The organism is Streptomyces sp. NPDC037083, assembly GCF_055606485.1.
Genome location: NZ_JBVJSQ010000006.1, coordinates 283471 through 339184, shown reverse-complemented (window position 1 = coordinate 339184; position 55714 = coordinate 283471). Strand labels below are relative to the sequence as shown.

The following is a 55714-nucleotide window of genomic DNA, read 5'->3' as shown; positions in this document are numbered from 1 at the left end:
GATGCCCTTGACCGCCTCCCGCAGCAGACCGGTGCCCTCGCCGCCGATGCGGATGTGACGGTCGTAGGACTCGTCGCGCAGGGGGACGGTGAAGCGGACGCCGAGGCCGCGGATGAAGTCGCCGCTCGCCTTGCCCGGTTCCTGCTTCCCGTCGTAGGTGATCGTGTGCACCATGCGGAAGGAGTCGGCGCCCGCGTAGAAGTAGAGGCGGATGGAGAACGGGAGCCAACTGCGGCTGCCCCTGCGGTGTTTGCCGTCGATGCGGACGACCGCGCGGACCGGGCCCGACTGCTCGACGGCGACGGCGTCGACCGCGCCCTCGAAGCGCTCGGTCCTGACGGCGCCCTGGTCCTCGTCCTCGATCTCGGGCTGCCGGATCAGGACCAGGCGGCCGTTCTTGGCGATCTCGGTGGAGCCTCGGGTGACCGACTTGACGATCGTGGCACCCGACTTGGCGATCCTCGCGGTGATGACACCCGTCGACACGTCGATCGTGCCGCCGCTCTTGTCGACGATGACCTTCTTCGCGGGTGCGGCCGGGGCGCCGGGCGCGAGGGTGAGCTTGCCGGAGCCCGAACCCACGGCGTGGGCCGTCCACTTCAGCGATCCGTCCGGCCAGTAGGCGAGCGGCCAGGACTGTACGGGGACGTCCTTGCCGTCGGCGTCCGTCAGCGCGAAGGTCTGGTCCTCCTGGAAGGCGCCCATGGGCCAGGGCACGCCGAGCGTGGAGCCGGGGGCGGCGCCGAGACCGCCGTCCTCCAGCCAGTCCAGGGTCACCGGGTCCGCGTCCGCCGCCGCGGCTCTCGGCGCGGCCTGGGCTTCATCGGTCCCCAGGGCCCAGCTGAACTGTGCGGCGGCGCCGGCGACGGCCGCCGCCTTGAGCAGGGACCTGCGGGGGATGGGAGACATGAGATGCGGCCTTCCTTTCCGTGCGGGATGCGCAGGAGAAGATGCGCGGGAGGGAGAGCGAGCGGTCAGGGGCATGACAGAGAGAGGGGTGGCGCCGGGGCGCCGGCCTTACGGGCGGACGCCCAGGGCGTCCGGCGAGCGGCCCGTCAGCGGCGCCGGCGGCGCTCCTCCGCGGCGACGGCGGCCGCGGCGACGGCCCCGAGGACCGGCACCGCCAGCGGCGCGACGAGCCACGCGGACAGGGCGACGACGGCCAGTCCGCAGACGATCAGGAAGGACCCGGCGGGATCGAGCACGGTCCGCCGCCCGGCGTCGGCGAGCAGCGCCCGCCAGGCGGCGCCCGGGGTCCAGACGGCCGCCGCCCGCAGCAGGGTCACGGCGAGCCCGATCAGCGTGAGGATGCCGACGGCCCCGACGAGCGGCCCGCCGGGAATCTGGGCCCGCGCGGCCAGGACGTCCACCCAGACGGCGGCGGCCACCGCCCACCCGGCGAGCCCGACGGCCCACCCGCCGCGCAGGGCGGCCCGGAAGTCCGCGACGAACGTCCGCGGGCCGCCGCCCTCGTGGCGGGTACGACGCCGCAGATGCCGTGCGCCGGCGGCGAAGGCCGCGGGGTAGGTGACGACCCCGAGGCAGGCCACGGCGATCCACACGCCGGTGAGCAGACACTCGGCGAAGACCGCGAAGCGCTCGCCGAAGAGGGACTCCCTGCGCGCGGAGCGTGCCTTCACGCGTGCTTGCGCCATGGTGACCGCCTCAGCCCTTCAGTCCGGAGGTCGCCATACCGTCGATGAGGTAGCGCTGGAAGGCCATGAAGAAGGCGATGACCGGCACCAGCGCCACCAGCGACATCGCGATCATGCTGCCGTAGTTGGAGATGCCCTCCTGGTCGCGGAACATCATCAGGCCCAGCGAAACGGTGTACTTGGAGGGGGTGTTGAGGTAGATCAACGGCCCCATGAAGTCGTTCCACGCGTTGATGAAGGTGAAGATGGCGCTGGTGATGACGGCGGGGCGGCTCAGCGGCAGGACGATGGACCAGTAGGTCCTCAGATGACCGCAGCCGTCGAGCTTGGCGGCCTCGTCCAGCTCACGCGGCAGCCCGCGCATGAACTGCACCATCAGGAAGACGAAGAACGCCTCCGTGGCCAGGTACTTGCCCGCCACCAGCGGAACGAGCGTGTCGATGTAGCCGAGGTTGCGGAACAGCACGTACTGCGGGATGAGCAGCACGTGGTACGGCAGCAGCAGGGTGCCGATCATCAGGGTGAACAGCAGGTTCCGCCCGGCGAACCGGATCTTGGCGAAGGCGTACGCCGTCAGCGAGCTGGAGAGCACCACACCGACCACGGCCAGGACCGCGTACATCAGCGAGTTGGTGAAGAAGCTGCCGACGGAGATGCCGGAGATGCCGTCGGCGAGCCCGGAGAAGTTCGCCCAGACCGGCTCGGCGGGCAGCAGGTCGAGGCTGGCGATGATGTCCTTGCTCGGCTTGAACGAGGCGCCGAGCACCCAGACCACGGGGTAGAGGACGACCGCGAGCAGCAGCAGTGCGCCCACGTGCCAGGCGAGGGATCCGATGCGCCGCCGCTCGTTCGCGGTGCGGGCGGCAGGGGTGGTGGCGATGGTCACTTGGCGGCCTCCTCGTAGTGCACCCACTTCTTCTGCGACCAGAACAGGACCGCCGTGACGAGCGCCACCGCGACCACCAGCGTCCAGGCCATCGCGGAGGCGAAGCCCATCTGGGCCTCCTTGAAGCCCTTCTGGTAGAGGTAACAGGTGTAGACGAGGGTGGCGTCGGCCGGTCCGCACCGGGTGTCGGAGACGACGTACGCCGAGCCGAACACCTGGAACGCGTGGATGGACTCCAGCAGCACGTTGAAGAACAGCACCGGGGAGATCATCGGAAGCGTGATGTTCCAGAACCGCCGGAAGGGGCCGGCTCCGTCCATCTCGGCGGCCTCGTACAGTTCCTGCGGGACCTGCTTGAGGCCTGCCAGGAAGATGACCATCGGCGCTCCGAACTGCCAGATGCTCAGAGCGACCAAGGCGTACAGGACGTAGTCCGGGTTGCCGATCCAGCCGCCGACGTCCAGCCCGAAGATCTTCTGCGTACGGTCCACGACGGCGTCGTCGGAGAACAGCGCCCGCCACACGAAGCCCACGGAGACGCTGGCGCCGATGAGCGACGGCATGTAGAACGCGGCCCGGTACAGCGCCTGCCCGCTCCGCTTCTGCGCGAGCAGCAGCGCCACGCCGAGTGCGAGGAGCAGCTTCAGCGGTGTGGCCACGACGACGTACTTCAGCGTCACCTGCACCGACTTCTGCCAGCGCGGATCCTGGAACATCGTCGTGAAGTTGTCGAGCCCCACCCACCGCGGCGGCGTGAACAGGTTGTAGCTGGTGAACGCGTAGTACAGCGACGCGATCATCGGGCCGGCCGTGAGCAGCACGAACCCCGCGATCCACGGCGACATGAAGAGGTAGCCGGCGAGATTCTCGCGGCGCCGCCCGCGCCGCCCGGCGGCAGGAGCGGCGGTCCGCTTCTTCGCCGGGCGCGCGGGCGCTTCCTTGACGAGCGTCATGGTGGTACGTCCCCTCAGCCCGCGAACGCGGCCTTGGCCTCGCTGAACAGCGCCTTCGCGGCATCGGCCGGCTTGGTCCTGCCCTGGGCGACCTCACCGCCGATGCGCAGGAAGGCCGCCTCGACGACGTCCGCTCCGGACGGGTGCGGGGTGATCTTCCCCAGGACGCCTGCCTTGGCGACCTCGTCCTCGTAGGCCGCGACGCCCTTGTTGTTGGGGTCGGTCGGCTTGAAGGCGTCGTACTGCTCGGTGGTGGCGAGGAGGCCGCGGTCATAGCCCATGATCTTGCCGACCTCGGGGTCGTGGACCATGAAGTCGATGAACTGGGCCGCTTCCTTCGGGTGCTTGGTGCCGGAGAAGGCGCTCAGCATCAGCGAACCGAGGTACTGGCCGGTGTCCTTGCCGTTCGTGGTGGGGATCGGCGCGAGCCCGTAGTCCGACTCGCCCTCGCCCTCGTAGCGGATGGAGAAGTTGTCCCAGGTGAACTCGGACGCGGCGAGCCCCGCCGAGAGACCGGACTTCGGCTTGACCTGCTCGATCTTCTTCGGGTCGGCGACCAGCCCGGACTTCACGCGCTTGTAGCCGTCCTCCCACCACTGCGTCACGTCGTCCTCGGTGAAGCCGAGATCGGAGTCGGTGAAGAAGGCCTTGCCGTTCTGACGCAGATACAGGTCGTAGAGGTACATGATGGTGAAGTAGCCGGTGTCACCGGCGATCTTCAGCTTGTCCTGGATCGTCTGCAGCGCGTCGAAGTACTCGTCCCAGGTCCAGCCGAACTTCGCCTGCACGCCCGCCTTCTGGAAGGCCTTGAGGTCGATGACGAGCGACATGGTGTTGGCACCGACCGGTATGCCGATCTGTTTGCCGTCGACCTGACCGTTCGCCAGAACACCGTTGCGGAAGTTCTCCAGGTTCAGGTTCCCCGCGTCCGCCTGCCCCTTGAGATCCATCAGAACACCGCGCTTGTCGTACTTGCGCAGAAAGCCGACCGCATTCTGGAAAACGTCCGGCGGATTACCGCCGGAGGCCTGGGTCTGAAACTTCTCCCAGAACGCCTCGTAGTCGGTGAATTCGGGCTTGATCTTGATCTTCGGGTACTTCTTCTCGAAGAGCGCGATCGTCTTCTTGATGGCGATGGTGCGCGGTTCGCCACCCCACCACGCGTAACGGATCGTCACCGTCCCGTCCGCGGAGGTCCCACTGTCTCCCCCGCACCCCGTGGTCGCGGCCAGGCCCAGCGTGGCCGCCGTCGCCCCCGCAGCCCTGAGGATCGTTCGCCTCTCAACATTCCTGCTGGTTCCCACAGTCGGGCCCTCCCCGCAGCGTCGTTGCCGTTTGCATGAATCGTTTCAAGAAAGCGCTTGCTGGCACAAGGTACGAGGGGCCTGAAGGACCGTCAATGATTCGGACAGGAATTTCTTGTGCGGCGACTCGGCGGCAGGGCGCATGCGAACGGACGACCGCCCGCGCACCGCAGGACGAAGTTCCTGGTGGGGAGCGCGCGTTCGACCTCTCGAACTTCAGGTCGCGTCTCACGCCAGGACGCCGAACGGCTGAAATCCGCCTCGCGCGACGGGGGTCGATGGTGATCGGCCTGAACGTCCCTGTGGTGGAAGGGAACTGATGGTGCGTGAGAGGCCGGTCGCGAGTGGGTCGGCTTGGACCTGGGGTCACGCGGTGTCACCGGGAGGGTGGGGCGCAGCCTGGGGGCGGGGCGCGAGAGCGGGGGCGAGGGTGACGGCAAGGCGAGGGCGAGGGTGAGGGAACGGGAGCCGGGGTGGGGGCTGGGACGAGGGCCGTGGGGGACGCGGGGACGCGGGGACGCGGGGACGCGAGGACGCGGGGACGCGAGGACGCGGGGACGCGAGGACGCGGGGACGCGAGGACGCGGGGACGGAGGCAGGCAGAGACAGCGGGCGGCTGATGGAGCCCGCGGGAGGGCAGGCGGAGCTGGCGGGACGGGGGCCGACCCGACGGAGGGCAGGCGGAGCTGGCGGGACGGGGGCCGACCCGACGGAGGGCAGGCGGAGCTGGCGGGACGGGGGCCGACCCGACGGAGGGCAGGCGGACGCCGCAGGAAGGCAGGCGGACCCGTCGAAGGGGGCTGACCCGGCGGGAAGGGGCTGACGCCGCAGGAGAGACGGCCGACCCGCGGGCGAGGTGGTGGGCAGTGGTCGAGCGGGCGTCGGTGGCTCAGGACCGGAGGGCATGGCTGGTGCGCCGGTGGGGGGCGCTCGGGTCACGCGTGACACGGGGAGCCAACAGGAGCCGCCGGGCGTCAGCGGGCGTCGTGCGTGGTCACGGGCATCGCGCTTGGTGCACGCGTGGACACGGGCTGCCGCGGAGGTCGCGTGTGTCGAGGGAGGACGCGCAAAACGCCGGCGGCCCGTCTGCGCTCTCGCAGACGGGCCGCCGGTCCGGGTGGGCGATACTGGGTTCGAACCAGTGACCTCTTCGGTGTGAACGAAGCGCTCTCCCACTGAGCTAATCGCCCGGACGCAGGAAGAACATTACCCCATGTCAGGGGGTGGCTGTGACCATGCACGGGGGCGGACGGGAGTCCCCGCCCGCCCGAAGACGATCACTGGTTCTTGATGTTCCAGGGCATTTCCAGGCCGAACTTCCACAGGTAGACCCCCAGCAACGCCCCGATGATCACCAGGCCGATCGAGGTCAGGATGATGTTGCGGCGCCGGACCTTCGGGTCGAGGGCGCGCTGGGCCGCCTCGGTGACCTTGCGTTTGGTCCAGCGGAGCACCAGCTGGGCCCAGACGAACTCGGTCGCCCAGATCGCCATGCCGCCGAAGATCACGACCCACCCCGGACCGGGCAGGGGCAGCATCACGATGCCGGCGCCCACCACTGCGAGGCCGATCACGAAGACCCCGACCTGCCAGCTCAGGTGCAGCATGCGGCGCGCCTTGACGAATTCGGGGGCCCTGGAACCGAGGCCCTGTCCGTGATCGTCCTGCGCAGCCCCGTCCGGCACCGAGCCGTCCGCCACCGCGGCCGCCTCGCCGGACTCGTCACTCCCCGTATTCATACAGCCAGACCCTACCCGAGAGATTCCGGTCACCGGAATGGTGGTACTTCGCGAACGAGCTGTCGGCCGGAAGAGTTACGTAAAGGCACGCAAAACACGCAGAGGGGTTTACAACGGCACCGTAGGTGGCATGTCGATTTCGCCGACGTGCGAATCCCCGAGCGCACACTGAGCGAAAGGCCCTGGCGCTTATGAACACCACGGTCAGCTGCGAGCTGCACCTGCGCCTCGTTGTGTCGAGCGAGTCCTCCCTGCCTGTCCCCGCAGGCCTGCGGTACGACACGGCCGACCCCTACGCCGTGCACGCCACCTTCCACACCGGAGCCGAGGAGACCGTCGAGTGGGTGTTCGCCCGCGACCTCCTCGCCGAAGGCCTGCACCGGCCCACGGGCACCGGCGACGTCCGAGTCTGGCCGTCGCGCAGTCACGGTCAGGGCGTCGTCTGCATCGCCCTGAGCTCTCCTGAGGGCGAGGCCCTGCTCGAGGCCCCGGCGCGAGCCCTGGAGTCCTTCCTGAAGCGGACGGACGCCGCCGTGCCTCCTGGCACGGAACACCGGCACTTCGATCTCGACCAAGAGCTCTCGCACATCCTGGCGGAAAGCTAGGGGCGAGGCTCACACCGAGCCGCCCGGCGCCGTCCACTCGGGGAGACGGCTCGGGCCAAAACAACCGCATAGGGCATGCGCCGACGCCGCACCACGGGCTGCCGTGGGGCGGCGTCGGCGTGCGTGCGGGACGTCCGGAGCGTGCGGAGCAAACGGCGCGTGCGGGACGTCCGGAGCAGGAGGTCCGGGCGGGTGCGGGGCGTCCGGGGCATGCGGGCGGTCCGGCGCGTGCGGGAGATCCGGCGGGTGCGGGGCGTCCGGCGCCTACGGGACGTCCGGTGCGTCCAGCGCGTCCGGACCGTCCAGTCCGTCCGGTCCGTCCAGCCGGTACTCCCCCGGGTTCGCGGCGCCGGGGGCCCGACGCGACGCCCGTCGCAGCACGCGGGCCACCGACCGGGCTGGCGTCCGGGCCGGCGCCCTGGGCGTCCAGGTCCTGAGAGGCAGTGGCTCGACGGCCCGGTGCGGCTACCATCGGCCAGCATCGACGGGCACCCGCCCGACCTCCAGGCCAGGGAGCGAAATGTGCTGATCACCCACGACACCCGGTGTGCACTCGATGCCGTGGTGGATCTGGTGAACACCGCCCCGGAGGACGGCACGACCCCGGACGCGCTGCCGGACGTCGCCGCCCTCGAGGATTTCGTGCGAAAGCACGACATAAGTGACGTCAGCGTGCTCTCCGAGTTCGACCTGTCCGCGGTGCGCAAGATCCGCGGGCGGTTCGCCGGGATCTTCGCGGCGACGGATCCACGGGTCGCGGCCGGACTGATCAACGAGCTGGTGGCCGCCGCGGGCACCACCCCCCGCCTCACCGACCACGACGGCTACGACTGGCATGTGCACTACTTCGCACCCGGCGCCTCCATCGCGGACCACCTGGCGGCCGACTGCGGGATGGCGCTGGCGTTCTTCGTGGTGGCCGGCGAGCAGGAGCGGCTGCGGCGCTGCGAGGCGCCGGACTGCCGGCGCGCCTTCGTCGACCTCTCGCGCAACCGGTCCCGCCGGTACTGCGACAGCCGCACCTGCGGCAACCGACTCCACGTGGCCGCCTACCGGGCGCGCCGCAAGGAGGCCGCGGGCTGAGGGCGGCGTTTGCGCGCGGTTCCGGAAGGCCCTCGATGCCTACGGGCCCCGGCGGATGACGCCGGGGACCGCGGGTACGGCTCACAGCAGCAGCAGATCATGCAGCGAAGCAATGAGCAGCAGACACCCGATCACCGCAAGGAAGATCATCAGCGGTGGCTGGGAAAGGGCGAAGAGGCACCCGCGCGGCTCGTCCTGAGGCGGCGCGGCGTCGCTCTGTGTCGTGTCCAGCATCTCGCGGGCGATGATGACGCAGGTGACGCCCCCGGCGCGATCAACACGCACGGATTGAGCGGGTGTTCGCCGGAATCCGTGCCGTCGGTTTCAGGCCGTGATCACTTCCGCGCACGGGCGGGCCGACTGTGTCGTTTCCACCTCGTGCTCCCTCCCGGCGCGGGCTCCGCGCGACGGGGCACGCCCCTGCCTCACCTGCCGCTCATATGCCGTGCTTCTTGAGGATGGCCTCGATGTCGCTGAAGTCGTCGGAGCCACCGGTGGCGCGGGGCGCGGCCGCGGGGCGGGACGCCGGACGGGTGGCCTGTCCGAGGGAGGGCGCCGAGGCGGCGGGGGCCGCGGCATCCGGCTGTGCCGCGCGGGCCGCCGCCCTGCGCTCCTTGCGGGTGCCGCCCCGACGGCGCTCCACAGCGCGCGTGGTGGCGAAGAGGCCCCAGGCCGCGCCGAGTACGACGAAGCCCGCCCAGGCCGTGGGGCTGAAGGCGGTGTCGGCGATCCATTCGACGATGCCGGTCATCACCAGGCCCAGGGGCACGAGGGCGTAGGCCGCGATGCGGGCGGCCGACAGGAAGTGCTTGCGGTAGGCCGTGACCGCGGCGATGCCCAAGCCGGCCGCGGCGACGGCGGAACAGACGGTCTCGGCAATCATCCGGTCCTCCAGGCATGGCTCACTCGGGCACGGTCGGAGCGACTCGGCCGCACAGCCCGTGGGCCTGCGCCTCGTCCCTTCCATCCTGCACCTGCGCACGGCTCGCGGGCCATGCCGTGGCCGGACATCAGGGACATCTCCGGGTCGGCTCCTCCGCAGGTGCCGCACCGGCTCGTACCGAATCGGCCCCCGGGCCAGGAAGAGACGGCCCCGGTGGGCGTGCGAAGGTCCGGATTGGGGCGGCCGGGCGGGGACTGGGAGACTGAGCCCATGAGCGACTCGTCCCCGACCTCTCCCGTCTCCCCCGTCCCGTCCGGCTCCGCCTCGCCCGCCCCGTCGACGGCGGCCACGCCCGGGCCCGCCTCGGCGGGCGACCGCGCCGCGGTCGTCCTCGACGTCTGGTGCGAGCTGCAGTGCCCGGACTGCCGCACCTCCCTCGACGACCTGCGCGCCCTGCGCGAGCGCTACGGCGACCGGCTGGAGCTGCGGCTGCGGCACTTCCCGCTGGAGAAGCACAAGCACGCCTTCGCCGCCGCGCAGGCCGCCGAGGAGGCGCTGGTGCAGGGACAGGCGTGGCCGTACGTCGAGGCGGTGCTCGGGCGGGTCGAGCGACTGGACCGTGAGGGAGAGGCCTTCCTGGTCGAGGTCGCCCGTGAACTGGGGCTCGACGCCGAGGAGTTCGACACCGCCCTGATCGACGGCCGCCACATCCTGATCGTGGACGCCGACCAGGCCGAGGGAAAGGCGATCGGCGTCACCGGAACGCCGACGTATGTGATCGGCGGCGAACGGCTGGACGGCGGCAAGAGCCAGCGGGGGCTGCGCGAACGCGTCGAGGAGATCACCGACCGACTGCTGGCCGAACAGGCCTGAGAACGGCGTCGCCCAGGTCCGCCGGGCTGCCGCTCGGCCGGCCGGCCGCTCCGCTGACCGCCCGCCCGCCGGCCGGCCTGGAAGTCCGGTCGGCGCACGCCCCACGCACGCCTCGTACCCGCCTCAGATCAGGTTCTTGTACATCGAGTGGCCCACGGGCACGTACCCCAGCGACGCGTAGAGCCGCTCGGCCGGGGTGTTGCCGGCGAAGACGTTGAGGCCGATGACCCGCTTGCCGTTCGCGATGGCCTGAGCCTCGGCCAGCAGCATCAGGGAGCGGCCGTGGCCCCGGCCGCGGTGGGCCTCGTCGGTCTCGACGTCGAACACGAACGCCTTGTCGCCGGTGAGCGAAAGCCAGAGCGAACCGACCGGGGCGCCTTCGTGCTCCAGGACGCTGAACAGCGTGTTCTCCGTCTCCAGGCCGTGGGGCAGGAGTTGCTCGTGGTCCCGCCGCGACCTGGCCCGCGCCTCGTCCTCGGGCACCCCGCGGTCCTGCCAGTCCTTGGCGTACTCGGCGAGGGCGTGCTCCCGCCACGGCACGAACTCGGCCTGCGTCATGGGCCTGCCCCGACTGCCGTCGGGCAGTGCGGGCGCGGCGGCGTCGAGCCGCTTCTCCATGCCGCGGTTGCGGTGGACGTAGCCGAGCGCGGTCGCCAGTCGCAGCGCGGTCGGCGCGTCGGCCGGGACCCTGAGCTCGATCCGCTTGCAGCCCCAGCCCCGGGCGACCTCCTCGGCGGCCAGCGCGGCCACCGTGCCCCGGCCCCGCCCGCGGTCCGGTTCCTCGATGCGCAGGTCGGTGATCTGGGCGACGCCGGGGCCGAAGGCCGCGGACGTGGAGAGGCGGACCTCTCCGACGGGACGGCTGTTGACGCACACCTGGTAGTGGCGCGACAGCGCCCCGTCGGCGGCGCGTTGCAGCGGCTCGGTCGGCCGCAGAGTCGTGGTCATCAGGGGTGTTCTACCCCTCTGCGGAGGGGAACGTCAGCCCGTTTTCCCGGGCTTCGAACGTCCGGTCACGACCTCACGGGTCGAGGTCGTCCCCCGCCCGCTCGGTGAAGATCCGCATCGCCTTGGCGGTCACCGGCCCCGGCGCGCCCGGCAGTTCACGGTCGTCGACGCGGTGGACGGCCTGGACGTCGCGCAGGGTGGAGGTGAGGAAGACCTCCTCGGCGCGCTCCAGCACGTCCAGCGGCAGGTCGGTCTCCTTGGCGCCGGTCCACTCGACGGTCAGCTCGCGTGTGATGCCCGCGAGGCAGCCGGAGGCGAGCGGCGGGGTGTGGATCTCGCCGTCCAGGACGACGAACACGTTGGACCCGGTGCCCTCGCAGAGCTGTCCGACCGTGTTGGCGAACAGCGCCTCGCTGGCCCCCTGTCCGTGGGCGCGGGCCAGGGCGACGACGTTCTCGGCGTACGAGGTCGTCTTCAGTCCGGTGAGCGCGCCGCGTTCGTTGCGGGTCCAGGGGACCGTGACGACGGCCGTGGAGTCGGCGCGCCGGGTCGTCTCGCCGAGGGCCACGACGAGGGTGGGGCCGTGTTCGCCGCGGTCGGAGCCCAGGGGGCCGTGGCCGCCGGTGTAGGTGATGCGCAGGCGGCCGAGCGGCATCGGATCGGCTTCGAGGACGGCGGCGCAGGCGCGGCGGATCTCCTCGTGATCGGGGTCGGGCAGGCCGAGGCCGCGCGCGGAGCGGGTCAGCCGGTCGAGGTGGCGGGTGAGCGCGAACGTCGTGCCGTCCACTGCCTTGACCGTCTCGAAGATGCCGTCGCCCACGGTCAGCCCGTGGTCGAAGACGGAGACACGGGCGGAGTCGCTGTCCTGCAGCCCGCCGTCGAGCCAGATCTTCACGTAAGCGTCCCTTCACTCACCTCGTACGCTCCCGACGCTACCGCGAGCAGTCGGGACGCCTTCAGCTCGGTCTCCTCCCACTCGGCATCGGGGTCGGAGCCCCAGGTGATGCCGGCGCCGGTGCCGAAGCGCAGCACGGCCGCGCCCCCGGGGGTCCGCTCGATCCAGAAGGTGCGGATGCCGACGGCCAGCTCGCCCGTGCCCCGGTCGGCGTCGACCCAGCCGATGCCGCCGCAGTACGGGCCGCGGGGCGCCGTCTCCAGCGCGTCGATGATGCGCAGGGCGCTGGACTTGGGGGCGCCGGTGACCGAGCCGGGCGGGAAGGCCGCGTCGAGCAGTTCGGGCCAGCCGGCGTCCGCGCGCAGTTCGCCGCGGACGGTGGAGACCAGGTGCACCAGGCCCGGGTGCTTCTCGACGGCGCACAGGTCGGGCACGGTCACACTGCCGGTGGCGCAGACCCGCCCGATGTCGTTGCGGACCAGATCCACGATCATCACGTTCTCGGCGTAGTCCTTGGCGAGGAGGTCCGCCTCGGTGCGCCCGGTTCCCTTGATCGGCCCGGACTCGACGCGACGGCCGTCGCGACGCAGGAAGAGCTCGGGGGACGCGGTGGCCGTCTCGATGCCGTGAGACGGGAGGCGAATCGTTCCGGCATACGGGGCCGGGTTGCCCCGGGCCAGCAGCGCGGTCAGCGCGTCCACGTCGGCGTCGGGAGCCACGGGCGCGGTCAGGACGCGGCACAGGTTGGCCTGGTACACCTCGCCGGCCGCGATGTGCTCGCGGATGCGGCGCACGCCGGCCGTGTACGCGGCGCGGTCGAGGGACGACGTCCAGTCACCGGCCGCGGGTCCCCGCCACGCCCCCCGCACGGGAGCGGGCACGGGCTCCTCGCGGACGTCGGCGAAGCGGGCGCAGACCGGACGGCCCTCGAAATCGGCGCACACGGCCCAGAAACCGGCGGAGTCGAGGGCCGCGGGATCGCTGGTCACGTCGATGAGGCCGGTGGCGACGCGGGCCCCGAAACGGGCGAGAGGAGGGAGGTCGAGCACGTTGTCGAGTCTATGGCGGGTCGTCCGGAGACGATCCGGGCGTGCCCCGGATGCCCCGGCCGGGGGCCCTGACCAGGTCCGCGGCCGGGCTCAGCGCAGCACGCTGCACAAACGCGTTTTTGTACTGGCCCGGGAATCCGCTAGAGTTCAACTCGTCGCCGGGCCGCGAGAGCGAACCGAAACGACAAGCGGACGTAGCTCAGTTGGTAGAGCGCAACCTTGCCAAGGTTGAGGTCGCGAGTTCGAGCCTCGTCGTCCGCTCGAAGGAAGAAGGGGGCCTCACGGTCCCCTACACTCCTGGTGGAGTGGCCGAGAGGCGAGGCAACGGCCTGCAAAGCCGTCTACACGGGTTCAAATCCCGTCTCCACCTCCAAGGACGATTAGCTCAGCGGGAGAGCGCTTCCCTGACACGGAAGAGGTCACTGGTTCAATCCCAGTATCGTCCACTGGATCTGCTCGAAGATCCGAACCCGCGCGATTAGCTCAGCGGGAGAGCGCTTCCCTGACACGGAAGAGGTCACTGGTTCAATCCCAGTATCGCGCACGCAGTGCACACGATCGATCACGTGATCGTGTTCCCGAGGACGATTAGCTCAGCGGGAGAGCGCTTCCCTGACACGGAAGAGGTCACTGGTTCAATCCCAGTATCGTCCACACACCGGAAGCCCCCGGCCGCCTTCGCGGTCGGGGGCTTCCGCATGCGCCGGTTCAGCTGGAGAACAGCATGTGGCCGAAGCTCTTGTGGCGGTGGTGGCCGCCGTAGTGACCGCCGTGGCCCCCGTGCGGGGCGCCCCAGGCGGGCGCGGCGGGAGCCGCCGGGTACGCCTGCGGGGCGGCCGGGGGCGGCGGCGCGGGCTGGGACCACTGGGCCTCGACACGCGTCAGCGCCTCCAGCTCGCCGTAGTCGAGGAAGATCCCACGGCAGTTGCTGCACTGTTCGATCTGGACGCCGTTGCGGTTGTAGGTGTGCATCTGAGCGTGACACTTCGGGCACTGCATGGTTCGGCTCAACTCCTCGCCGGTCGGTGCTGTTTCGCCTGCCGCCAGGACAGACACTGTCCGGCTGCGGTCGGTTGCACCCTACTTCGCGAAGTCCGCCGCCAACTGCGGGGGGACGGAACCCATGCGGGCACAGGCGTCGACCAGGCACCGTTCGACCTCGTCCAGCGGCCGGCCCTCCGCGACCGACTTGGTGACGGCTCGTGCCGCGGTCTGCACGGTGAGTGCGCGCGCCGGCACGTCGAGGACGGGCCATGGGTCGCCGGACTCCGGGACGGCGGGGCCGCCCTCGGCCCGGTAGGCGGTGAGGAAGCGGGTCCACTCGTCGGGCGGGAGCAGACCGCAGGCGTACCAGGCGGCCGGGCGGGCGAGGTCCCAGGCCGGGACGCCGACGCCGAGATCGTCGACGTCGATCAGACGCCAGGGGCCGTCGGGAGCGGGATGACGGACGAGCTGGCCGAGATGGAGATCGCCGTGGCAGAGGGTGGCGGCGACGGGCAGGGGGGCGTCCGCACGGGCCCAGGCGGGCAGAGCGTGCCAGGCGCTCAGAACGGGCGCGACCGCGGGATGGGGTCCGGCGGCCGTCAGGCGGGCCACGGCGTGGGCGGCTTTGGCGGGGCCCCGCATCGGGGGCAGGCCCGCCGGCACGGGGGCCCGGTGGAGACGGGCGAGCAGTGCGCCCGCGGCCTCCCAGGGGGCGGCGTCCGGGTCGTCGGGGTCGACCGGGGCGCCGTACGGCCAGAAGGTCACGACGCGACCGTGGAGCGCGGCCGGGGGCGCGAGCGGGGGGAGCAGGACGTCCGGCAGGCCGACGGCGACGGCGAGGCGCGGGGCGAGGCCGGCCGGATCGGTGTCGGGGGCGTGCGCCTTCGCCACGGTGCCGGCGTGCCGGACGACGGTGGCGTCGGGGCGGTCGGCGAGGGTGGCCGTGCCGCAGAGGCAGGCCGAGCCGTCCCGGTGAGCCCGGAGCCGGGCCCGCAGGGCGAGTTCGGCGAGCAGGGGGTGGGCGGTCACGAAACTCCCTGAGCTGCGGCGGACGGTCTTCCCGCGAGAGTACGCAGACGAGCCCGCCCGGTCGCCCGCCGGGGAAAACAATGCAGGCGCAGCTCCCCAGCTGCGCCTGCATCTTTTGCCGTCCGCCGCACCCCCGTCCCCACGGGGTTTCATGGGTGGATGTCCCCGCCCGGACCGCTCTTCCGGGCCTGGGGTCGCCGCTCAGCGCCCCAGCATCACTCCCACGGACGACGCCTGTGTGGCCACCGTCTCCCAGCCGTCGAAGACGACGAGGAGCAGGACCGCCAGGGGAAGGGCCATCAGCGTCGCCACCAGGGGGTGGCGGCGGCCCGTGCGGCGGGGGCGCGTGGTGCGTCCCTGCGTGCGGATCAGCGTCCGCGGTGCCGTGTGGGCCATGGTCCCTCTCCTGACCTGATCAGTTGTCATTGGCAGCGGCGGGTGTCTGACCTCGGGGGACGAGTGCTGCACCCGCCGCTTGACCTCAAATCTAGGCGGGTGGCCGTCCCCGCACGTCATGCCCTCGTACCGATTGCCGGGCCTCCCGGAGGATGAGCCGTGACCTGCGACGTACTCCCCTGGGTGGAGACGGGGGCCTAGGTCTCGGGGTCTTCCCGGAAGGGGTGTCCGCTGCGGGCCGTCATTTCCGAGCCGTCCTCGCGGGGAACGGGGTGCTCGACCAGGGCGAGCACCCGGTTGGCCATGAAGCGGGCCGTACGCACCGCGGTGCCGTTCCTGGTGACTTCGCTCACTTCCACCACCCCCCGACGTACCGCCGACTCCACTCGGCGGCCCGCCCTGCTCGCCGTCACCTCATACGTCCGGGTCGTGTCGCCGGCGTCGACGACTATCTCCACGCGGTCACCCTTCACGGGTTCAATCCCCCTTCTGCGACAGCTGGTTGACATCGCGGGGCCACCAAAGCCCGCCTGTTCGCCGGGCTCCTGACCACGCTTCAATTCTCCCACCGGGCACTGACAATCGATCGGGACGAGAGGGCGCGGCCTCTGCGCGCGAACGGCCGTGGAAACGTAAGCTGTGCCACGTCAAACGGACCGGGCAGCGGGGATGAACATGGCGATGATGCGCCTGAGGCGCGAGGACCCGCGTGTCGTCGGCTCGTTCAGGCTTCACCGACGGCTCGGCGCGGGCGGCATGGGCGTCGTCTACCTGGGGTCCGACAAGAAGGGCCAGCGCGTCGCGCTGAAGGTGATCCGGCCCGACCTGGCAGAGGACCAGGAGTTCCGCTCGCGGTTCGCGCGCGAGGTGTCGGCGGCCCGGCGGATCCGGGGCGGGTGCACGGCACGGCTGGTCGCGGCGGACCTCGACGCCGATCGGCCGTGGTTCGCCACGCAGTACGTGCCCGGGCCCTCCCTGCACGACAAGGTCAACGACGAGGGGCCGCTCGGCGCGGCCGAGCTGGCATCGATCGGGGCGGCGCTGTCGGAGGGGCTCGTCGCCGTCCACGAGGCCGGGGTCGTGCACCGGGACCTGAAGCCGTCCAACATCCTGCTCTCCCCCAAGGGCCCGCGGATCATCGACTTCGGCATCGCCTGGGCGACCGGGGCCTCCACCCTCACGCATGTCGGCACGGCGGTCGGCTCCCCCGGGTTCCTCGCGCCGGAGCAGGTGCGGGGGGCCCTGGTCACCCCGGCCACCGACGTGTTCTCGCTCGGCGCCACGCTCGCGTACGCCTCGACGGCCGACTCCCCCTTCGGGCACGGCAGTTCCGAGGTGATGCTGTACCGCGTGGTGCACGAGGAGCCGCAGCTGCACGGTGTGCCGGACGCGCTGGCGCCGCTGGTGCGGGCCTGTCTCGCGAAGGACCCCGAGGAGCGGCCCAGCACCCTGGACCTGTCGCTGCGTCTGAAGGAGATCGCCACCCGTGAGGCCCAGGGCCTGGCGGACGCGCGACCTCCGGCGCCGCGGGCCGCCGAGGCGGACCGGCCCACGGGGCGGCTGGCGGACACCGGCTACTCGGAGCGCACCCTGCGCCGGCCCGGCGGCCCGGGCACTCCGCCGCCGCGGGGCGGGACGCCGTCGTCGCGTGGCCCCGTCCCCTCCCGGGGCGGGGCGCCGGCCCGCGGCGGGAACCCCTCCTCCAGGGGTGGCGGCGCGTCGGTCTCGCGATCCGGCGCCCGGCCGGTTCCCGGCTCCCGCAACACCCGTCCCGGCAGCGGCGCCAGGCCGGCTCCGCGCGGCGGGACCGGGCGTCCGGGGCCCCGGAACCGAGGGACCGGCCGGCGGCCCGCCAACCCGCGGCTGCTGCGTCAGCGGATCTTCGTGTTCGTCGTGGTGACGCTGTTCGTGGCGCTCGGCATCGCCGTCGTCCAGGGCTGCGAGGGTCCCGCGCGCGGGCTCGGCGTGAACGACGGCTTCGTCGGGCAGCAGCACGTGCGTCCGGGGCCGGACGCGGCAGTCCCGCTGCGGGGCTGACCTCGCGTCGGTCCGGCCATGGGTGCCGGACCGGCGGGCGGCGTGCGCTCTCCGGGGGCGCCTCACCGCCGTTTCGGGCAGGAGGGACGCCACGGGGTGGAGGATCTCCCGCCCGCTGGGTGTCCTCGGGTGGTCCGGCGACGCGACGAGCTCCCTGGCATCGGGGTTCGGCGGTCGAGCCGGTCGTGGCTCAGGCCGGAGGGCGGCCCGTCGCCACCGCGTAGAAGGCGACCGCGGCCGCGGCGCCCACGTTGAGCGAGTCGACGCCGTGGGACATGGGGATGCGCACCCACTCGTCGGCGGCGACCAGCGCCTGGGTGGAGAGGCCGTCGCCCTCCGCGCCGAGCATGAGGGCCACGCGGTCCATCCGGTGCGGGGCCGCCTCGTCCAGACTGCGGGCCTTCTCGTCCGGAGTGAGGGCGAGCAGGGCGAAACCGGCCTCGCGGACCGAGTCCAGGCTCTTGGGCCAGCTGTCCAGCCGGGCGTACGGCACGGAGAACACAGCGCCCATCGAGACCTTCACGCTGCGCCGGTACAGGGGGTCGGCGCAGTCCGGGGAGAGCAGCACCGCGTCCATGCCGAGGGCCGCCGCCGAGCGGAAGATCGCGCCGATGTTGGTGTGGTCGTTGACCGACTCCATGACGACGACCCGGCGGGCGGTCTGCAGGAGTTCGGCGGCGGTCGGCAGCGGTTTGCGCTGCATCGAGGCCAGCGCCCCGCGGTGCACGTGGTAGCCGGTGACCCGTTCGGCGAGCTCCGGGCTGACCGCGTACACGGGCGCCGGGAGCTCGTCGATGACGTCGCGCATGACGTCGACCCACTTGGCGGAGAGCAGCATCGAGCGCATCTCGTATCCGGCGTCCTTGGCCCGGCGGATGACCTTCTCGCCCTCGGCGATGAACAGGCCCTCGGCGGGCTCGCGCCTGCGCCGCAGCTCGACGTCGGTCAAACCGGTGTAGTCGCGCAGGCGCGGGTCGTCGGGGTCGTCAACGGTGATGAGATCGGCCACAGGGGTGATACTGCCTTGTCCTGGGTGTGGTGCCAACGGCTCGGAACGGTTGCGTTACCCGCGGTTACTCAATGGTCGGCGAGTTGACGGCGACGACGGCGCCGATGACGATCACCGCCGGCGGCCTGACCTCCTCGACGCGGACCGTCTCGGCGACCGTCGCGAGGGTCGCGTCGACACGCCGCTGGGCGGCCGTCGTGCCCTCCTGGACGAGGGCGACCGGGGTATCGGGCGACTTGCCGTGCGCGACGAGAGTCTCGGCGATCTTCCCGATCTTGTCGACGCCCATGAGGACCACCAGCGTGCCGGTGAGCTTGGCGAGGGACGGCCAGTCGACCAGGGAGCGCTCGTCGTCGGGGGCGACATGGCCGCTGACCACCGTGAACTCATGGGCGACGCCCCGGTGGGTGACCGGGATGCCGGCCGCGCCCGGGACCGAGATGGAGCTGGAGATGCCGGGGACCACGGTGCAGGGGATGCCCGCCTCGGCGAGGGCCTGGAGCTCCTCCATGCCGCGGCCGAACACGTACGGGTCGCCGCCCTTGAGACGGACGACCGACCTGCCCTGCTTGGCGTGCTCGATCAGCGCGTTGTTGATGGCCTCCTGCGCCATGTACCGGCCGTAGGGGATCTTCGCGGCGTCGATCACCTCGACGTGCGGCGGGAGTTCGGCGAGGAGGTCGCGCGGTCCGAGCCGGTCGGCGATGACGACGTCGGCCTCGGCGAGGAGGCGGCGCCCGCGGACCGTGATCAGGTCCGGGTCGCCGGGGCCGCCGCCGACCAGGGCGACGCCGGGAGTACGGGTGCGGTAGTGGGGGGCGACCAGGGTGCCGTCGCGCAGGCCCTCGACGACCGCGTCGCGGACGGCCGCGGTGTGGCGGGGGTCGCGGCCGCGGGCGTCCGTGGTGAGGACGGCGACCGTGACGCCCTCGCTGTGTCCGGTCGCCGGGGTCCAGGCCGTGGCGGCGTCGGCGTCGTCGGAGCGCACGCACCAGACGCGGCTTCGCTCCGCTTCGGCCGAGGCCTGGGCGTTCGCCCCTCGGTCACTGGTGGCGATGAGGGCGTACCAGGCGTCCGCGAGGTCGCCCTCGGAGTAGGTGCGCCGGTGCCACGTGAGTTCGCCCGCGTCCGCCATGGCTTCGACGGAGGGAGTCGCCTCGGGGGACACGAGGTGGATGTCGGCGCCCGCGGCGATCAGCGCGGGCAGCCGGCGCTGGGCCACCTGACCGCCGCCGAGGACGACGACCCTGCGGCCGGCGAGGCGGAGGCCTACGGGGTAGGGGGGGTGTTCGGCCATGAGGGGCGGCTCCTCGAACGGGCAGGGAGTGGGCGCTGCGGCTCTGGAGCGGCCCTGACGTGCCGATTTTAAAGGTGGCTTCAGCGTACGGCGGGTCGGGGGGCGTGCGGGGCGCACACCCTCCGACCCGGCGCCGTCCTATTTCTCGGTGACACCCGCCGAGTCGAACGTCGCCACCTCGTGCATCGCCCGGGCCGTGCTCTGCACCAGCGGCAGGGCCAGCAGCGCGCCCGTGCCCTCGCCGAGGCGGAGGTCGAGGTCGACCAGGGGGCGCAGGCCCAGCTTGTTGAGGGCCGCGACATGGCCCGGCTCCGCGCTGCGGTGACCCGCGATGCAGGCCGCGAGCACCTCGGGAGCGATCGCCCGGGCGACCAGGGCGGCCGCGCCGGCGCTGACGCCGTCCAGGATCACGGGCGTGCGCAGCGAGGCGCCGCCCAGCAGCAGGCCGACCATCGCCGCGTGTTCGAAGCCGCCGATCGCGGCGAGCACGCCGATGGGATCGGCCGGGTCCGGCTGGTGGAACTCCAACGCGCGGCGGACGACCTCGGTCTTGCGGGCGAGGGTCTCGTCGTTGATGCCGGTGCCGCGGCCGGTGACCTCGGCCGGGTCGGCGCCGGTGAAGACGGAGATCAGGGCCGCGGACGCGGTGGTGTTCGCGATGCCCATCTCCCCGGTGAGCAGCGCCTTGTTGCCGGCCGCCACCAGGTCGCGGGCCGTCTCGATGCCGACCTCGATGGCCTGCTTGGCCTCCTCGCGGCTCATCGCGGGGCCGGTGGTCATGTCGGACGTGCCCGCACGGATCTTGCGCGGCAGCAGACCGGGGGTGCCGGGGAGGTCGGCGGCCACGCCCACGTCCACCACGCAGACCTCGGCGCCCACCTGGGTCGCGAAGGCGTTGCAGACCGCTCCCCCGCCGAGGAAGTTGGCGACCATCTGGGCCGTCACCTCCTGCGGCCACGGAGTGACGCCCTGGGCGTGCACGCCGTGGTCGCCGGCGAAGATCGCGACGGCCGCGGGCTCGGGGATCGGCGGCGGGCACTGGCGGGACAGGCCGGACAGCTGCGCGGAGATGATCTCCAGCATGCCGAGCGCGCCGGCCGGCTTCGTCATGCGCTTCTGCCGCTCCCAGGCCTCGCCGAGGGCCTTGGCGTCCAGCGGGCGGACGCTGGCGACGGTCTCGGCCAGCAGGTCGTGCGGGTCCTCGCCGGGCAGCGCGCGACGGCCGTACGTCTCCTCGTGGACGACCCACGACAGCGGGCGGCGCTTGGCCCAGCCCGCCTGCATCAGCTCGGGCTCGTCCGGGAACTCGTCGACGTAGCCGACGCAGAGGTAGGCGACCACCTCGAGGTGCTCGGGCAGGCCCAGCGCGCGGACCATCTCGCGCTCGTCGAAGAAGCTGACCCAGCCGACGCCGAGGCCCTCGGCGCGGGCGGCGAGCCAGAGGTTCTCGACGGCGAGCGCGGAGGAGTACGGCGCCATCTGCGGCTGGGTGTGACGGCCCAGCGTATGGCGGCCGCCGCGGGTCGGGTCGGCGGTGACGACGATGTTCACCGGGGTGTCGAGGATGGCCTCGATCTTCAGTTCCTTGAACTGCTTGGCCCGGCCCTTGGGCAGGGACTTCGCGTAGGCGTCGCGCTGGCGCATCGCCAGTTCGTGCATCGCGCGCCGGGTGTCCGCCGAGCGGATGACGACGAAGTCCCAGGGCTGCGAGTGTCCGACCGAGGGCGCGGTGTGGGCGGCCTCCAGCACCCGCAGCAGCACCTCGTGCGGGATCGGGTCGCTCCGGAAGCCGTTGCGGATGTCACGGCGTTCGCGCATGACCTTCAGGACGGCCTCGCGCTCGGCGTCGTCGTACGCGGGCGCGGCCGGGCCGGCGGACTCTCGAGCTTCTTCCACTGCGGCGGCCGGGCTCTCTTCCTGGTCGGCGGCCCTGGTTTCCAGGTCCTCCGGGCTCTGCGCGACATCGGGGTCGACGTCGGTCTCGTGCTCCGCGTCCGGGGTCGCCGGGGCGGGCACCGGGTCGGCGCCGCGGGGTGCGGGAACCGCGACCGCGGGGACGCCGGCAGCCGTCTCGGCGGCCTGCTCGTCCGTCGCCGCCTCGGGAGCCGGCTGCTCCTGCGTGGCGAGCGGGTGCGGGTGCGGCGGGGTCGGGGCGAGGTGCGGAGTGGTGGGCACCGTGCCCTCGACCGGCACGAACCGGCCCTGCGGCTGGTCCGGTGCGGACTGGTCCGAGGCGAGCCGGTCCGGCTCGGCCTGGTGCGGCACGAGCCGGTCCGGCACGGCCTGTTCGTGCTGGGGAGCCGGCGGGGCGGTCTGGGGCCGGGCTTCGGGGCCGGGCGCGTCGGCGGGCGGCGCGGGCACGGCCGCCGCGGACTGGACGAGCTGCGACGGCGACGGCTCCTGCGGTGCCTGCGGCTGCGGGGCGGGCGTGGCGTCGGCCGCGAGGACCGTGACGGGCTCGGGTGCGGCGGGGGCTTCGGGGGCCGCCTCGACGGGCAGCTCGGCGGGCTCCGCCGTCTCCGCCGTCCCACTCGTCTGCGCCGGGGGCTCCCCGAGGGACGCGGCGGGCTCCGGCTGTACGGGGACGGCCTCGCTCACGGCCTCGGTCTCCGGGGACGGGACCTCTTCCGGGGCGGAGACGTCGGCGTCCGCGATGTGGGCGGCGGGTGCGGGGGGCTCCTCGGAGGCCTCCGCCTGCGGCTCCTGGTCCGGTGCGGCCTGCGGCGCGGGCTCGGCGGCCGGGGTCGCCCGGGCAGCCTCGGCGGCAGGGGGCTCCGCCTCGACGGGGGCCGCCGGTGCGTCCACGGGCTGAACGGCCTCGGGCGCGGGAGCGGACGTCTCGGATACCGGTGCGGGGGTGATGTCCGCCGCTTCGGGAGCGGCTTCCGGGACGGGGACCTCGACCGGGGCCGTGACCTCGACCGGTGCCGTGGCCTCGACCGGGGCGGCGGGCGTCTCCTCCGCGGACGCCGCCGGCTCCGGCTCTTCGGGGGTCGCGTGGGCCGCCGGTTCGGGCGTCCGCGCGGTCTCGGGCGCGGCCGTGGGCTCCGGCGCCCCGGCGAGATCGGGAGCGGGGGCCTCGGCGGCGGCCTCCTCCGCAAGGGGCTCGGAGACGGCTTCGGGCGCGGGGACGTCAGCCGCCGGGGCCGCCTCCGTCCCGGGTGCCTCGGGGGCCTGGGCGGCGGGGGCAGACGGGTCGGCGGGATGCGCGACGTGCTCCTGCGGCTCCTCCGCGGGGCTCTCCGCCACGGCTTCGGTCGCCGCCGCCTCGAGCACCTCGGCCGCCTCTGCCGCGGAGGCCCCTGCGGGATCGGGCTCGGCCGCTTCCGCCGGCTCGGGGGCTCCGGCCGGGCCGGCCGACTCGGTGGCGGCCGGCTCGGTGAGCGTCGCGGGCTGGGCGGCGGCTTCGGGGGCGACGGCCGACTGTTCGGCGGGCACGCCCTCGTGGCCCTGTGCGGGCTGCGGCGTCCCGGCCGCTTCCATCGGCTGTCCGACGGCGTCCATGGGGCCGTCCGCCGACGAGTCGTCGCCGGTGACGGCAACGGGGGCGTCGGGAACGTGAGCCGGGTCCTGTCCGGCCTCGGCGGGCGCGTCGGCGGGGTCCTGCTGGGCCTCCGCCATCATCGCGGCGCCGAGCAGCTCGCCGGGGTCGACGACTCCGTAGCCCCCGGTGGTCTGCGCGGCCGTGGACGCCTGGGCGGCGGGCCCGGCGGCGTACGCGGCCTCGGCCTCCTGGGCCTGCCCGGGCTCCTGGGCCTCCTGCGGAGCGGTCGCGGCGATCGCCTCGGTCGCCACGCGGGCCACCACGGCCTCGGCCACGCCCACCGGCTCGGCCTGCGGCGTCTCCGCCGCCACCGCCGGAACAACCGTTTCCGCAGTCGTCCCCCCGGAAGCGACCGGCGTCTGGACGGCGGCCTGCGCGGCGCCCCACGGGGACGCGCCCTGCGGGGGCATCTCGCGCAGGTGCGGCACGTCGAGGTACTCGGGGCCGGAGGCCGGCGGAGCGGGCTGACGCACCGGCGCGCCCGCGGGACCGCGGTCGGCGAGGGAGCGGACCGGGCCGGCGAAGGCGTCGGGGATCGGCGGACCGAGGTGCAGGGGGCGGCGCGGGGGCGCCTGGGGCGTCGACGGGCCGGGCAGACGGACGGCGCTGAGGTCGACCGAACCGCTGTCGCGGCCGGCCGTCTCGTGCGGGCCCGGCTCGTGGACCGTCTCGACCACCGGCTCCGGTGCTGGCGGCGCCACCTCGTTGCCCCACGCGCCCTGGGCGCCCGGCAGCAGCAACAGGTCGTCGTCCTCGGCGGTGGTCTCGGAGAGGTAGGTGTACGCACCGTGCGCGGAGGCGCCCGGCTGCTCCACCATGCCTGCGTTCTCCGGCAGCCCCTCGCCCGGGACCTGGCCGGTGTCGGTCATGCGTACCCCTCGCCCATCGGTTAATGCTTCTACGGCCGGCTCACCCGAAGCGGCGCACCGACCGCCCCGTAGTGAAGAACGAGCGTCCGCGCCCAGCGGCACGAACGACCCGCCCGAAAAAAGCGACAAAGCCATTCAGTGGCATTGTCCCGGCCGTCGTCGCCTCGCGACAGCTTGATCCGCGAGGCTCCGCTGTGGACTGCGCCACGTTGCGCGTCCTCCGGTTCTGCCGTACCACACGCAGCCCAAAAGGGATGTGTTTTCCGGACATTGACCGACGAAAGGCCGGGCGACCGGAAGCGGTACGACGATCGGCCAGCCTACCGCGCGCGGTACGACAACAGGATCACGGGGAGGGCGGGCGCGGTCACGGCCGACGGTCGGCGAGAACCCCGGTGAGCAGGAACGCGACGCTCCGTTCCGTCTCCGCCCAGGCCCGCGTGTCGAGTTCGACGGACTGGACGAGGGAGCACTCGACGCCGTAGCCGTGCTCGGACAGGTCACGGCCCACGAGTTCGGCCGCGTCGCGGGTCGCGGCGTGGGTGACGACGCGCTGCGGCCGGCGGTCGGCGACCGCGGAGACCACGGCCGCTCCCCCGCCGCCGACCCGGACGACGTCCGGTTCGGGCAGGTTCTCCAGTACGTGCGGGGCGGTGCCCTGGACGATCTGGAGCTGGACGCCGTGACGGCGCGCGGAGGCGTCGGTGCGGGCGCACGCGTCGAGCTCCCGGTCGACGGCGATCACCGCGGCGCCGGCCCGGGCGGCTTCGATCGCGAAGGCGCCGCTGCCGCAGCCGATGTCCCAGACGAGGTCGCCGACCCGCGGGCCCAGCCGGGCGAGTTGGGCCGCGCGCAGCAGCGGCGCCTCACCCTCGCCGAGCCCGCCGCCGTAGGCCTCGCCGGGCAGCGCCCAGCCCCGCGGGCCGACGCCGGGGGCGCGGCCGGCGATCCAGCCGCCGTCACCGGAGACGACGGGACCGGTGGGGCCGCCGATGACGATGACGACGTTGGGGTCGCGCCAGGTGTGGTCGGCCGCCTTGTCGGAGGTGACGACGCTGACCTGTTCGCGGGCGGTGCCGAGTTCCTCGCAGACGACGAAGGTGCGGTGCACGCCCTCCATCAGCAGGCCCAGCTCGGCGGGGCCGGCGCCCGGCGAGGTGAGGACGGCGACCTTCGTGTGGGCCCGGCACACGTTCACCGCGCGGCGCAGGGTGCGCCGGTGTGCGACGACCACCTGGGCGTCGTCCCAGGGCATGCCGGCCCGGGCGAACGCCGCGGCCACGGCGGAGACGGCCGGGACGACCTCGACCTCCAGGCCGAACTCGGGTGCGCGCAGGGTCCGTACGACACCGAAGAAGCCCGGATCGCCGTCGGCGATGACGACCGCGGTGCCGCGGTGGCCGGCGATGCGGCGGGCGGCGAGGGCGACGCTGCCGAGCCGGATGCGTTCCGCGGCGGGCGGCACCTCGGGCAGCGCCAGGTGGTGGGCGGCGCCGGCCACCAGGGTGGCGGCGCCCAGAGCGGAGCGGGCCGCGGCGGTCAGCGGCGAGCCGTCCCAGCCGATCACCGTGACGCGGTCGGCCATCGTCGTCAGTCTCCCCCCGGGTTCACGCAGGCAGCGGGCTTCGTGAGGGTACCTGGTCGGGAGCCGGGCGACGGCGGTGGTCCGGGCTCAGTTCCAGTCGGTGTACGGGGTGAAGCCGCTCTCCGCGAAGTGTTCGCCGCCGCCGTCCAGGTCCTCCGGCAGCAGGCTCCACACGATGTAGTCGGTGCGTACCTCGGTCCACCCGCCGTTCTCCGCGCGGGCGCGCGCTATGCAGGCGCCCCGCAGCACGCCTTCGCTGATGCATCCGATCTTCTGGGCGACCTGCTGGGAGGCGGTGTTGTCGGCGGCCGTGCGCAGCTCGATGCGCTCGAACTTCTGGTCGGTGAACAGCCACTGCGCGGTGGCGAGCGCGGCCTCCGAGGCGTAGCCCTCGCCGCGCGCCCAGGGCGCGATGATGTACGACAGCTCGGTGGAGCGCACGTGCCAGTTGGTCTTGGCCAGCTGGACGACGCCGACGAGGCGCTGGGTGAGGAACTCGGTGACGGCGAGGTCCAGGCCGCGGCCGGCGGTGCGTTCGGCGGGCGCGTACTCGGTGATCCAGCGGCGGGCGGCCGCCTCGTCGTAGGGCTGCGGCACCGCGGTCCAGGCCGCGACCTGCTCGTCGTTCATCATGTCGGCCAGGGCGGGCACGTCGTCCTCGTCGAGGGGACGCAGCACCAACCGCTCCGTGCTGATGGAGATGGTGGGGAAGGTGCTCGTCATGCGCCGCTCCGTAACCTTCGAGACCTCGGGTGGACCTGCCGACCCGTCAGGGCCCGCTGAACTGCCCAGCATGCAGCATGTGAGCACGGAACCACAGCCGGGGTCCACGCCGGGTGAGGGCGTGGACCCCGTGCGTGTGCGTTGTCGGTGCGGGTCAGAAGGCCGCGACGACGGCGCCGTCGTACTTGTCGGCGATGAACTTCTTCACCTCGGGCGAGGTGAGCAGCTTGGCGAGCTTGGCCACGCGCGGGTCGTCCTCGTCGCCCTTCTTCACGGCGAGGAAGTTGGCGTACGGGTTGTCCTTGGCGGACTCCGCGACGAGGGCGTCCTCGGCCGGGCTGAGCTTGGCCTCCAGCGCGTAGTTGCCGTTGATCACGGCCGCGTCGACGTCACCGAGGGAGCGGGGCAGCTGGGCGGCCTCCAGCTCCTTGAACTTCAGGTTCTTGGGGTTGGACGCGACGTCCTTCGGGGTCGCGTCGTAGCCGACGCCGGCCTTCAGCTCGATGACGCCGTTGGCCTCCAGGAGCTTCAGCGCGCGGGCCTCGTTGGTGGTGTCGTTCGGCAGGGCGATCGTGGCGCCCTTCTCGAGGTCCGTGAGCTTCTTGACGCTCTGCGAGTACAGGCCGAGCGGCTCCAGGTGCACCGTGGCGTTCGGCACGGCGACGATGTCGGTGCCGTTCTTCTTGTTGAAGTCGTCCAGGTACGGCTGGTGCTGGAAGTAGTTGGCGTCGACCTCGCCCTGCTGGACTGCGGTGTTGGGGGTCACGTAGTCCGTGAACTCCTTGACCTCGAGCTTGAGGCCGGCCTTCGCGGCGAGGTTGTCCTTGATGTAGGTGAGGATCTCGCCCTGCGGGGTGGGGGTGGCGGCGACCGTGAGCGTGGCGTCGGCGTCGGCGCCGCCGGAGTCCTTGTCCGAGCCGCACGCGGTGAGTCCGAGGGTGAGGGCTCCGGCGGCGAGGACAACGGTGGTGATCTTGATGGCGTTACGCACGAAAAGTGCCTTTCCTGAAGGGTGGTACGGCCCCGCGTCGGGTGGTGCGGGGAGTTTTGGGGTGGGTGGCCGGGGTGGCCGTGGAGGGGTCAGGCGACCTTGCTCACGTCCGCGGTCGCCGGTTCCTCGGCCTTGAGCAGGCGCAGCTTCGGCGCGGGGCCCGAGCGTCCGCCGCGGCGGTGCGTGGCACGCGCCGCGAAGTCCCCGGCGAACTGGATGAGGGAGATGACGACGGCGAGGATCGCGACCGTGATCCACATGAGCTCGGTCTCGAAGCGCTGGTAGCCGTAGCGGATGGCGATGTCGCCGAGGCCGCCGGCGCCTACCGTGCCGGCCATGGCGGAGTAGCCGATGAGCGCGACGATCGTGGTCGTGGTGCCGGCGATGAGGGAGGGCAGGGATTCCGGGACGAGGACCTTGCGCACGATCGTCCAGGTGTTGCCGCCCATCGCCTGCACGGCCTCGACGAGCCCGCCGTCCACTTCGCGGACAGCTGTCTCGACCAGGCGCGCGAAGAACGGGATGGCGCCGATGGCGAGCGGCACGATGGCGGCTTCACGGCCGATGGTCGTCCCGGTGATCGTGCGGGTGAAGTTCATCAGCGCGACCATCAGGATGATGAAGGGCATCGAGCGGGCGATGTTCACGACCTGCCCGATCACCTTGTTGGCGACGCGGTTCTGCAGCAGGCCGCCCCGGTCGGTCAGCACCAGCAGCACGCCGAGCGGCAGGCCGCCGACGACGGCGATGAGCGTGGACCAGCCGACCATGTAGAGGGTGTCCCAGCACGCCTGGGACAGCAGGGGCTGCATCTCAGACCAGTCGGTCCAGGTCACTTCGCGCCCTCCTTCAGCAGCACGGGCTCGCCGGCCGCGCCGTCCACGACGTCGATCTGCAGGCCCTGTTCGCGCAGGAAGCCGATGGGCACCACGTTGTCCTCGTAGCGGCCGGGCAGCTCGATGCGCATGCGACCGATCTGGAGGCCGCCGACGGTGTCGACGGCGGCGCCGAGGATCGAGATGTCGATGTTGTAGGTGCGCGAGAGCTGGGAGATGACGGGCTGGGTGGCGGCCTCGCCATGGAAGGTGACGTCGACGACGGTGCGGTCGTCGCCGGTGGTCTCGCCGCCCACCGGGAAGAGCGCGGCGGCCAGTTCGGAGCCGGGGGTGGCGAGCAGCTCGCTGACCGTGCCGGACTCGACGACGCGGCCGTTCTCCATGAGGGCCGCGGAGTCGCAGATCGACTTCACGACGTCCATTTCGTGCGTGATGAGCAGGACGGTCAGGCCCAGCTGGCGGTTCAGGTCGCGCAGCAGCCGCAGGATGGAGCGGGTGGTCTCGGGGTCGAGCGCGCTGGTGGCCTCGTCGGACAGGAGCACCTTCGGGTCGCCGGCCAGGGCGCGGGCGATGCCGACGCGCTGCTTCTGACCGCCGGAGAGCTGGGCGGGGTAGGACTTGGCCTTGTCGGCGAGACCGACCAGGTCGAGCAGCTCCAACGCCTTGCGGGAACGTTCCTTCCCCGAGACGCCGAGGATCTCCAGGGGCAGCTCCACGTTGTCCCGCACGGTCCGCGAGGACAACAGGTTGAAGTGCTGGAAGACCATGCCGATCCGGCTGCGCGCCTGCCGGAGCTCCCTGCCGGCGCGCGGTCCGCGTCCGGCGAGCGCGGTGAGGTCCTGCCCGGCGACGGTGACCGTGCCGGCGGTGGGGCGCTCCAGGAGGTTGATGCAGCGGATGAGCGAGGACTTGCCGGCGCCGGACTGGCCGATGACGCCGTACACCTCGCCTTCGCGAACGTGCAGGTCGACGCCGTCGAGGGCGGTGACCTCACGGCCGCGCGAGCGGTAGACCTTGCTCAGGCCCGTGGTGGTGATCACGTGGGTTTCCGTCACTGTCGAGTGCGCGGGCGTGGGTGTGCCCGGGCGCACGGATGCAGGCTGTCAGGGACGCGACACGGTTCTCGCTTGGGGCGGGGAACCGGGAGAAACATGTGCGCGGGGCGCGGCTTGCGTCACGTACGGCAGTCGTGCGGCGTACGGACATGCCACGGCGTCTCGCTTCGGGGCGCGAGCTCGGGGATGGTGCAGGGGCCCTCTAGAAGGCGCACATTCGACACATACAACGAGCACCGGGCGTCATGGTCGCCTCGGTCGCAGGGGTGCGGTTGCTCGTAGTGGTCATGGGCATCAGTAAAGCAGACGTACGGTCCTGACCAAGACCCCGCTGTCCGGATGCTGGACACTCGTGGACAGCACTGCGGCGCGCCCCGGTCGCGGGCGGAGACCTCCTCGCCCGAGGCGGTGACCAGCGCCGACAGGTCGGCATGAGCCGCGCGACGGGATCGGCGCCGAGCTCGGCGGACCGGTGGGCTGTGGCCAACGCCACGGCCCTCGCGTCGAGCCGCGGGGCCGACCGCGAGGGGCGGATTGCGGCGTAATAGGGTCACTGCATGCTTGATGCCCTGACGCTGGTGACCGGCGTCGCCGCGTTGCTGCTCGCCGCCTGGTGCGGCTGGGCCGCCTACCGTGACCAGCCCACGAAGGACTGGCACTTCATCGGGATGGCCGTGGTCTCGCTGCTGGCCGTGGTCCAGCTGGTGATCGGGGTCGTGCAGCTGGCGCGGGGCGAGAAGCCGGAGCAGGGCACGACGATCTTCGTGGCGTATCTGCTGGGGGCGTTCGCGTGCGTGCCGACGGCGGGGTTCATGTCGCTGGCCGAGCGGACCCGCTGGGGTTCGGTGACGGTCGCCGCGGGCGGCGTGGTGCTCGCCGTGCTCGAGGTGCGGCTCTTCGACATCTGGGGAGGCTGAGATGACGGCGACGCAGGAGAAGCCGGCCCGGCTCATCGGCGGGCCCGGGATGCTGCTGGTGTGGTTCTACGGCGTCATGGTGGTCGGGGCGGTGTCGCGGTCGGTGTACCAGATCGCGACCGAGTTCGACCGGGCGCCGCTGTCGTACGCGCTGTCGGCGGTGGCGGGCGTGGTGTACGGGTTCATCACGTACTCGCTGGTGCGGGGCGGGGAGACGGCCCGGAGGGCGGCGCAGGTCTGCTGCGCCGCCGAACTCGCGGGCGTGCTGGTCGTCGGCACCTGGACGCTGGTCGAGCCGTCGGCCTTCCCCGACTCGACCGTGTGGTCCCAGTACGGGATGGGGTACGTGTTCATCCCCGTCCTGCTGCCGCTGTCGGCCCTGTACTGGCTGCGGAAGTCCCGGACCGCCGCTACGCGGTAGCGGCGTACTCCCCCGCCTGCTTCTCCAGGACGACCATCGGTACGCCGTCCGCACCCTGGGAGGTGCCGACGGTCTCGTAGCCGACGCGACGGTACAGGCGCAGGCTGCCCTCACTGCGGTGGCCGGTGAAGAGGCGGAACTTCTTGGCGCCGCGCTCCCCGGCCAGCGCCGACTCGGCCGCACGCAGCAGCCTCGCGCCGATGCCGTGGCCCTGCAGGCGCGGGTGGACGCAGAGCTTGCCGATGGCCGCGGCGCCGTCCTCGGTCAGGTTGCCGCGTACACAGCCGACCACCTCGTCGCCCAGCCGGGCCACGAAGACGCAGTCGGTGGCGAGTTCCTCCCGGACCGACTCGAGGGTCTGGACGAGCGGGGCGATGCGGTAGTTGCCGTACAGCGCGGCTTCGCTCTGGAAGCACAGGTACTGCAGCCTGAAGATCTGCTCGGTGTCCTGCTCGGTAGCCACCGAGATGGTCACGCTCATGCCCATGTGCGCACGCCTCCCGCTCACCTGATCGCCTGTGGTTCCTCACTCCTATCCCCGCGCTTCGCGGGCCGCAACCTCCGGGGGGAGCAAACGCCGAAGACATCCCAGACATCTGGAACGTTCCGGTCCGAGACTTCCCTGTGAGATACCCAACTCCCGAGCGATCTCCCGGTAGGTGGGGTCCTCGGGCGACAGGAGGGCCTGCAGCAGACGGGAGCAGCGGCCGGGCAGCCGGTGCACGGCCTCGCGCAGGGCGCGGTGGCGGGCGGCGGTGAGCGCGAGCTGCTCGGGACCGCGGTCGGCGTCGTCGGCGGGGTCGGTCGGGTAGGGCTGTTCGCGGCGGATCGTGCGGCGGGTGCGGCGGACCTCCGCGCGGACGGCGCGGCGCAGCCAGCCCTGGGGGTCGCGCGGCGGACCGTCGGTGGCGAGGTGCTCCAGAAGGCGGAGCCAGACCGCCTGTTCGAGGTCTCCGGGTTCGGCGCCGGTGGCGTGGGCCTCGGCGGAGGCCTCCGCGCTGAGGAGCGGGCGCAGGGCGGTGAGCAAGTCGTGCGTCATGTGCCGGACGATGCGGCCGTCCGGGCCGGCGGTTGCCCGGGCGGCCGACTGTCACTCCAACGAGGACTCAGCCGTTGACGAAGTCCGCGCGGGCGAGCAGTCCGGTGTCCGGGTTGTCGGTGAAGACCCCGTCGATGCCGGTCGCGAAGTAGGTGCGGAAAGCGCCGAAGGAATCGCCGTAGGCGTCCGCGTCGGAGCCCTTGCGGAAGTTCGCGGGCAGGAAGGGGTTCTCGTTGCGCATGGTGTACGGGTGCAGGATCAGGCCGACCGCGTGGGCGTCCTTCACCAGGGTGGTCGGCGTGGTGAGGTTGCCGGCCGCGTCCTTCGGGATGACCAGGTCGAGCGTGGGGCCGATGCCCTGGGCGTAGCCCGCGATCTCGCGCAGACCGGCCCGGGTGATCAGGTCGGCCACCGTGCGCGGGTCGCCCGCCTCGACGAAGTCCCAGGGGCGGGAGTTCGCGGAGGACAGGAGGACGACGAGGGGGTTGTCGACCAGCTTGTTCAGCCGCTGGATGCTGCCGGGCTCGAAGGACTGCAGGATGACCGGCGAGTTCTTCCTGTCCTTGCCGTGCTTGTGCAGCAGCTTGGCGACCCGCTCCTCCAGGCCCAGCCCGAGCTTGCGGAAGTAGGTGGGGTGCTTGGTCTCGGGGTAGATCCACACCTGCTTGCCGCGCTTGCGGGTCTGCTCGTCCTGCCACCTGAGGACTTCCTCGAAGGTGGGGATCTCCCAGCGCCCGTTGTAGAGCGTGTTGTGCGGGCGGTTGGCCGGGATGCGCTCGATCGCGCGCAGGGTCTTCAGCTCGGCGAGCGTGAAGTCCTCGGTGAACCATCCGGTGGTGGAGACGCCGTCGAGCACCTTCGTCGTCCTGCGGGCGGCGAACTCGGGATGGTCGGCGACGTCCGTCGTGCCCCCGATCTCCGGCTCGTGCCGGCAGACCAGGTGCCCGTCCTTGGTGGGGACCAGATCGCCGGCCTCGACGATGTCGGCGCCCAGGTCGAGGGCGAGCTGGTAGGAGCCGAAGGTGTGCTCGGGCCGGTAGCCGCTCGCGCCGCGGTGACCGATGACCGTCGGCACGGGCAGGCTCTTCAGGCCGCCTCCCCCGTGCCCCGCCTCGGCTGCTGTCGCGGTGCCCGACAGGCCGAGGACGCCTCCGGTGGCGCCGAGCACGGCCGCGCCGAGGAGCGCCCGCCGTCCGGTTCCGCTCACACTCGCCTGCTCGTTCGACTCCCGCGTGTCCTGCGTGCCCATCAGGGGCCTCCTGCCCGTCGGCTCGTCCGTGCGGGCCGATCGTAGGGGCGTGGACATGACCGTCGCGAGACGTCGGCCCCAACACGCGGGTGACGGTGGATGGCATGTGCCGTACATCGGGTGCGGGACGCCTCCTACGTCAGGTGCGTCCCGTGCCGTACGGCGATGTGACGGGTCGTCGGATCCGACGGATTCACGGTGCCGGCCCGGGGAAGTCGGTCGGTACCGGCCGTGACGGCGCCGGTAGCACAGGGGTCCGGGCGTTCCCGCGCGACGAGGCGGTCCCGCGGGGCGCACGTCCCGGGCGACGAGGCGGTCCCGCGGGGCGCGCGCCGACGCCCACGGCTCCACCGGTTTCACGGCGTTCTCCCGGTGGTTCCGCCCAGGTGACGGGCCGGCGACGTGCCGCCGTACAGGTAAACGTACGTCAACAGTGCGTAAGACCTGGGTGACCCGATGTGCGCCGGACCCGGAGCCGCGAGTATCGTCCTCACCTGCACAGACTCATACCGTTTTCCCTTGACATCGGAGGGCTCGTTGTCCCGCTTCGCGCTCATCAAGGCAGTGCTCGGCCCGGTCATGCGCCTGATGTTCCGACCTCGGGTCGAGGGCGCGGAGCACATTCCCGGCGACGGCCCCGTCATCCTGGCCGGCAACCACCTCACGTTCATCGACTCGATGATCCTGCCGCTCGTGTGCGACCGGCAGGTGTTCTTCATCGGCAAGGACGAGTACGTCACCGGCAAGAACCTCAAGGGCCGTCTCATGGCCTGGTTCTTCACCGGCGTCGGCATGATCCCGGTGGACCGCGACGGCGGTCGCGGGGGTGTGGCCGCGCTGATGACCGGGCGGCGGGTGCTCGAGGAGGGGAAGGTCTTCGGGATCTACCCCGAGGGCACGCGGTCGCCCGACGGCCGCCTCTACCGGGGGCGGACCGGCATCGCCCGGCTGACGCTGATGACCGGTGCGCCGGTCGTCCCCTTCGCGATGATCGGCACGGACAAGCTGCAGCCGGGCGGCGCGGGGATGCCCCGGCCGGGGCGGGTCACCGTGCGGTTCGGTGAGGCGATGGAATTCTCCCGGTACGACGGGATGGACCGGGACCGCTATGTGCTTCGGGCCGTGACGGACTCCGTGATGACCGAGGTCATGCTGCTGTCCGGGCAGGAGTACGTGGACATGTACGCCACCAAGGCGAAGGCGGCGTAGCGGCTTCGCCGCCGGCCCCGGGCACGCGGGAGCCGCTCACGCCCGCGCGACCGGGCCGCGGCATGGCGCCGCCCCGCGCCCCCGGCCCACGACGTCTTATTCGGCGTTCTCCAGTCGCTGCCCCCTGAGCAGGAACCACGCCGCCACCGCCGTGGCCAGCAGCACCGCCGCTCCCACCCCGGACGCCACGTTCAGGCCGCCGACGAACGCCTCTCGAGCCGACGACAGCATCTCGTTGGCGGCGGCCGGCGACATGTGCCCCGCCGCCTCGACCGCCCCGCCCAGCGACTCGTGGGCCCCCGACGGCGTGCCGGCCGGAGCCGGGAAGTCCCGGTACACGCCCGTCACGATCGAGCCGAGCACGGCGATGCCGAGGGCCGCGCCGAGTTCGTACGCCGTCTCGGAGACGGCTGACGCCGCTCCCGCCTGGTCCTTCGGCACGGAGCCCAGGATGACGTCGGCGGTGACCGTGAACGAGAAGCCGGCGCCCACGCCCACCACCAGCAGGGCGGCCCCCAGGACGGGGTAGCCGGTGGACCGGCCGATCGTCGTCAGGGCGGCGAGGGCCAGGCCCGTCGCCGCGAGGCCGCCGCAGACCACGGCCCGGACCGAGAAGCGGCGGGCGGCCCGGCCCGCGACCAGGCCGGCCGCCACCGCGCCGATCGCGGCGGGGAGTTCGGCCAGACCGGCCTCGAAGGGGTCCCTGCCCTGGACGAGTTGCAGGTACTGGGAGAGGAAGAACACCAGGCCGGACAGGCCCAGGATGGTCAGCAGGTCGGCGAGGACCGCGCCGCTGAAGCCGCGGTTGCGGAACAGGCGCATGTCCAGCAGGGGGGCGGGCAGCGTCAGCTGCCGGCGGACGAAGCCGTGGAGCGCGGCAGCGCCCAGCAGACCCGTGCCGAGCGAGACCCAGGTGAGGCCGTGCGTGGCGGCCTCCTTGACGGCGTACACGAGGCCGATCATGCCGACCAGGGACAGGATCACGCTCACCAGGTCCCACGGGCCCGGGTTCGGGGTGCGGGACTCGGGGAGCGTGCGGACGCCGACGAGCACGAGCACGACCATCACGGGCACGTTGATGAGGAAGACCGAGCCCCACCAGAAGTGTTCGAGCAGCAGGCCGCCCACGATGGGGCCGACCGCCGTTCCCGCGGAGGCCGTCGCGCCCCAGACGCCGACCGCGAGGCTGCGCTCCCGCGGGTCGTGGAAGAGGTTGCGGATCAGGGCGAGGGTGGCGGGCATGAGGGTCGCGCCGGCCACGCCGAGCAGCGCCCGGGCCGCGATCATCGCCTCCGGGCTCGTCGCGTAGGCGTTGAGGACCGAGATCAGCCCGAAGGCGGTGGCGCCGGCGAGCAGGATCCGCTTGCGGCCGATGCGGTCGCCGAGGCTGCCCATCGAGACGAGCAGGCCGGCGATGACGAAGGAGTAGACGTCGCCGATCCACAGGAGCTGGGTGCCGGAGGGCTGGAGGTCCTCGCTGATGTAGGGGGTCGCGAGACCGAGGACGGTCGCGTCGACGGCCACCAGCAGCACGGCGAGCACGAGGACGGAGAGCGCGAGCCAACGGTCCGGACGCTTCACCGCCTCGGTCGTGGTCGTCGGCTGCAGGGTGCTGGTCATGATTCCTCTCTCTGTCATGCGGAGATCCGGCACGTGGACCTCCGTCGGGCGAATTCCGTCGCGCGGACCGTCGTGCGGGCGCCGTCAGGCGGGCTCCGCCAGGCGGGCTCCGCCAGGCGGGCTCCGTCAGGCGGGCTCCGTCAGGGGGAACGGCGCAGTGCGCCGCCGAGCAGCAGCTCGGTGATCATGTGCGTGAAGTCGTTGCGGGCGACCCTGCCTTCGGCGACCGCCCAGGCGCCGGAGGCCAGCAGGCCGTACAGCGCCTCGGTGAGCCAGGCGGGGGTGAGGTCGATGCGGAACTCGCCGTCGGCCTGACCGCGTCGGAACAGGGTCGCGACGCGGTCGTCGATCCGGGTCCAGCCCTGGTTCTGCTGCTCGCCCTCGAACAGCTGGTTCTCGGAGTACAGGAAGGCGAGCAGGGCGGCGGCCGGTTCGACCTCGTGGACGAGCCGGCGTACGGCGTCACGGGCCGGCCCCTCGTCCAGCCGGGCGGCGTCCAGAGCGCGCTCGCATTCCGCGATGCCGAGCTCCTCCAGGGCGCGGACCAGTGCGTCGCGTCCGGCGAAGTGGCGGTGCAGCGTGGCCCGGCTGAGCCCGGCCGCCTTGGCGACCTCGTCCATCGTTGCGGTGGATTTACGGGTCAGCAGGGCCGCGGCGCTGCGCAGCACATGATCACGGTCGACAGCCATGAAACAAGGGTAGCCCATGTGAGACGTTGATGTCTCAACTTGGGCATGTGCGGCTCACCGGAGGTCACCGCCATGGGTGCGCGGCTCACCGGAGGGTCATCACCACAGGCGTGCGGGCTCACGGAGCGGCTCACCGCCGTAGGTGTGCGCCGTGGTCAGTGCCAGGGCAGGCTGCCGCGGCGCTCCCAGTACCCGCGCGGGTCCTCCGCCAGCGCGGCCAGCCGGTCCAGCTGGTCGTCGTCGAGGTCCACGACCGCCGCGTGCAGGTTGGAGGCGAGCTGGGCGGCGGTCGCGGCGCCGGAGAGGACCACGCCGGCCCAGGGCGCGCGCAGGATCAGGGCGAGGGCGACGGCGTCGCAGCCGAGGGAGGTCTCCTCCGCCACCGACTTCAGGGCTTCCGGCGCGTGCGGTTCCGCGAGGCGCCCGTTGGCCATGCCCTCCTTCACGATCACCGTGAGCCCCGCGTCGTGGGCCTCGGCGAGGGCGGGGCCGGCCGAGGTCTCCAGCGCGTTGTACGTCGACTGGACCGTGCGGAACAGGGGCTCGCCGTCGACCGTGACGGCCAGGGCCGCGCGGATGGCGTCGGCCTGGGCGGGGCCGCTGGTGGAGAAGCCGACGGTGATCCCCCGGGCGGCGGCTTCGGCCAGTTTGGCGTGGAGCTCCTTGTCGGTGAGGGCCGGGCTGTCCGGGGTCACCGAGTGGATCTGGTACAGGTCGAGCCGGTCGCCGAGCAGCTCGGCCGTCTCGGCGCGCTGCCGTTCGTACGTCGCGAGGCTGTGGTCCTTGACCTCGTGCTTCTCCGCGTCCGTGGTCCAGTCGGCGGTGTAGGTGTAGCCCCACTTGCTGCCCACGACGACGTCGTCGGCCTCGGGCCTGGCCTTCAGCCAGTCGGCGAGGAACTCCTCGGAGCGGCCGTAGGAGCGGGCCACGTCGAAGTAGCGGACGCCCTGGGCATAGGCCGCGTCGAGGAGTTCATGGGTACGGGCGCGCAGGGCGTCGACGCTGCGGTCGGCGCCGAGGTCGTGATCCCGTCCGAGGTTGATGTAGCCGGGGCGGCCGACGGCGGCGAGCCCCAGGCCAAGGTGGCAGGTGGGGGTCGTCGCCGAGGCGAGGCGGGCGAAGGGCATCGCGGGCTCCGTTCGGTGGCTCCATGCGGCTGCCACCCAACCTAACCCGCACGCCGCCGTCGAAACGCGAGCCCGCCCCCGGGCGGATCCGGCGCGGCGTCCCTCGGGGCGACGACGCCCCCGGTGTTCCCCTCCCGCAGCCCGGCCGTTGCCAGGTCACCCGTCCCGCGACCGGCGGATTCACCGACCTGCCGGAAGAGTTCGCCCGTCCCGAAGGCTCCGGGAAGGCCCCGTCGGCGGTACGCGGAGCGCGCGAGAGCGGCGCGGAACCCGCTCAGCGGTCGGCGGGTTCCCGGTACGGCGTCCTGCATCGATGCCCCCCGTCTCCCTGTCCGCGCGGGGGAGGCGGGGGTTCACGCGACCGTGGGCCTCAGCGCTTCTTGGCGGCCGCCCACTGGTGCTGCGCCGCCACGTCGGCCTTGACCTCGGCGAGCTGGACGGCGACCGCGCTGGGCGCCGTGCCGCCGCGGCCGTCGCGGGAGGCGAGGGCGCCGGGGACGTTGAGGACCGAGCGCACCTCGGGGGTGAGGTGCGCGGAGATCTTCGCGAACTGCTCGTCCGTCAGCTCGTCCAGCTCCTTGCCCTCGGCTTCGGCGGCCTTGACGCACTCGCCGGCGACCTCGTGCGCGACGCGGAACGGCACGCCCTGCTTGACCAGCCACTCGGCGATGTCGGTGGCGAGGGAGAAGCCGGCCGGGGCCAGTTCCTCCATGCGCTCGCGGTGGACGGTGAGGGTGGCGATCATGCCGGTGAACGCGGGGAGGAGCACCTCCAGCTGGTCGCAGGAGTCGAAGACCGGCTCCTTGTCCTCCTGCAGGTCGCGGTTGTAGGCGAGGGGCAGGGCCTTGAGCGTGGCCATCAGCCCGGTGAGGTTGCCGATGAGACGGCCGCTCTTGCCCCGCGCGAGTTCCGCGATGTCGGGGTTCTTCTTCTGCGGCATGATCGACGAGCCGGTGGAGAACGCGTCGTGCAGCGTGACGAAGGAGAACTCCTTCGTGTTCCAGATGATGATCTCCTCGGCGATCCGGGAGAGGTTCACTCCGATCATCGCGGTGATGAAGGCGAACTCGGCGACGAAGTCGCGGGAGGCGGTGCCGTCGATGGAGTTGCCGACGCTGCCGTGCTCGAAGCCGAGATCCTCGGCGACCGCCTCCGGGTCCAGGCCGAGGGAGGAACCGGCCAGGGCTCCGGAGCCGTACGGCGAGACGGCCGTGCGCTCGTCCCACTGACGCAGCCGCTCCGCGTCCCGGGCCAGGGGCTGCACGTGCGCGAGGACGTGGTGGGCGAAGAGGACCGGCTGGGCGTGCTGAAGATGGGTGCGTCCGGGCATCGCCACGTCCGGGTGGGCCTCCGCCAGGCCGATGAAGGCGTCCTGGAGCTCGGCGATCAGGCCGCCGATGATGCGGGCGTGGTCGCGCAGGTACATCCGGAAGAGGGTGGCGACCTGGTCGTTGCGGGAGCGCCCGGCGCGCAGCTTGCCGCCGAGGTCGGGGCCGAGGCGCTCCAGCAGGCCGCGCTCCAGGGCGGTGTGGACGTCCTCGTCGGCGATCGTGCCCACGAAGGAGCCGTCGGCGACGTCGGCCTCGAGCCGGTCCAGCCCGTCGAGCATCCGGGTCAGCTCGTCCTCGGTGAGCAGGCCCGCCTTGTGCAGCACGCGCGCGTGGGCGCGTGACCCGGCGATGTCGTAGGGCGCGAGGCGCCAGTCGAAGTGGACGGACGCGGACAGCTTCGCCAGGGCCTCGGCGGGACCGTCGGCGAAACGGCCGCCCCAGAGCCGTACGTCACCGCTGTTGCTGCTCACTTGCGTTGCTCCTCACCGCTGCACCTCAACGTTATGCATGAGTATGCAGAGCTATGCATGATTCGTCAATCTGACGCGGCCGGCGCCGTCGTCGCCCGAACAGGCCGGGAGGGCGGGTTCCGAAGACTTTTTGAAGATGCTTTGAACAACGGCAACCGCTTACCCGTACTCACCGCTGAACGCTGGCGCCGCGTTTGTAAACCCACTCCTGAACCCAAGTGAGGCATCCGCATGTCCAGGGCTCTTCCCAAGTACAACAAGCGTCGCGTGGCGATCATCGGCGGCGCCGCCGCCGTGGCTCTGACCGGTGCGGTCATCGTGAACACCGCCCTCGCCGGGGAGTCCAAGAGCGGGACGACCAACGCCCAGACGCTCGCCGCCGGCCCCGGCACGATCGTGTGCCCGGACGTCGCCTCGAAGCTGCCGGCGGTGCCCGCCTCCGCCAAGGCCGAGGTCGACCGCAACCTGACCCTGCTCCAGACGCAGATCAACGAGGCCAACACCCGCCTCCAGAACACCGTCGGGCAGGGCGGCCCCAACTTCGTGCAGAACGCGATCCTCGGCCCGCTGAAGGACAAGCGCGTCGCGACCGTCAACCGCATCGCCACCGCCATCGGCCGGACGGCGGCCAAGCCGACCGGCCTGGACGCGCTGGCGCCCTGCGCCCTCAACGCGGGCGGCGCGGCCGCTCCCGCCACCGGGAACAACGGGAACGCCGGAAACGCCGGAAACGCGGGGAACAACGGCAACAAGGGCAACGCCGGAAACGGGAACGCCGGGAACAACGGCAACAACAACGCCGGGAACGCGGGCAACGCCAACGCGGTCGGCACGATCACCTGCCCGGACGTGGCTTCCCAGCTTCCCGCGGTCCCCGCCTCCGCCAAGGCCGAGGTCGACCGCAACCTGGCCCTGCTCCAGACGCAGATCAACGAGGCCAACACCCGCCTGAAGAACACCGTCGGGCAGGGCGGCCCCAACTTCGTGCAGAACGCGATCCTCGGCCCGCTGGAAGGCAAGCGCGTGTCCACGATCGACCGCATCGCCATCTCGATCGGCCGCAAGGGAACCAAGCCGCAGGGGCTCAACGCCCTGGCCGCCTGCACGTTGAACAAGTGACGTGACGGGTGCGGCGGTCGCCCCGAGCCCACGCCGGCAGGGGCGGCCGCCGCGGCTCCGTGAGCAGTTCCGTATTTCCTTAGACACGCGAAAGGCTTTCCCGGATAATCGTTAGACATGGGAAAGACCTATGAGCGCATAGACGGCAGACTCCGGACGTTCATCGAGGAGCAGCCCCTCTTCTTCACCGCGACCGCACCCCTCGCCGGCGACGGCACGGTCAACCTCTCCCCCAAGGGACTCAAGGGCTCGTTCGCGGTGCTCGACGAGCACACCGTGGCCTATCTCGACTTCGCCGGCTCCAACGCGGAGACCATCGCGCACCTGCGCGAGAACGGCCGGATCACGCTGATGTGGTGCGCCTTCCAGGGGCCGCCGAACATCGTGCGGGTGCACGGCCAGGGCGAGCCGGTCTTCCGTGACGACCCGCGCTTCCCGGAACTCCTCGCCCGGTTCCCCGACATCGATCCGGCCCGGCACGGGCTGCGCGCGATCATCCTCGTGCATGCCGAACTCGTGCGGGACACCTGCGGATACGCGGTGCCCTTCATGACGTACGACGAGGATCGCGAACTGCACGGCAAGCGGTTCGCGCGGGAGGACGACGAGTCGCTCAGCGCGTACTTCGCCAAGAAGGAGCACATCGCCACGAGCATGGACGGGCTGCCCGGGCTGCCGTTGCCCCTGCGCCCGATTTGACACGTATAGAACATGTAAACCCGGAGTCAGTCATTGTGCCGGTTGGGGCATTTGACGGAATTCACCCTTCCGCCGTTCTCGTCCCCCTAGCGTGGGCTCACACGTGCGCGTTCTCGCGCCTTCGTGAACACATGGGGGATTCATGTTCCGACCCGCACGCGAACCACAGAGCAAACGGCATGTCCGCTCCTCGTACTACGTCGTCGGCGAGGGCATCCTCGCCGAGTCCCAGGACGGCGGTCCCGCGCAGCCGCTGACCGCCTCCACCGTGGCGGACCTGCGCAAGTTCCGCTTCTCCCGGCTCGGGCCCCGTTCCCGGCCGGCCCAGCAGCTCGACCGGAACGCCCGCACCGAGCTGGCCAGGGCGATGACGGACCCCGAGCGGGACCACCCCGACCTGCCGGGGGTCCCGTCGGGGTTCACCTACCTCGGCCAGTTCGTGGACCACGACCTCACCCTGGACGCCACGGCGGTGCGCCTCGAGGACGAGATCACCGTCCGCCAGCTCCTGCAGGGCCGCTCCCCGGCCCTCGACCTCGACTCCCTCTACGGCCTGGGGCCCGACCACCGCTTCGACCGTCGGTTCTACGACGACGACGGGATCAGGCTGAAGACCGGGACCACCCAGGGAGTGCCGAACGACGCCTCGATCGTCGGCCGCCCGCTCGCCGGGTTCGACCTGCCCAGGACGGGAGCGGGCTCGCTGAAGTCCGAGCGGCGCCGGGCGCTGATCCCCGACCCGCGCAACGACGAGAACCTGGTAGTCGCCCAGATCCACGCCGCCTTCATCCGGTTCCACAACCGGGTGGTCGCCGACCTGGTCGGCAAGGGCGTGTCGAGCGCCGTGCTGTTCGAGTCGGCGCGCGAGACCGTCGTCAAGCACTACCAGTGGATGCTGCGCCACGACTTCCTCGGCCGGATCGTCGATCCCGACATCGTCGACGACGTGTTCGACAGCGGCCGCAAGGTGGTCGATCCGACGCCCGGCGAGCACGACCTGCCGACCATGCCGATCGAGTTCTCGGTGGCCGCCTACCGGCTGGGCCACAGCATGGTCCGGGGCCGCTACAACTGGAACCGCGTCTTCGACCAGGGCCGGGGAACCCTGGAGCTGCTGTTCCGGTTCAGCGGCACCAGCGGCATCCTCTCGCCGCCTCCCGCCGACACGGCGGACCCCGAGGCGGGCGATTTCGAGCGCCTTCCCACCAACTGGATCGCCGACTTCCGCCGGCTGTTCGCCTTCCAGGAGGCGGTGCCGGACCGGCCCGAACTCCAGGTGCCCGCGGCGCAGTTCAACCTCGCCAAGCGCATCGACACCCTGCTCGTCAATCCGCTCGCCGACCTGCCGCTCGGGTCCTTCGGCGGGCGGGGACAGCAGGCGCCGCCGGAGATCGAGCTGAATCTCGCCTTCCGCAACCTCACCCGGGCCTCGATGCTGCGGCTCGCGACCGGACAGCAGATGGTCGAGCACTTCCTCGAGCGCAAGGTCGACGTGGAGCCGCTGACCAAGGCCGACTTCGCCCGGGGCGGCGGTGCACAGCTCTCCCCCGACCTCGTGGACGCGGTCGCCGGGCACGCCCCGCTGTGGTTCTACATCCTGCGCGAGGCCGAGGTGAAGGGCGGCGGGAAGCTGACCGGGGTCGGCGGCCGCATCGTCGCCGAGGTCTTCCACCGGGCCCTGGAGGGCAGTCGGCACTCGATCGTGCGCGACCCCTTCTGGCGTCCCTTCCTCAGCCCGGTGGAGGACCGCAACGCCAAGGACGTCTTCGAGATGACCGACCTGCTGCTGTACGCCTTCGAGGGACGGGACGACCAGCTCAACCCGCTGGGTCCGGTGACCTGAGCAGGCGACGGGAGGGCGGCGAACGGGAGCGGTCCGGCCGGTCGTGCCGCGGACGCGGGGTGCCCGGCCGGACCGGCCGTCGCACGGTCGGCCCACCCGGCCTGCCGGCGCCGCCGGTCCCCTCTAGCGTCTGACCATGCGCTCTCGTGTCGTCGCCGTCGCCCTCGGCTGTGCGTCCCTGCTCCTGCTCGGCGCGGCCCCCGGCAGCGGCGCGCCCGCGCCGCTGCCGGCCCGGATGGCGGACACCGGCGGCGGCGCCCAGCTGATCACCGCCGTGGCCCCGCGGGCCGGCTCCACCTCGGGCACGGTCTCCTGGTGGGACCTGCGCGAGGGGCGGTGGGTGCGCGCCGGTTCCGCACCGGCGCGGTTCGGCGCCAACGGCCTGGTCCAGGGGGCCTCACGGCGGCAGGGCACGAACACCACGCCGACGGGCCTGTACGGCCTCCCGTTCGCGTTCGGCCTGCAGCCGCCGCCGCGCGGGACGACGTACGCGTACCGTCCCGTGCGGCCGAACTCGTGGTGGTGTCAGGACAACGCCTCCCGGGACTACAACCGGTGGTCCGAACCGCGGCCGGCCGACTGCCGGGCCGCGGAGTCCGAGCACCTGGTCTCCTACCGGACGCAGTACGCGCACGCGCTGGTCATCGGGTTCAACTACGACAGGCCGGTGCGCGGCCGCGGTGCGGGGATCTTCCTGCACGTCGACGGCCGCGGGGCGACGGCGGGCTGTGTGTCGGCGCCGGCGGGCGCCGTGCGCCGGATGCTCGCGTGGGTCCGGCCGTCGAAGCACCCGCACATCGCGATCGGCACGACCTCCGGGCCGACGGCGATCACCCGGTACTGAGCCGGCGGCCACAGGGCAGGCGCATCCGCCGACGGTCGGCCCGAGCCTCGGTCACCCGCGGTCGCCCCCGGTCGGCGACGGTCTCGGCGCCAGGCTGAACACTCCGCGTCCGCGGCCCGTATCTGAGGGCCAAGGGTCCGTACCCACGGAGGAACTGTGACCACGACGATCGCCGGCGGCCGTGCCGCCCGCCGCCAGACGATGCGCCGCATCCGTCCGCGCCGCTCCCCGGCCGTTCCGCTGCTGCTCGCCGTCTGGGCGGGCGCGGCAGGAGTGCTGTGGTTGTGGTGGAGCAACACCCCGAACATCGCGGACGACAACAGCAAGATCCTCAACGCGGGACGGATCACCGGTCTGCTCGCCGGGTACCTGATGGCGCTCGTCGTGCTGCAGATGGCACGGGTGCCGGCGCTGGAACGGCGGGTGGGCTCGGACCGGGTCGCCCGCTGGCACGCCATGAGCGGCCGGTACACGCTCTGCCTGACCTTCGCGCACGTCTTCCTCATCATGTGGGGCTACGCGCTGCAGGCGGGCAAGTCGCTCGGAGACATCGTCCAGCAGACGATCGACTCCATCAACCAGCTGCCGGACATGGGCAAGGCGGCGATCGGCACCGGTCTGCTGCTGCTCATCGGCCTGGTCTCGATCGGCCCGGTGCGCAAGCGGATGCCGTACGACACCTGGTACCACATCCACCTGATGACGTACGCGGCGGTGTTCTTCACCTTCTGGCACCAGATCACCACCGGCAACGACTTCGCCGTCGAGCCGACCGCGAAGACCGCCTGGTACGCGCTGTACGGGTCGGTCACCGCGCTGGTCGTCTGGTACCGCATCATCACCCCGCTCCGGCTGAACCTGCGTCACCGCATGTACGTCGAGGCGGTCATCGAGGAGACGCCGGGCATCGTGTCCGTGTTGATCGGCGGGCGCAAGCTGCACCGGATGGGCGCGGAGGCCGGGCAGTTCTTCCGGTGGCGGTTCCTCGCGCCGGGGATGCGGTTCAGCTCCCACCCGTACTCGCTGTCGGCGGCCCCCCGCCCCGAACTGCTGCGGATCACGGTCAAGGCGATCGGCGACCACAGCGCGGCGCTGCGCGAGCTGCGGCCCGGCACGAAGGTGTGGGCCGAGGGCCCCTACGGCGCGATGACGGCGTCCCGGCGCAGCCGCGGCAAGGTGCTGCTGGTGGCCGGCGGGGTCGGCATCACGCCGATGCGGGCGCTGTTCGAGACGCTGCCGGGCGCGGCCGGTGACATCACCCTCCTCTACCGGGCCAACAGCACCCAGGACCTGGCCCTGTGGGACGAGCTGGCGAAGATCGCCGACGAGCGCGGGGCGCGGCTGATGTACGCGGTCAACAGCCCCGACGGGGAGCGCCCCGACATCTCGGCGGAATCCCTCCAGCGGAAGATCCCCGACATCGACAGCCATGACGTCTTCATGTGCGGGCCCAACGGCTTCGCCCAGGGTGTGTACGAGGCACTGCGCGGCGCCGGGGTTCCCGCCCGCCGTATCCACCACGAGTCGTTCGAGATGTGAGCGACCCGTACGCACGGGAACCTCGCCACCAACGGAAACCAGGAGCTCAGGAAGCGATGAGGAAGAGTCACCCTCTTCGGCGGGTCGTGCTGGCCACCGCCGCCACCGTGTCCGGGATCGTGCTGCTGCTGTCGCTGAAACCGGCGTCCGACCCGGGCGCCGCGCAGGCGGCGGGCGCGGGTGCGGGCGCGGGCGCGGCCGCACAGGAAGCGGCGCAGGGCGGAGCCGGTGCGCCGGTGACCGGCTCGATGACCGGTGACGCCGTCCAGACGCAGTACGGGGCCGTGCAGGTCCGGATCACGGTCGTCGAGAACAAGATCACCAAGGCCGAGGCCGTCCAGGCTCCCAAGGGCGGCACCAGCTCCCAGAAGACCGAGCTGGCCGTTCCCAGGCTCAACGCGGCCGTCGTCGCCAAGCAGAGCGCGGACATCGACACCGTCTCCGGGGCGACCTACACCAGCGAGGGCTACAAGAAGTCCCTGCAGTCGGCGATCGACAAGGCCAACGCCAGTGCGGGGTCCGGCCAGGGCTCCGGCAGCGCGCAGGCCGCCGGCACCTTCACCGGGGACGCGGTGCAGACGCAGTACGGCGCCGTGCAGGTCCGGATCACCGTGGCCGGCGGGAAGATCACCAAGGCCGACGCGGTCCAGGCCCCCAAGGGCGGCACCAGCTCCCAGAAGACCGAGCTCTCCGTCCCCAAGCTCAACCAGGAGGCGGTCGCCGCGGGCAGCGCGGACATCGACACGGTGTCCGGAGCCACCTACACGAGCGAGGGCTACAAGAAGTCCCTGCAGTCGGCGCTGGACAAGGCGAAGACGAGCGGGGGGTCGTCGTCGGGCTCCGGCGCCGCGGGCTCCTCGGCCGGTTCCTCGGCGGGCTCGTCCGCCGGGTCCTCCTCCGGGGCCGCGCAGGCCAAGACCGTTACCGGCAGCGTCCAGCAGACGCAGTACGGGCCGGTCCAGGTCCGGATCACCGTGGCCGGCGGGAAGATCACCAAGGCCGAGGCGGTCCAGGCCCCCTCGGGCGGCACCAGCTCCCAGAAGACCGAACTCTCCGTCCCCAAGCTCAACCAGGAGGCGGTCGCCGCGGGCAGCGCGGACATCGACTCGGTCTCCGGCGCGACCTACACCAGCGAGGGCTACAAGAAGTCCCTGCAGTCGGCGCTGGACCAGGCCGGTGGCTGACACGGTGGCCGAGTCGGCGCCGGCCCCCGCCGTGGTGCGTCATGTGGAAGAGGTCATGGGGACCGTCTTCTCCTTCGACGTCCGCGGCGGCCGGGCCGATGCGGTGCGGGCGGCGCTGGACGAGGCGATCGCCTCGCTGCACCGGGTGAACGAGGTCTTCAGCACCTATCGCGAGGACAGCCAGGTGTCCCGGCTGGTGCGCGGTGAGCTGACCGTCGAGGAGTGCGATCCCGAAGTCGCCGAGGTGCTGGAGCTGGGCGCCGAGGCGGAACGGGTGAGCGAGGGCTGGTTCAGCATGCGCTACCAGGGCCGTCTCGACCCGACCGGCATCGTCAAGGGCTGGGCCGCCGAGCGCGCCGCCCGGCTGATCGCGGCGGCGGGCGTGAGCGGGGTCAGCGTCAACGGCGGCGGGGACGTTCAGCTGCTGGGCGTTCCCGGGCCCGAGCGGCCCTGGCGGGTCGGGGTCTCGGACCCGCTGCGCCCGGGCGGGCTGGCAGCGGTCGTGTCGGCGGCGGGCGCCGAGGAGCTGGCGGTGGCCACGTCCGGGACGGCGGAGCGGGGCGCGCATGTCGTCGACCCCCGCACGGGCCGTTCCGCGGTGACGGATCTGGTGGCCGTCACGGTGGTCGCCCCTCGTCTGACCTGGGCCGACTGCTGGGCCACGGCGGCCTTCGCGATGGGGTCGCGGGAGGCGTTGGCGTGGCTGGAGTCGCTGCCCGACGTCGAGGCGTTGCTGATCACGGCGGGCGACGAGGTGCGGTGCACGGGCGGTCTGGCTCGACGGCTCGGGTGAGCGGGGACCGGGCAGGACGGTGAGCCGCGGCCCGGCGCCACCGCCTCACCGGGGGGGTACCTCACAGGTCCCCCGGCACGGGCGGCGGCACGAGGGGCCGCGCAGCACCGAGGGACGCACGCCGTCGGGCGCCGCGTGGACACGGCGCTCGGGGGTGGGAGCGGCCACCGGACGCCCGCGACCGCCCCCCGCCGGGACGTCCGGGTCGGCCTTGACGTGGTGCTCAGTGGCCGTTCTGGGCCAGCCGCAGCAGGTGATCCGCCAGCGCCTGCCCGCCCGTGGGCTCCCTGCTGATCAGCAGCAGCGTGTCGTCGCCGGCGATGGTCCCGAGGATGTCGTGCAGCTCCGCCTGGTCGATGGCGGAGGCCAGGAACTGTGCGGCCCCCGGAGGGGTGCGCAGCACCACGAGGTTGGCGGACGCCTCCGCGGAGATCAGCAGCTCCTGCGACAGCCGCCGCATCCGCTCCTCCTTCGCCGACTCCCCGAGCGGAGCCCGGGGGGTCCGGAAGCCCCCCTCGCTGGGCACCGCGTAGATCAGGTCGCCGTCGGTGTTACGGATCTTCACCGCGTTCAGCTCGTCCAGGTCCCGCGACAGCGTCGCCTGCGTGACGCTCAACCCGTCGTCGGCCAGCAGCTTCGCCAACTGGCTCTGCGAGCGCACCGGCTGCCGGTTGAGGATGTCCACGATCCGGCGGTGACGCGCGGTGCGGGTCTGCGGCACGGCGGGCCCGTTGACCCCGGCCTGCTCATGGTCCTGCGCCTGGCTCATCGTCGTCTCATTCTCCGGATCCGTCCCCGTTCACTGCGTCGAGGATGCCGGGCAGCGCCCCGAGGAACGCCTCCACCTCGTCGTCGCCGAGGTTCAGCGGCGGCATCAGCCGGACGACGTCGGGGGCGGGCGCGTTCACCAGGATCCCGGCCTCCTGAGCCGCCTGGCGCACCTGGGGCGCGAGGGGCTCGGTGAGCACGATACCCAGGAGGAGGCCCGCTCCCCGGACATAATCGATCAACGGATGGCCCGCATCCGTGATTCCGTCCCGCAACTTCTCGCTCTGCCGCTTGACGTTCTCCAGCAACCCCTCGTTCTCGATGGTGTCGAGCACGGCGAGCCCGGCGGCGCAGGCGACGGGGTTTCCGCCGAACGTCGTTCCGTGCTGGCCGGGCCGGAGCAGCTCCGCGGCCCGCCCGAAGGCGACGGTCGCGCCCAGCGGCAGACCGCCGCCGAGGCCCTTGGCCAGGGTCACGACGTCCGGCAGGACGCCCTCGTGGGCCTGGTACTCGAACCAGTGACCGGTCCGGCCGATGCCGGTCTGCACCTCGTCCAGGACCAGCAGCGCACCCGTGGCGGCGGTGATCGCACGCGCCGCCTTGAGGTAGCCGGCGGGCGGGACGACGACGCCGACCTCGCCCTGGACCGGCTCCAGGACGACGAGCGCGGTCTCCTCGGTGACGGCGGCGGCCAGCGCCTGCGCGTCGCCGAACGGGACGTGGGTGACGTCGCCGGGCAGCGGCAGGAACGGCTCCCGCTTGCCCTGCTGGCCGGTGAGCGCGAGGGCGCCCATGGTCCGGCCGTGGAAGGCGCCCTCGGTGGCGACGACGTGCTTGCGCCCGGTCAGCCGGCCGATCTTGAAGGCGGCCTCGTTGGCCTCGGCGCCCGAGTTGCAGAAGAAGACCCTGCCGTCCCGACCGAAGAGCTGGAGGAGCCGTTCGGCGAGGGTGACGGTCGGCTCGGCCATGAAGAAGTTGGAGATGTGGCCGAGGGACGCGATCTGGCGGCTCACCGCGTCCACGACGGCCGGGTGGGCGTGGCCGAGCGCGTTGACCGCGATGCCGCCGACGAAGTCGAGGTACTCCTTGCCGTCCGCGTCCCAGACCCGGCTGCCCTCGCCGCGCACCAGGGACAGCAGGGGGGTGCCGTAGTTGTTCATGAGCGCGCCCTGCCACCGCGCGGTCAGTTCCTGGTCGGCGTCGCTCACGGCTCCCCCTGTCCGTCCGGCACGACCATCGTGCCGATCCCTTCGTCGGTGAAGATCTCCAGCAGGATCGAGTGCTGGACCCGCCCGTCGATGACCCGGGCCGTGTTGACGCCGTTGCGCACGGCGTGCAGACAGCCCTCCATCTTCGGGACCATGCCGGAGCTCAGGTCCGGCAGCAGCTTCTCCAGTTGGGAAGCCGTGAGGCGGCTGATCACCTCGTCGCTGTTCGGCCAGTCCTCGTAGAGGCCCTCGACGTCCGTGAGGACCATGAGGGTTTCGGCGCCCAGCGCAGCAGCGAGTGCCGCAGCCGCCGTATCAGCATTGACGTTGTAGACATGTCCGTCGTCCTGGCTACGGGCGATCGACGAGACGACCGGGATGCGGCCGTCGGCGAGCAGGGCCTCGATGGCGCCCGTGTCGATCGCGGTGATCTCGCCGACCCGGCCGATGTCGACCGGCTCGCCGTCGATCTCGGGCTGGTGCCTGGTGGCGGTGATGGTGTGCGCGTCCTCGCCGGTCAGTCCGACGGCGAGCGGCCCGTGCTGGTTGAGCAGGCCGACCAGTTCGCGCTGGACCTGCCCGGCGAGCACCATCCGTACGACGTCCATGGCCTCCTCGGTGGTGACGCGCAGGCCGGCCTTGAACTCGCTGACGATGCCGTGCTTGTCGAGGGCGGCGCTGATCTGCGGGCCGCCGCCGTGCACGACGACCGGCTTGAGACCGGCGTGGTGCAGGAAGACGACGTCCTGCGCGAAGGCGGCCTTCAGGTCGTCGTCGATCATGGCGTTGCCGCCGAACTTGATCACGACGGTCCTGCCGTTGTGGCGGACCAGCCAGGGCAGCGCCTCGATGAGGATCTGGGCCTTGGGAAGCGCGGTGTGTTTGCGGGTCACGTTGCTCATGAGGAGTAGGCGCTGTTCTCGTGGACGTAGTCGGCGGTCAGGTCGTTGGTCCAGATGACGGCCGACTCCGAGCCGGCGGCCAGGTCGGCGACGATGTGCACCTCGCGGTAGCGCATGTCGACCCGGTCACGGTCCTCGCCGACGCCGCCGTTCTTGCAGACCCAGACGCCGTTGATGGCGACGTTGAGCCGGTCGGGCTCGAAGGCGGCCCGCGTCGTGCCGATGGCGGAGAGCACGCGGCCCCAGTTGGGGTCCTCGCCGTGGATCGCGCACTTGAGGAGGTTGTTGCGGGCGATGGAGCGGCCCACCTCGACGGCGTCGTCCTCGGTCGCGGCGTTGACCACCTCGACCTTGATGTCCTTGCTGGCGCCCTCGGCGTCGCGGATGAGCTGCTGGCCGAGGTCGTCGCAGACCTGCCGTACGGCGTCGGCGAACTCCTGGTACTCCGGGGCGGCGCCGGAGGCGCCGGAGGCGAGCAGCAGCACGGTGTCGTTGGTGGACATGCAGCCGTCGGAGTCGACGCGGTCGAAGGTGACCTTGGTGGCGGCGCGCAGCGCCCTGTCCAGGGTCGCGCTGTCGAGGTCGGCGTCGGTGGTGAGGACGACGAGCATGGTGGCGAGGCCCGGGGCCAGCATGCCGGCGCCCTTGGCCATGCCGCCGACGGTCCAGCCGTCCCCGGTCACGACGGACGTCTTGTGGACGGTGTCGGTGGTCTTGATGGCGATGGCGGCCTTCTCGCCGCCGTGCTCGCTCAGGGAGGCGGCGGCCGTCTCGACGCCGGGCAGCAGTCTGTCCATGGGAAGCAGGACGCCGATGAGGCCCGTGGAGCACACGGCCACCTCGCCCGCGCCCACGCCGAGCACGTCGGCGACCTTCTCGGCGGTGGCGTGCGTGTCCTGGAAGCCCTTCGGACCCGTACAGGCGTTGGCGCCACCGGAGTTGAGGATCACGGCGGCGAGCTCACCGCTCTTGAGGACCTGCTCCGACCACAGCACCGGCGCGGCCTTGACGCGGTTGGAGGTGAAGACGCCCGCGGCGGCGCGACGGGGCCCGGCGTTGACCACGAGGGCCAGGTCCGGGTTGCCGTTCTCCTTGATCCCGGCGGCGATGCCCGCCGCCGTGAATCCCTTGGCTGCCGTGACGCTCACGGTGCGACTCCGATCGTGGAAAGCCCGGTGGTCTCGTCGAGTCCGAGGGCGAGGTTCATGCTCTGGAGGGCGCCGCCCGCGGTGCCCTTGGTCAGGTTGTCGATGGCGCTGATGGCGATGATGCGGCCTGCGGCCTCGTCGTACGCGACCTGCACCTGAACGGCGTTGGAACCGTAGACGGACGCCGTCGCGGGCCACTGCCCCTCGGGCAGGAGGTGGACGAAGGGCTCGTCGGCGTAGGCCTTCTCGTAGGCGGCGCGGACGGCTTCGGCGCTCACGCCGGGCCTCGCCCTGGCACTGCAGGTGGCGAGGATCCCGCGGGACATCGGCACGAGGGTGGGCGTGAAGGAGACGGAGACCGGCTCGCCCGCCGCCGCGCTGAGGTTCTGGATCATCTCCGGGGTGTGCCGGTGGACGCCGCCCACGCCGTACGGCGACATGGAGCCCATGACCTCCGAGCCCAGCAGGTGCGTCTTGGGCGCCTTGCCCGCGCCGGAGGTGCCCGAGGCGGCGACGATCACGGCCTCGTTCTCGGCGATTCCGGCGGCGTACGCGGGGAACAGGGCCAGCGAGACGGCCGTGGGGTAGCAACCGGGGACCGCGATGCGCTTGGACCCCTCCAGCGCGGCGCGGCCGCCCGGCAGTTCGGGGAGGCCGTAGGGCCAGGTCCCGGCGTGCGCGGAGCCGTAGAACCTCTCCCAGTCGGCGGCGTCCTTCAGACGGAAGTCGGCGCCCATGTCGACGACGAGGACGTCCGGGCCGAGCTGCTCGGCGACGGCGGCGGACTGTCCGTGCGGGAGGGCGAGGAAGACGACGTCGTGTCCGGCGAGCACCTCGGCAGTGGTCTCCTGCAGCACGCGGCCGGCCAGCGGCAGCAGGTGCGGCTGGAGCGCGCCGAGCTTCTGGCCGGCGTTGGAATTGCCGGTCAGGGCGCCGATCTCGATCTCGGGATGCGCGAGGAGCAGGCGCAGCAGCTCTCCGCCCGCGTACCCGCTCGCTCCGGCCACCGCCGCACGTACCACCATGGACTCCTCCTCCTGGACGGCATGACTATACGTTTCGCTGCACTTTTATGCAATCAATCCATGAGTCGACGCCGGACACGGCGGCCGGCGTCCCGGCCGGGGGGCCGGCCGGTGGAAGAGGTCCGTGGGAAGCCGCCGGGCATCGGTCCGGCGGCCGGGCGGCCGTCGGGCGTGGGCCGGGGGCGCCCACGCCCGACGGGTGGGGCTACCTGTGCCTGATCCGCAGGAAGGTGATCGAGTTCGCCGGGAAGGTGTAGGTGAACCTGCCGGCGACCCCGGTGAACGTGGAGGTCACCGGGGCGACCGGGGTCGCGGTCTGCGTGTTGACGGCGTCCGGCGCGGCGGCCAGCGTGGTCGTCTTCGCCGTGGACGCGACCTTGGCGCCACCGAGGTCGATCGCCGTGCGGGCGTCGGCGGACTGGGCGTTGACGACCTTGACGATCAGGTCGCCGGTCCTCTCGTCCTCGGTGACGACCTGGCGGAACGGCTCGGCCGGCTTGTCGTCGGTGAAACTGCCCCACAGCTGGCCGTCGAGGAAGAGGGTGACCTGGCGGCCCCGCACCTTCACGTCGACGTCGTAGGCGCGGCCCGTCTCGACGGACCCGGCCCTGGACATCAGCGTCGACTTTCCGCCGTCCACGGCCTGCTCGACGGCGGACTGGGTGTTGTTCCAGCCGCCCAGGTTCCACCAGTAGTAGTTGCCGGTGTCCTTGACGCCGAAGGCGACGAGGAAGCCCTCCTTGCCGGACTTCTTGGTGGCCTTCACATGCAGGTCGTAGTCGTGCCAGGCCACGTCACCGGCCGAGACCATGGTGTTCTCGGCCGCCGTGTCGGTCTGCACGTACTGCCCGTCCTGGAGGGTCCAGCTGCCGCCTCCGGTGTGCGTCCACTTCGAGGCGTCGCCGGAGAAGTCGTCGTCCAGCAGCGTGGCGCCGTCCGCGTCCGTCACCTTCACGTCGTCGTACGCCGCGCCGGTCGCCCAGGTGGAGAGGCCGACGGCGCCCGTGATGGGCCCCTGCAGGGACGGGGTGCCGGTGGCCGTCGAGGGGACCACGCGGTCGCCCACGTTGGTCATGAACAGCTTCTGGACCTCGTAGTTGGCGGAGTTCCAGGAGGCGTGGTTGTTGAACCACACCAGGTCCGGGCTCCACTGGACGTAGTCCTCGTTGGCGAAGAGCGGGGCGTAGGAGGCGAGCTCGACGACGTCCGCGTTGCGTTCCAGGCCGGTCATGAAGGCGGCTTCGGCCAGGCCGTTCTTGAAGGCGTTGCCCCAGGAGGCGTACTCGCCGAGGAAGACCTTCGGGCCGCCGCGATCGTAGGAGTCGTAGCGGTCGTTGTTCTGCAGGAACCACTGCGGGCTGTTGTAGTAGTGCTCGTCGACCATGCCGACCTTCGCGTCCCGGTTCAGCTTCCAGGCCGTGTCGAAGGTGGAACCGGCGTCGTCGGGGCCGGAGTTGGAGATGACGGTGATGGCCGGGTACTTCGCCTCGATCGCGGCGCGGAACTCCTTGAAGCGGGCGAAGAACTCGTTCGGGAGGTTCTCCTCGTTGCCCACCTCGATGTGGGTGAGGTGGAAGGGCTTGGGGTGGCCCATCTGTGCGCGCTTCTTGCCCCAGGTGGAGGTCACCGGGCCGTTGGCGAACTCGATGAGGTCCAGGGTGTCCTGGATGTGCCGCCTGAGCAGCGCGTCGTCCACGACGGCCCTGTCCTGGCCGCAGCCCGTGACCAGGGCGGGGACGACGGGCAGCGGCATCGCGCCGATGTCCTCGGCGAAACGGAAGTACTCGTAGTAGCCGAGGCCGTAACCCTGGTTGTAGCCCCAGAAGTTGGAGTTGGCCGCGCGCTCCTCCACGGGGCCTACGGTGTCCTTCCACTGGTAGGAGCGGGCGCGCTGCCAGCCGGAGGCCTCGCTGTAGTCCTGCATGGACCCGGTGTTCACCAGGCAGCCGCCGGGGAAGCGCACAAAGCCAGGCTTCAGGGCGGCGATCTTCTCGGCGAGGTCCTTGCGCAGTCCGTTGGGCTCGTGCCGGTAGGTGTCGCGGGGGAACAGGGACACCATGTCGAGGGCGGCAGCGGCGGCGGAGGCGACGGTCAGACGGCCCGCGCTGCTGCTGCGGGTCGCCGTGAAGGCCGTCTCGTACCGGGCCCAGCCGCCCGCGCGCACCGCCACCCTGCGGGCCGTGGCCAGCGTCCCGCCGGCGTCCTGGAGGCTCACGGTGAGCGTGCTGCCGCCGGCTGCGCGGGCCCACACCGAGAAGTCGTACCTCTTGCCCTGCTCGACCCGGACGCCGGTGTTGTAGCCGGCGTTGGTGACGGACGAACCGGCGCCCAGGGAGAGGTAGTTGCGGTTGCGTTCGTTCAGCCGGCCGTCGTCGTCGACGACGTTCGCCGCGCCCTCGACCGTCCAGGAGGTCAGCGGGGTGTAGGACCGGTTGTCGACCGTCGAGTACTCGAAGGACCGGTTCTGCACCAGCTCGGCGTACAGGCCGCCGTCGGCGGCCCGGTTGATGTCCTCGAAGAAGACGCCGTACATCGTGTCGTCGATCTTCGCGCCCCCGGCGGCGGGGTCGACGGTGATGGCGTAGTCGGTGGCGACGGCGGCCTGGGCGGGGGCCGGGACCGGACCGGCGGCCAGCAGGAGGGCGCTCGCGCCGAGACCGAGTCTCAGTCGGGTGGTGCTGCGTGACATGGATGCTCCGCGGCTCTCTGTGCACAGAAGTTCGACAGGACGACGTTCGAAATTGCGGACACTGATCAGCACTTCGAACGGCAAGATAGGGAGGGGGCCGAAGAGCGTCAATGGGTCGCGCGGCAGCGGAAGTTTCGGGAGTGAACGGGCATGGGTGAGTTCTGGCCAGTCTCCGACGCGCTGGTTCACCTGGCCGGGAGCTGGCGGGCGGAACGCAGCGTGCGGGATCTCGCGAGCGGGGACACGGGCACGTTCACGGGTGCGACCGTCTTCCGGCCACTCGCCGAGGGCGGCCTGCTGCACCTCGAGACCGGCACGTTCACCTGGCAGGGCGTCGTCCGGCCCGCCGAGCGCACACTGCGCTTCCTGCCGGGGCAAACGCCCGGCACGGCGGACGTCCGGTTCGCCGACGGCCGGCCCTTTCACGACCTGGACCTGAGGACCGGCCTGCATGTGGCCGACCACCCCTGCTCGGCCGATCTCTACCGCGGCGAGTTCACCGTCGCGGACCCCGACCACTGGCGGACGGTGTGGCGGGTGCGCGGCCCGGCCAAGGACCTGCTGCTGACGACGGACTACGCGCGCGTGGGCTGAACCGCCGCCCCCTCCAGACGCAGGTTCCAGCGCCCGCCCCGGCCGGTGACGGTCGTCGT

The 55714-nt window shown here is 72.0% G+C and carries 52 protein-coding genes and 6 tRNA genes (2 of these 58 running past the window's edge); 20 read left to right on the top strand and 38 right to left on the bottom strand.

Going from position 1 to position 55714, the window contains the following annotated elements; all coding sequences use genetic code 11:
• The 7 genes from ACZ7DE_RS18985 to ACZ7DE_RS18955 all read right to left on the bottom strand — a co-directional run.
• Positions 1-909, bottom strand: partial view of an exo-rhamnogalacturonan lyase family protein gene (locus ACZ7DE_RS18985; protein WP_470762563.1) — the 5' portion only. The gene continues 1827 nt to the left of window position 1, outside the view; only the first 909 of its 2736 coding nucleotides appear in the window; its start codon is at positions 907-909; the stop codon falls past the left edge of the window.
• Between the two features lie 146 nt (positions 910-1055).
• Positions 1056-1655, bottom strand: coding sequence for a hypothetical protein (locus ACZ7DE_RS18980; RefSeq protein WP_470762561.1), 600 nt, complete (start codon positions 1653-1655; stop codon positions 1056-1058).
• 10 nt (positions 1656-1665) lie between these two features.
• A complete protein-coding gene (locus ACZ7DE_RS18975; RefSeq protein WP_470762559.1) occupies positions 1666-2541 on the bottom strand; it encodes a carbohydrate ABC transporter permease in 876 nt (291 codons plus the stop codon).
• Positions 2538-3494: a carbohydrate ABC transporter permease gene (locus ACZ7DE_RS18970; protein ID WP_470762557.1), complete on the bottom strand. Its 957-nt coding sequence runs from the start codon at positions 3492-3494 to the stop codon at positions 2538-2540. Before ACZ7DE_RS18970 ends, ACZ7DE_RS18975 begins: the two co-directional genes overlap by 4 nt.
• Before the next feature lie 14 nt (positions 3495-3508).
• Complete coding sequence (locus tag ACZ7DE_RS18965; protein ID WP_470762556.1) at positions 3509-4798, bottom strand: ABC transporter substrate-binding protein; 1290 nt, start codon at positions 4796-4798, stop codon at positions 3509-3511.
• A gap of 1118 nt (positions 4799-5916) precedes the next feature.
• Positions 5917-5988: transfer RNA gene (locus ACZ7DE_RS18960), tRNA-Val, on the bottom strand.
• A gap of 87 nt (positions 5989-6075) precedes the next feature.
• Positions 6076-6537: a TIGR02611 family protein gene (locus tag ACZ7DE_RS18955; protein ID WP_470762555.1), complete on the bottom strand. Its 462-nt coding sequence runs from the start codon at positions 6535-6537 to the stop codon at positions 6076-6078.
• A 191-nt stretch (positions 6538-6728) separates the two neighbouring features.
• Between ACZ7DE_RS18955 and ACZ7DE_RS18950 the strand changes: the two genes are divergently transcribed.
• Together ACZ7DE_RS18950 and ACZ7DE_RS18945 are read left to right on the top strand one after the other, a co-directional pair.
• Entirely contained in the window at positions 6729-7142 is a 414-nt protein-coding gene (locus tag ACZ7DE_RS18950; RefSeq protein ID WP_004002642.1) for an SsgA family sporulation/cell division regulator, read from the top strand.
• A gap of 522 nt (positions 7143-7664) precedes the next feature.
• A complete protein-coding gene (locus tag ACZ7DE_RS18945; RefSeq protein WP_470762553.1) occupies positions 7665-8225 on the top strand; it encodes a CGNR zinc finger domain-containing protein in 561 nt (186 codons plus the stop codon).
• A gap of 81 nt (positions 8226-8306) precedes the next feature.
• Here the strand turns inward: ACZ7DE_RS18945 and ACZ7DE_RS18940 are convergent, their stop codons facing one another.
• Both ACZ7DE_RS18940 and ACZ7DE_RS18935 read right to left on the bottom strand, forming a co-directional pair.
• The gene (locus ACZ7DE_RS18940; protein ID WP_470762862.1) at positions 8307-8510 is read right to left on the bottom strand and encodes a hypothetical protein; all 204 of its coding nucleotides are present in this window, start codon (positions 8508-8510) and stop codon (positions 8307-8309) included.
• Between the two features lie 151 nt (positions 8511-8661).
• On the bottom strand, positions 8662-9108 hold the full coding sequence (locus ACZ7DE_RS18935; RefSeq protein ID WP_470762552.1) for a hypothetical protein: 447 nt from the start codon (positions 9106-9108) through the stop codon (positions 8662-8664).
• Positions 9109-9378: 270 nt separating this feature from the next.
• Between ACZ7DE_RS18935 and ACZ7DE_RS18930 the strand changes: the two genes are divergently transcribed.
• Positions 9379-9981, top strand: coding sequence for a DsbA family protein (locus tag ACZ7DE_RS18930; RefSeq protein ID WP_470762551.1), 603 nt, complete (start codon positions 9379-9381; stop codon positions 9979-9981).
• Positions 9982-10104: 123 nt separating this feature from the next.
• Here the strand turns inward: ACZ7DE_RS18930 and ACZ7DE_RS18925 are convergent, their stop codons facing one another.
• From ACZ7DE_RS18925 to ACZ7DE_RS18915, 3 genes are all read right to left on the bottom strand, one after another.
• On the bottom strand, positions 10105-10929 hold the full coding sequence (locus tag ACZ7DE_RS18925) for a GNAT family N-acetyltransferase (protein WP_470762549.1): 825 nt from the start codon (positions 10927-10929) through the stop codon (positions 10105-10107).
• Positions 10930-11002: 73 nt separating this feature from the next.
• The gene (locus ACZ7DE_RS18920) at positions 11003-11824 is read right to left on the bottom strand and encodes an aminotransferase class IV (protein ID WP_470762547.1); all 822 of its coding nucleotides are present in this window, start codon (positions 11822-11824) and stop codon (positions 11003-11005) included.
• Positions 11821-12873, bottom strand: a complete 1053-nt coding sequence (locus tag ACZ7DE_RS18915) for a chorismate-binding protein (RefSeq protein ID WP_470762546.1) — start codon at positions 12871-12873, stop codon at positions 11821-11823. The genes ACZ7DE_RS18920 and ACZ7DE_RS18915 overlap by 4 nt, the downstream gene beginning before the upstream one ends.
• 188 nt (positions 12874-13061) lie before the next feature.
• Between ACZ7DE_RS18915 and ACZ7DE_RS18910 the strand changes: the two genes are divergently transcribed.
• The 5 genes from ACZ7DE_RS18910 to ACZ7DE_RS18890 all read left to right on the top strand — a co-directional run bounded on the left by ACZ7DE_RS18910 (position 13062) and on the right by ACZ7DE_RS18890 (position 13527).
• Positions 13062-13134, top strand: a tRNA-Gly gene (locus ACZ7DE_RS18910).
• Positions 13135-13172: 38 nt separating this feature from the next.
• Positions 13173-13246 (top strand) — tRNA-Cys (locus ACZ7DE_RS18905).
• A 1-nt stretch (position 13247) separates the two neighbouring features.
• Positions 13248-13319: transfer RNA gene (locus ACZ7DE_RS18900), tRNA-Val, on the top strand.
• 26 nt (positions 13320-13345) lie between these two features.
• Positions 13346-13417 (top strand) — tRNA-Val (locus ACZ7DE_RS18895).
• Between the two features lie 38 nt (positions 13418-13455).
• Positions 13456-13527, top strand: a tRNA-Val gene (locus ACZ7DE_RS18890).
• 54 nt (positions 13528-13581) lie between these two features.
• On the opposite strand, the gene ACZ7DE_RS18885 is transcribed toward ACZ7DE_RS18890, so the two are convergent.
• From ACZ7DE_RS18885 to ACZ7DE_RS18870, 4 genes are all read right to left on the bottom strand, one after another.
• Complete coding sequence (locus tag ACZ7DE_RS18885) at positions 13582-13872, bottom strand: TFIIB-type zinc ribbon-containing protein (protein ID WP_470762544.1); 291 nt, start codon at positions 13870-13872, stop codon at positions 13582-13584.
• Between the two features lie 81 nt (positions 13873-13953).
• On the bottom strand, positions 13954-14886 hold the full coding sequence (locus ACZ7DE_RS18880; RefSeq protein ID WP_470762542.1) for a phosphotransferase family protein: 933 nt from the start codon (positions 14884-14886) through the stop codon (positions 13954-13956).
• Positions 14887-15087: 201 nt separating this feature from the next.
• On the bottom strand, positions 15088-15282 hold the full coding sequence (locus ACZ7DE_RS18875; protein WP_470762540.1) for a hypothetical protein: 195 nt from the start codon (positions 15280-15282) through the stop codon (positions 15088-15090).
• Positions 15283-15479: 197 nt separating this feature from the next.
• Positions 15480-15755: a hypothetical protein gene (locus tag ACZ7DE_RS18870; protein ID WP_470762538.1), complete on the bottom strand. Its 276-nt coding sequence runs from the start codon at positions 15753-15755 to the stop codon at positions 15480-15482.
• 196 nt (positions 15756-15951) lie between these two features.
• Here ACZ7DE_RS18870 and ACZ7DE_RS18865 point away from each other — a divergent pair, with 196 nt between their 5' ends.
• A complete protein-coding gene (locus ACZ7DE_RS18865; protein WP_470762536.1) occupies positions 15952-17319 on the top strand; it encodes a serine/threonine-protein kinase in 1368 nt (455 codons plus the stop codon).
• Between the two features lie 190 nt (positions 17320-17509).
• Here the strand turns inward: ACZ7DE_RS18865 and ACZ7DE_RS18860 are convergent, their stop codons facing one another.
• The 8 genes from ACZ7DE_RS18860 to ACZ7DE_RS18825 all read right to left on the bottom strand — a co-directional run bounded on the left by ACZ7DE_RS18860 (position 17510) and on the right by ACZ7DE_RS18825 (position 29213).
• Complete coding sequence (locus tag ACZ7DE_RS18860) at positions 17510-18328, bottom strand: TrmH family RNA methyltransferase (RefSeq protein ID WP_470762534.1); 819 nt, start codon at positions 18326-18328, stop codon at positions 17510-17512.
• 64 nt (positions 18329-18392) lie between these two features.
• Positions 18393-19625: a uroporphyrinogen-III C-methyltransferase gene (gene cobA / locus ACZ7DE_RS18855; protein WP_470762532.1), complete on the bottom strand. Its 1233-nt coding sequence runs from the start codon at positions 19623-19625 to the stop codon at positions 18393-18395.
• A 138-nt stretch (positions 19626-19763) separates the two neighbouring features.
• Positions 19764-24038: a nicotinate-nucleotide--dimethylbenzimidazole phosphoribosyltransferase gene (cobT, locus tag ACZ7DE_RS18850; RefSeq protein WP_470762530.1), complete on the bottom strand. Its 4275-nt coding sequence runs from the start codon at positions 24036-24038 to the stop codon at positions 19764-19766.
• 367 nt (positions 24039-24405) lie between these two features.
• A complete protein-coding gene (gene cbiE, locus ACZ7DE_RS18845; RefSeq protein ID WP_470762529.1) occupies positions 24406-25623 on the bottom strand; it encodes a precorrin-6y C5,15-methyltransferase (decarboxylating) subunit CbiE in 1218 nt (405 codons plus the stop codon).
• Positions 25624-25710: 87 nt separating this feature from the next.
• Positions 25711-26346 carry a GNAT family N-acetyltransferase gene (locus ACZ7DE_RS18840; protein ID WP_470762526.1) on the bottom strand — a complete coding sequence of 212 codons (636 nt, stop codon included), beginning with the start codon at positions 26344-26346 and terminating at the stop codon, positions 25711-25713.
• 154 nt (positions 26347-26500) lie between these two features.
• Complete coding sequence (locus tag ACZ7DE_RS18835; protein WP_470762524.1) at positions 26501-27337, bottom strand: MetQ/NlpA family ABC transporter substrate-binding protein; 837 nt, start codon at positions 27335-27337, stop codon at positions 26501-26503.
• Positions 27338-27426: 89 nt separating this feature from the next.
• A complete protein-coding gene (locus tag ACZ7DE_RS18830; protein ID WP_470762840.1) occupies positions 27427-28149 on the bottom strand; it encodes a methionine ABC transporter permease in 723 nt (240 codons plus the stop codon).
• Positions 28150-28169: 20 nt separating this feature from the next.
• Positions 28170-29213: a methionine ABC transporter ATP-binding protein gene (locus ACZ7DE_RS18825; protein WP_470762522.1), complete on the bottom strand. Its 1044-nt coding sequence runs from the start codon at positions 29211-29213 to the stop codon at positions 28170-28172.
• A 572-nt stretch (positions 29214-29785) separates the two neighbouring features.
• Here ACZ7DE_RS18825 and ACZ7DE_RS18820 point away from each other — a divergent pair.
• Positions 29786-30145 (top strand): hypothetical protein, encoded by a 360-nt coding sequence (locus tag ACZ7DE_RS18820; protein WP_470762520.1) that lies wholly within the window; start codon positions 29786-29788, stop codon positions 30143-30145.
• 1 nt (position 30146) lies between these two features.
• Positions 30147-30566 carry a hypothetical protein gene (locus ACZ7DE_RS18815; protein WP_470762518.1) on the top strand — a complete coding sequence of 140 codons (420 nt, stop codon included), beginning with the start codon at positions 30147-30149 and terminating at the stop codon, positions 30564-30566.
• On the opposite strand, the gene ACZ7DE_RS18810 is transcribed toward ACZ7DE_RS18815, so the two are convergent.
• From ACZ7DE_RS18810 to ACZ7DE_RS18800, 3 genes are all read right to left on the bottom strand, one after another.
• Positions 30556-31053, bottom strand: a complete 498-nt coding sequence (locus tag ACZ7DE_RS18810) for a GNAT family N-acetyltransferase (RefSeq protein WP_470762516.1) — start codon at positions 31051-31053, stop codon at positions 30556-30558. The genes ACZ7DE_RS18815 and ACZ7DE_RS18810 overlap by 11 nt on opposite strands.
• A gap of 45 nt (positions 31054-31098) precedes the next feature.
• Positions 31099-31605: an RNA polymerase sigma factor gene (locus ACZ7DE_RS18805; protein ID WP_470762514.1), complete on the bottom strand. Its 507-nt coding sequence runs from the start codon at positions 31603-31605 to the stop codon at positions 31099-31101.
• 67 nt (positions 31606-31672) lie between these two features.
• Positions 31673-32854 (bottom strand): glycerophosphodiester phosphodiesterase, encoded by a 1182-nt coding sequence (locus tag ACZ7DE_RS18800; RefSeq protein WP_470762512.1) that lies wholly within the window; start codon positions 32852-32854, stop codon positions 31673-31675.
• A gap of 537 nt (positions 32855-33391) precedes the next feature.
• Here ACZ7DE_RS18800 and ACZ7DE_RS18795 point away from each other — a divergent pair.
• Positions 33392-34063 (top strand): lysophospholipid acyltransferase family protein, encoded by a 672-nt coding sequence (locus ACZ7DE_RS18795; protein WP_470762838.1) that lies wholly within the window; start codon positions 33392-33394, stop codon positions 34061-34063.
• Positions 34064-34159: 96 nt separating this feature from the next.
• On the opposite strand, the gene ACZ7DE_RS18790 is transcribed toward ACZ7DE_RS18795, so the two are convergent.
• The 4 genes from ACZ7DE_RS18790 to argH form a co-directional block, all read right to left on the bottom strand.
• Positions 34160-35683, bottom strand: a complete 1524-nt coding sequence (locus ACZ7DE_RS18790) for an MFS transporter (RefSeq protein WP_470762510.1) — start codon at positions 35681-35683, stop codon at positions 34160-34162.
• Between the two features lie 140 nt (positions 35684-35823).
• Entirely contained in the window at positions 35824-36372 is a 549-nt protein-coding gene (locus ACZ7DE_RS18785; RefSeq protein WP_470762508.1) for a TetR/AcrR family transcriptional regulator, read from the bottom strand.
• Positions 36373-36527: 155 nt separating this feature from the next.
• On the bottom strand, positions 36528-37499 hold the full coding sequence (locus ACZ7DE_RS18780) for an aldo/keto reductase (RefSeq protein ID WP_470762506.1): 972 nt from the start codon (positions 37497-37499) through the stop codon (positions 36528-36530).
• 370 nt (positions 37500-37869) lie between these two features.
• On the bottom strand, positions 37870-39300 hold the full coding sequence (gene argH, locus ACZ7DE_RS18775; protein ID WP_470762504.1) for an argininosuccinate lyase: 1431 nt from the start codon (positions 39298-39300) through the stop codon (positions 37870-37872).
• Between the two features lie 231 nt (positions 39301-39531).
• Here argH and ACZ7DE_RS18770 point away from each other — a divergent pair, with 231 nt between their 5' ends.
• The 7 genes from ACZ7DE_RS18770 (at position 39532) to ACZ7DE_RS18740 (ending at position 47321) form a co-directional block, all read left to right on the top strand.
• Positions 39532-40419, top strand: coding sequence for a hypothetical protein (locus ACZ7DE_RS18770; RefSeq protein WP_470762502.1), 888 nt, complete (start codon positions 39532-39534; stop codon positions 40417-40419).
• Between the two features lie 117 nt (positions 40420-40536).
• Positions 40537-41118 carry a pyridoxamine 5'-phosphate oxidase family protein gene (locus ACZ7DE_RS18765; protein WP_470762500.1) on the top strand — a complete coding sequence of 194 codons (582 nt, stop codon included), beginning with the start codon at positions 40537-40539 and terminating at the stop codon, positions 41116-41118.
• A 142-nt stretch (positions 41119-41260) separates the two neighbouring features.
• A complete protein-coding gene (locus ACZ7DE_RS18760; RefSeq protein ID WP_470762498.1) occupies positions 41261-42961 on the top strand; it encodes a peroxidase family protein in 1701 nt (566 codons plus the stop codon).
• 136 nt (positions 42962-43097) lie between these two features.
• The gene (locus tag ACZ7DE_RS18755; RefSeq protein WP_470762496.1) at positions 43098-43805 is read left to right on the top strand and encodes a L,D-transpeptidase family protein; all 708 of its coding nucleotides are present in this window, start codon (positions 43098-43100) and stop codon (positions 43803-43805) included.
• 156 nt (positions 43806-43961) lie between these two features.
• Positions 43962-45344, top strand: coding sequence for a ferredoxin reductase family protein (locus ACZ7DE_RS18750; RefSeq protein WP_470762494.1), 1383 nt, complete (start codon positions 43962-43964; stop codon positions 45342-45344).
• 56 nt (positions 45345-45400) lie between these two features.
• A complete protein-coding gene (locus ACZ7DE_RS18745; RefSeq protein ID WP_470762492.1) occupies positions 45401-46528 on the top strand; it encodes an FMN-binding protein in 1128 nt (375 codons plus the stop codon).
• A gap of 55 nt (positions 46529-46583) precedes the next feature.
• On the top strand, positions 46584-47321 hold the full coding sequence (locus tag ACZ7DE_RS18740) for an FAD:protein FMN transferase (RefSeq protein WP_470762836.1): 738 nt from the start codon (positions 46584-46586) through the stop codon (positions 47319-47321).
• A 223-nt stretch (positions 47322-47544) separates the two neighbouring features.
• Here ACZ7DE_RS18740 and ACZ7DE_RS18735 read toward each other — a convergent pair whose 3' ends face one another.
• The 6 genes from ACZ7DE_RS18735 to ACZ7DE_RS18710 all read right to left on the bottom strand — a co-directional run bounded on the left by ACZ7DE_RS18735 (position 47545) and on the right by ACZ7DE_RS18710 (position 55061).
• A complete protein-coding gene (locus ACZ7DE_RS18735; protein WP_319334998.1) occupies positions 47545-48090 on the bottom strand; it encodes an arginine repressor in 546 nt (181 codons plus the stop codon).
• Positions 48091-48097: 7 nt separating this feature from the next.
• Complete coding sequence (locus ACZ7DE_RS18730; RefSeq protein WP_470762490.1) at positions 48098-49297, bottom strand: acetylornithine transaminase; 1200 nt, start codon at positions 49295-49297, stop codon at positions 48098-48100.
• Entirely contained in the window at positions 49294-50199 is a 906-nt protein-coding gene (gene argB / locus ACZ7DE_RS18725; protein ID WP_470762487.1) for an acetylglutamate kinase, read from the bottom strand. The genes ACZ7DE_RS18730 and argB overlap by 4 nt, the downstream gene beginning before the upstream one ends.
• Positions 50196-51347, bottom strand: a complete 1152-nt coding sequence (gene argJ, locus ACZ7DE_RS18720) for a bifunctional glutamate N-acetyltransferase/amino-acid acetyltransferase ArgJ (RefSeq protein WP_470762486.1) — start codon at positions 51345-51347, stop codon at positions 50196-50198. The genes argB and argJ overlap by 4 nt, the downstream gene beginning before the upstream one ends.
• Positions 51344-52372: an N-acetyl-gamma-glutamyl-phosphate reductase gene (gene argC / locus ACZ7DE_RS18715; RefSeq protein ID WP_470762484.1), complete on the bottom strand. Its 1029-nt coding sequence runs from the start codon at positions 52370-52372 to the stop codon at positions 51344-51346. Before argC ends, argJ begins: the two co-directional genes overlap by 4 nt.
• Positions 52373-52577: 205 nt before the next feature.
• A complete protein-coding gene (locus ACZ7DE_RS18710) occupies positions 52578-55061 on the bottom strand; it encodes an alpha-L-arabinofuranosidase C-terminal domain-containing protein (protein ID WP_470762482.1) in 2484 nt (827 codons plus the stop codon).
• Positions 55062-55211: 150 nt separating this feature from the next.
• On the opposite strand from ACZ7DE_RS18710, the gene ACZ7DE_RS18705 reads away from it, so the two are divergent.
• On the top strand, positions 55212-55655 hold the full coding sequence (locus tag ACZ7DE_RS18705; protein WP_470762480.1) for a DUF6314 family protein: 444 nt from the start codon (positions 55212-55214) through the stop codon (positions 55653-55655).
• Here the strand turns inward: ACZ7DE_RS18705 and ACZ7DE_RS18700 are convergent.
• Positions 55637-55714 carry the 3' end of a histidine phosphatase family protein gene (locus tag ACZ7DE_RS18700; protein WP_470762479.1) on the bottom strand. It continues 516 nt past the right edge of the window, so only the last 78 of its 594 coding nucleotides appear in the window; the start codon falls outside the window, past its right edge; it ends in the stop codon at positions 55637-55639. The two genes, ACZ7DE_RS18705 and ACZ7DE_RS18700, sit on opposite strands and share 19 nt — an antisense overlap.

Coding starts and splice junctions, on each gene's coding strand:
- ACZ7DE_RS18930 (WP_470762551.1), top strand. CDS start 9,379: ATGAGCGACTCGTCCCCGACCTCTCCCGTCTCCCCCGTCCCGTCCGGC.
- ACZ7DE_RS18820 (WP_470762520.1), top strand. CDS start 29,786: ATGCTTGATGCCCTGACGCTGGTGACCGGCGTCGCCGCGTTGCTGCTC.
- ACZ7DE_RS18815 (WP_470762518.1), top strand. CDS start 30,147: ATGACGGCGACGCAGGAGAAGCCGGCCCGGCTCATCGGCGGGCCCGGG.
- ACZ7DE_RS18765 (WP_470762500.1), top strand. CDS start 40,537: ATGGGAAAGACCTATGAGCGCATAGACGGCAGACTCCGGACGTTCATC.
- ACZ7DE_RS18885 (WP_470762544.1), bottom strand. CDS start 13,872: ATGCAGTGCCCGAAGTGTCACGCTCAGATGCACACCTACAACCGCAAC.
- ACZ7DE_RS18950 (WP_004002642.1), top strand. CDS start 6,729: ATGAACACCACGGTCAGCTGCGAGCTGCACCTGCGCCTCGTTGTGTCG.
- ACZ7DE_RS18785 (WP_470762508.1), bottom strand. CDS start 36,372: ATGGCTGTCGACCGTGATCATGTGCTGCGCAGCGCCGCGGCCCTGCTG.
- cbiE (WP_470762529.1), bottom strand. CDS start 25,623: ATGGCCGACCGCGTCACGGTGATCGGCTGGGACGGCTCGCCGCTGACC.
- cobA (WP_470762532.1), bottom strand. CDS start 19,625: ATGGCCGAACACCCCCCCTACCCCGTAGGCCTCCGCCTCGCCGGCCGC.
- ACZ7DE_RS18980 (WP_470762561.1), bottom strand. CDS start 1,655: ATGGCGCAAGCACGCGTGAAGGCACGCTCCGCGCGCAGGGAGTCCCTC.
- ACZ7DE_RS18745 (WP_470762492.1), top strand. CDS start 45,401: ATGAGGAAGAGTCACCCTCTTCGGCGGGTCGTGCTGGCCACCGCCGCC.
- ACZ7DE_RS18770 (WP_470762502.1), top strand. CDS start 39,532: ATGTCCAGGGCTCTTCCCAAGTACAACAAGCGTCGCGTGGCGATCATC.
- cobT (WP_470762530.1), bottom strand. CDS start 24,038: ATGACCGACACCGGCCAGGTCCCGGGCGAGGGGCTGCCGGAGAACGCA.
- ACZ7DE_RS18705 (WP_470762480.1), top strand. CDS start 55,212: ATGGGTGAGTTCTGGCCAGTCTCCGACGCGCTGGTTCACCTGGCCGGG.
- ACZ7DE_RS18740 (WP_470762836.1), top strand. CDS start 46,584: ATGGGGACCGTCTTCTCCTTCGACGTCCGCGGCGGCCGGGCCGATGCG.
- ACZ7DE_RS18840 (WP_470762526.1), bottom strand. CDS start 26,346: ATGACGAGCACCTTCCCCACCATCTCCATCAGCACGGAGCGGTTGGTG.
- argC (WP_470762484.1), bottom strand. CDS start 52,372: ATGGTGGTACGTGCGGCGGTGGCCGGAGCGAGCGGGTACGCGGGCGGA.
- ACZ7DE_RS18800 (WP_470762512.1), bottom strand. CDS start 32,854: ATGGGCACGCAGGACACGCGGGAGTCGAACGAGCAGGCGAGTGTGAGC.
- ACZ7DE_RS18805 (WP_470762514.1), bottom strand. CDS start 31,605: ATGACGCACGACTTGCTCACCGCCCTGCGCCCGCTCCTCAGCGCGGAG.
- ACZ7DE_RS18925 (WP_470762549.1), bottom strand. CDS start 10,929: ATGACCACGACTCTGCGGCCGACCGAGCCGCTGCAACGCGCCGCCGAC.
- ACZ7DE_RS18760 (WP_470762498.1), top strand. CDS start 41,261: ATGTTCCGACCCGCACGCGAACCACAGAGCAAACGGCATGTCCGCTCC.
- ACZ7DE_RS18790 (WP_470762510.1), bottom strand. CDS start 35,683: ATGACCAGCACCCTGCAGCCGACGACCACGACCGAGGCGGTGAAGCGT.
- ACZ7DE_RS18970 (WP_470762557.1), bottom strand. CDS start 3,494: ATGACGCTCGTCAAGGAAGCGCCCGCGCGCCCGGCGAAGAAGCGGACC.
- ACZ7DE_RS18810 (WP_470762516.1), bottom strand. CDS start 31,053: ATGGGCATGAGCGTGACCATCTCGGTGGCTACCGAGCAGGACACCGAG.
- argB (WP_470762487.1), bottom strand. CDS start 50,199: ATGAGCAACGTGACCCGCAAACACACCGCGCTTCCCAAGGCCCAGATC.
- ACZ7DE_RS18780 (WP_470762506.1), bottom strand. CDS start 37,499: ATGCCCTTCGCCCGCCTCGCCTCGGCGACGACCCCCACCTGCCACCTT.
- ACZ7DE_RS18710 (WP_470762482.1), bottom strand. CDS start 55,061: ATGTCACGCAGCACCACCCGACTGAGACTCGGTCTCGGCGCGAGCGCC.
- ACZ7DE_RS18755 (WP_470762496.1), top strand. CDS start 43,098: ATGCGCTCTCGTGTCGTCGCCGTCGCCCTCGGCTGTGCGTCCCTGCTC.
- ACZ7DE_RS18830 (WP_470762840.1), bottom strand. CDS start 28,149: ATGCAGCCCCTGCTGTCCCAGGCGTGCTGGGACACCCTCTACATGGTC.
- ACZ7DE_RS18875 (WP_470762540.1), bottom strand. CDS start 15,282: ATGGCCCACACGGCACCGCGGACGCTGATCCGCACGCAGGGACGCACC.
- ACZ7DE_RS18865 (WP_470762536.1), top strand. CDS start 15,952: ATGAACATGGCGATGATGCGCCTGAGGCGCGAGGACCCGCGTGTCGTC.
- ACZ7DE_RS18935 (WP_470762552.1), bottom strand. CDS start 9,108: ATGATTGCCGAGACCGTCTGTTCCGCCGTCGCCGCGGCCGGCTTGGGC.
- ACZ7DE_RS18735 (WP_319334998.1), bottom strand. CDS start 48,090: ATGAGCCAGGCGCAGGACCATGAGCAGGCCGGGGTCAACGGGCCCGCC.
- ACZ7DE_RS18955 (WP_470762555.1), bottom strand. CDS start 6,537: ATGAATACGGGGAGTGACGAGTCCGGCGAGGCGGCCGCGGTGGCGGAC.